The sequence below is a fragment of the Blautia acetica genome, from assembly GCF_038739805.1.
Classification (GTDB): domain Bacteria; phylum Bacillota; class Clostridia; order Lachnospirales; family Lachnospiraceae; genus Blautia.
The window spans coordinates 1-50,880 of sequence record NZ_JBBEWO010000023.1 but is presented as its reverse complement, the minus strand read 5'-3'; the positions used below and the strand labels follow the sequence as shown (position 1 = coordinate 50,880).

Genomic DNA, 50,880 nt, shown 5'->3' with positions numbered 1-50,880 from the left:
TAATTTTTTTGTATAACAATCGACGCGCACCCGCATAGCGGGTGGATTATTGTTTCGCCCATCTCCATTTTTCGGATCAACGAAAAACTCCAATGGGCGAAACAGACTAAAGTCCACATTTTAAAAGTCACGCCTCCATTTTCATTAAGAAAGGCGTGCAAGCCGTATTCTTCGCCAAAATTTCTTTTTATTCTCATTTGTATATTAGAAATCCCAATTCCGCTGAACTGTTCTTTCACTTTGGGAATTTCCCGGCTTTCAATGCATTTTTTGATTCTTTCTAGGTCCACACCTACTCCATCATCTTCCACTTCAACAACAACTTTCTGTTCTCTGGAATATGCACGAATCCAAATATGTCCCTTTTCGGTTTTCATATTAAAGCCATGTGAAATACTGTTTTCTACCAGAGGCTGAATCAGATTTTTCAATATTTCCAGTTCCCCAGTCTCATAATCTATGATGGTTTTCCACTGAAATTTATCTTTATACCTCAATGACATCAACGTCAGATACTCTTCCGTCATATCAATTTCTTCTTTTATAGAAATCAATCTCTGCTGATTCGCAAAAGCTTTTCTCAGCAGTTTTGAAAAGGATAAAATCGCTTTATCTGCCTCTTGATATTCCTCCATCTGTATCATAAAACGAATCGTAACCAACGTATTATAAAAAAAATGAGGATTAATCTGTGCCTGTAAAGCCTGTATTTCCAGGGTATGTTTTTCCTCCTGTTCTTTTTCCAACTGCTGCATAAGCTCCTGTATCTTGTCCAACATAGTATTAAAATTCCGATATATATCCTGAAACTCAGCCTCATAATTCTCCAAAATTTTTGCCTTTAAATTTCCTTCCGAAACTTCAACAATATTTTTGTTCAACTGCTTCATTCTTCCCGCTATAAAGCTGCAATTATAAAGCACTATAAATGTAAGAACAAGAAACATAGCTGCACCAAGTCCTAAAATCAATCCCACATAAAAAGACCAGCTGCTCTGATATGGTTCATAACTGATTAATTTCCACCCAGTTTGCTCAATACTGCTAAATCGAATATGACAATTTTGTCCCTTTACATGACCAAGAAAAAATCCCTTTTCATTTTCTGTGATTTTTTTGTAATAAGAATTATCTTCGATGGCATTCCCATAGAGTATTTTATCTGAGGCATAGATAATTTTCCTATACTGGTCCATAACAATTGTATTTTCTGCATTCTCTCCGGTTTCAATCGTATCATCTCCCCAAATATTGTGAGAAACGGCTACAATCATAGTCCCTATTTTCCTTCCACTGTTCAGATTACGGATATTACGAACTGCAAATAGCGTATCCTCTTGAAAGTTATTTTGCAGTAAAGGACTTCTATATTGCGGCAAAAAATAAATGGTATCATTGCCCTGCCCCATTTCTGAATACCAACTTTCCTCCACAATCTTTTCAAAAGTCGGTCTATCACCTGTAAATTCTAACGAGTTTTGAAAATAACTGTTTCCATTGCTGCACAATATCATAATCTGATACTGTCTCTCCGGAAATAATTCTGTCAGTTCCCTCATTTTCCCTTGAATTTTACCTTGAGCCTGAGTCGCCTCATACCCTGTAAGTTGCTGCTTCTCTGATAAAATATGGTTTATTTCTGAATCCAGATATAACATATTTGTTATCTTTATAATCTCTGTATTTCTGTCTGCAATATTACTGCACCTTTCCTCCACTGATGCCAGTTTACTCCGATTCCATTCATAATTGCTATTTCTGAAAGCCGCTATTGTCAGAATAGAAAACAAAATAAACAGTGGAACAACTATCAAAAAATCAAAAAAAAGAACTGTCTTTTTAATACTATGCGGCTTTCTCATCTTCCGTTTCTCCTTCTTCCCCTTTTCATTTGTTCATTGTAGCAATTTCCCCTTATATTTTCAACTATTTACCAGACATATTCACACAAAAAAAGACTGTTATATCGGATATTCAGAAAATCATACCCAAATACAACAGTCTTTTCTCATTTATATTGTGCTCTAATTATATTGCCACGAGCACCAATCATCTCATTTCGTCTATCTACACCCGCACTCTGCAAATCCCCAATCCTGTTTCTTCCTTGCCGCTATTTACCAACACAACACTCTCTTTCCAATCCTTACACAAAAGAAGTTCTCCTTCTTCTGCTTTGCAGTCCGCTGCTTCTGCCTTTCCGCACCTCACATACACGGCCAGCAGATTTTCTCCTGCTTTCGGCTCTAATTTCAGACTTTCCCCTGCTTTTAAACGTGCCGTTTCCATTTTCCCCTCTGCACCATTTTTCAACATCAAATTAAAGTCCGTCACCCTTCCGAAACTCACGGTAGGTACACCGCCGTCAAAGCAGTCTACCTCATAAGGCCGCAAACACACCCTGTCTGCCTCTCCGTGAACCATCTCCAGATTTCCCTCAAAGATACTGAGGTATCTCTTTACCCCCGGCAGACTGGTAAAATCCGACTTGTCCACTTCTACTGCAGCACTGCTGATACGGCATTGAAAATTTCCTTCGCTGTAACTGCTGTCTTCCGGATACAGATACAGTTGTGTTGTACTTCCTCCTGACCAGCGTGAAGTCTGAAATTCTGCTTTTTTTCTTACGATGAAATAATTGCCCATGGTCCTTGTCCCCCTTGAAATAATGTTTTGCTTTTATAAATAATCCTGTATGGTAAATTTCGTTTGTTCTTCTATTTGCTCAGCCACTAACGCTTGACATACTTCTAATGATAGCATACTCCCACTTTTTCCTCAACTCGCTTTTCCCCTCTGCATAAGAGAAAAATTTTTACTGTAACACAAACAGAAAACCAGAGAACGCCTGGTACTGTGGTTTTCTCTGGTTTTCTGCTTTTTATACTATATGTTTTTTAAAACGGTCCATACCCAATCTGTACTGCTATAATCAATGCCGCAAATGCTACTACCCACCACAACAGGAACAGCGGTACCAGCCATTTTGCCCACTTGCCCCATGGAATTTTTGCCATTGCACAAGCTGCCAAAAGTTCTCCCCCCGTAGGTGCCATAACATTAGTAAAGGCATCTCCCAACTGAAAAGCCAGTACTGAAGTCTGCCTTGTCAGTCCAATCAAATCTGCCAATGGTGCCATAAGAGGCATTGTAATTGCTGCCTGTCCGGAACCGGAAGGAACTAATACATTAAACAAATCCTGTACCACAAACATTCCGCAGGCACTTAATGTCGGCGGCAGACCATCCAGAAGCCCAGCCAGCGCGTGAATAATGGTATCCATGATATTAGCGTCTTCCAAAACAATCAGCGCTGCATTGCAAAGTCCAATCATAACACCCGCAAAGAGCAGATTTCCGCAACCTTTTAGGAATTCCTCTGCAATCTGTCCTGGTTTCAATCCCCCAAAAAGACCAGCCAGAATACCGGCAATCAAAAATAGTGCTGCCAATTCGTCTATGTAAAATCCAAACTTCACTATACCAACTACCATAGCTATCATAACCCCTAAAAAGGTCAGCAGCACCAGTTTCTGTCGAAAAGTCAGTTTCACCTCTTCTGTCAGGTCGATATCGGATTCTTTCCCTTTATCGAATTCGTACACCAGACTTGCCTGTGGATTTTTCTTTATTTTTCTTGCATACAAGGTCACATAAGTAATACTCACCGCCATCAGTGCCAAAAATACGCAGGCTCTGAATCCGATTCCGGAAAACATAGGCAATCCGGCAATTCCCTGAGCCACACCTACAGTAAACGCATTTGTCATAGCCCCTGCATAACCAGAAGCTGCGGAACAGAAAATAATCCCCAACGCTACCAGAGAATCAAATCCCATAGCCAGACATACGGCCAACACCAAAGGAACAAAAGCCAGAAACTCTTCAAAGTTTCCAGCAAAGGCAGAACCACACCCAAAAACCATCATACACACAGGAATCATCAACAGTTCTTTCCCCGCCATTTTCTTTACCACCAGCGTCATTCCATTGTGAATAGCGCCCGTAGCCTCCATAATCTGAAACATTCCACCTATGATAAAGAGAAAGAAAATAACATAGCTTGCTCTTTGCAGTCCCAAAGTCACAGACTTAAAAAGAGGAAACAGACCTACCGGATTCTGCTCTACATAGTGGAACGTATTCGGGTCTACAATCTCCCTTTCCGTAACTGGATCCAAAACTCTGTCATACTGCCCCGCCGGTACCAGATATGTAGCAATTGCACAGACAATAATAATAATTGCCAGCAATACCATAGGATTCAATGCCTTCATTTGAATGTTCTTCTTTTTCTTTTCCATTGCTGCACCTCCTGATATAAAATCGAACTCCCTTCTTCATTGTCACTCACTATCGTTTTACTACACTAAACCATAGCATAGACACGTTTATTTGTCAATCGTGTTTATGTCATTTGTACATTTCTTCTATAATCTTTTTTAAAATTTTGTACATTTTTTTCGTAGAAGAAATGCTTAACTTTTCTTGAGGGGAATGAAGTCCTTCGCAATTTGGTCCTATAGAAATAGCATCCAATTCCGGCATAGTTTCAAAAAAGCAGCCACATTCTAAGCCGGCATGTACACAGCGGGATATTGGTTTCTGTCCATTTTGTTCTATAAACACTTTCACTGCAAACTTCCGAAGTACAGAGTTTGCATGATAATCCCAACCGGGATAAGCAGAATGTACCTGAGAACTTCCTCCCATCATTTCAGCCAGACGTTCAATAACCTGTGCAATATAATCTCTGGCAGAATTTCGGGCAGCACGAATTTCATATACAATGTGAAGCATACCGTCTGTCAGATACAATTCTCCCATGTTATCTGAACTGCTTACCAGATTTTCCATATCACTGTTCATCTCAAAAATATTGTCTGGTGAAAACATTATCATATGGATAATTTTTTCCGCATCATGAACTTCTGTTATCTGCCCGTTATATGGACACATTTTTATTTCCAGCTTTTCTGCTGCACTTAGATACTCTTCCTTTAAGTTTTTATACACCTGTCCACACTTTTCCCTTGCCTCCTCTTCCTTATCTTGGGGCAATGCCAGCACCAGACTCGCTTCTCTCGGAATGGCCAGACGAAACGTACCACCTTTTATCCTGGCAATTTTTAGTTCTGTCACCTTTTCCAATTCTAACAGTACTCTTGCCAAAAACTTATTTGCGTTTCCATGCCCTCTATGTATGTCTTCTCCCGAATGACCGCCTTTTAATCCAGTAATGCAAAGTTCAAAAAGTTTCCATCCCTCTTTCTTTTCCTCTCTGTTTAAAGGTATTTTCACTTCTACAGCCTCTCCCCCACAGCTTCCACACAGAATTTCGTTATCTTTGGCATTATCCAAATTAATCATCCTGGTTCCCTGCAAAAGGCTGGTGTCAAACCCTGCTGCTCCTGACAAATCTTCCTCTTCCGCTGTAGTCAGAAGCACCTCCAACAGCGGATATTCGCCTTCCTCTTCCAACAACGCCATGGCCAACGCCATACCAATTCCATCATCTGCCCCCAGCGTAGTTTCTCCTCCTGTTGTCAGATAATCTCCTTCTATGTTCCAGGGAATAGGGTCTTTAGAAAAATCATGCGTGGATGCTAGAGCTTTTTCACAAACCATATCCATATGTGCCTGTAAAATAAGTCCCTCTTCTTTTTCCATTGCCTTAGAAGCGGCTTTTCGTATCAGTACATTATTGTGTTTGTCTCTCACAACGAATAATCCCCTTTTCTGGGCCCATTCCACCAGATATCTGCTAATTTGCTCCTCATGAAAACTCTGTCTGGGAATCTGACTGATGCCGTAAAAAATCTCAAACACTCTGTCCTGTAATAAATCCTCTATTTGTTTTTGCATACCCATATATACCGCTCCCTTCTACATATATATCTTTTATGTGCCTGATATCCTCACCTACTTTTGAGGCGCTGCCTTATCCATAATATAGTCAAAAGTTTCCATAACCAGTTTCATCTGTTCCTCTATCTGTCTGGTATCATGTCCCTGCCAAGCATCGTATAAGTAGGACTGAAACATTCTTGTCATCAGAACAACCGTTTGATTCACGTTTTCTTCTGCCACAAATCCCTGTTCCACCAAAGACGGCATGATGGCTCTGTCCCTTTCCATAATTTCTCCCTGCGTCAGCATTTTAATAATATCATCATCGTGATGTCCCAGTTCATCCGGAAAAAGTTCATAGTATATTGAAATGACATTCTTTAATTTCTTCTTATACTTTCCATAAAAGAGATAATAAAAAATTTCCGGTCTTTTTAAACATGTCTTTCCAAAAACCTTATAGATTGTCCTATACCGTTCCAGTGCATTCATAGAATCTTCCAGCGTATTTTCCAAATCTACAATATATTGCTTTAAGTATCCCATAGAGGCAAATATCACTAACTCTTCCATATCTTCAAAATAATTATACAAAGTAGCACTGTTATATCCTGCTGCTGCCGCTGCTTTCCGCACAGTCAATTTTTCCACCCCTTCGGATTCAATCAATTCTTTTGCGGCAGTAATAAAATAAATCATAACCCGCTTTTGTTTTATATTTAATTCTTTTCTCATACAGGAATTCCTCCATTTCTACTCGTAAATCTTTCATTTTATAAACACAATTATATTTCGAACATGTTTAACTGTCAAATACAATTCCCTTATATTCTTTAAATTTATTGACATTTATAAAAATCATGATTTTGGACACTTTTATATATCGTTTCCTGCTGTTCTCTTTGTATCGAAATTATTTTTTCAAAATGTGCCATTTCCATTTTCCCCTCATTGCCACCCCCGCCTTTCTATGTTACACTGTTTTTATCACAACTCGGAAAAGGAGGACCCACTCATGGATTCCGAACATTTTTATTTAGAAGAAGGTTTCCCGTTTCACGGAAGAAAACTGGAAAAACTGAAAGTCTTTTTATCCCAAAATGATTTATCTTATGATACACAGATTCAATACACTGTACTGTTAAAAACCCAGGATGGAGAACTGGCAGGCTGTGGTTCCCGCCACAAAAACACTTTAAAATGTATTGCCATTAATCCTAAATTTCAAGGGGAAGGCTGCCTCTCTCTCCTCATGACCCAGCTTATAAAAAATGCTGCTGCAGAGGGTCTTTCCCACTTGTTTTTGTTCACAAAACCCATGTATCTGCAGATGTTTTCCGACATGGGATTTTACCCTATTACTCAGACAAAGGATATGCTGCTTATGGAGAACCGCAGGGATGGAATCCGGGAATATGTAACCAGAGAAGCTGCTCTTTCCCCTGCCAAAGAAGGTAAAAGGATTGGCGCCATTGTCATGAATGCCAATCCTTTTACCAACGGTCACCGGTATCTGGTAAAGACTGCGGCTGCTATGTGTGACCTGCTGCATGTCTTTGTCCTGTCTGCGGATTCCTCCGAATTCCCGGCAGATATCCGCCTGAAACTGGTAAAAGAAGGCTGTACAGATTTTCCTAATGTACAGGTGCATGGAAGTTCGGAATATCTGATTTCCCACGCTACTTTTCCCGACTATTTTCTAAAGGATAAAGCCACGGTTTCTGACAAAACCGCCCTTCTGGACCTGATGATTTTCGGAACTTATTTCAAAGAAGCTTTTCATATCACCCGGCGTTTTGTGGGAGAAGAACCCTTTTCCGCCATCACAAAAGCCTACAACGAACAGATGAAAAAAACGCTTCCCGTTTATGGAATTGAAGTAACAGAAATCCCCAGATGTGCATATCAGGATACCATTATCAGCGCCACTTTCGTACGGAAAAAGTTTTTAAGCAAAAATCCGGAAGACCTAAAAGAACTGGAAAACTTTGTGCCTGAAACCACCTATGCCTTTCTGATTTCCCCGGAGGGACAGCGTTTAAAACAACAATTAGCAGCCACAGGAGACTTATCATGAACCATTCCGTATGGGCCAAAGGACGCCCTATTACCCTGCCCGAAATTTTAGACGCAAGAGAAAAACGCGCATACTTTCAACAGGAAATGCTGCAAAAAAGGCCCCGTTCTCTGCTGAGCTTCACCTTAAATATCGCCGGTCCGGTGAAGGTATTCCCCTATACCAAATGGCTGTATACACTGGGATATGACCTCATTCACCAAGGAATTTTCATACTTCGTGGAAAGATTTTAGAAGAAAAAGAACAGAAAGAAAACACCGGGTACGAAGCTATTTTTGCCCTGGATTTGGAACCGGAACGCATAAAAGAATATCTGCTTTTTCAGGAAGAAAACCACCCTCTGGGGCGGCTCTTTGACTTGGATGTACTGCGTCCTGACGGCACAAAAGTCTCCCGCCGGGAACTGGGATTTCCGGAACGCACCTGCCTGATTTGTCAGAATCCCGCTTTCCTCTGCGGACGTTCCAGAACCCACAGCGCCGAAGAACTGATACAGCACACTGTACGACTTATAGACAGCTTTTATTGTGAACGCATGTCTGTTCATGTTGGACTTATGATGCAGAAAGCCCTGTTTTATGAAGTGAACACTGCTTTGAAACCAGGGCTTGTAGACCGCCTGCACAACGGTTCCCACAAAGATATGTGCCGGACTACGTTTATCCGCAGCGCCTATGCCCTCACCCCTTATTTCATAGCCTGCGCCAGAGAAGGACTGACCTTTTCCGGCACTTCTGAAGAACTCCCCAGGCTTTTCCAGAAGCTCCGCACACTGGGAGTTCAGGCAGAAAACCATATGCTGACTGCCACCGGAGGAGTAAATACACACAAAGGAATTATCTTTTCCGGCGGAATTCTCTGCGCTGCAGCAGGCTATGCAAAAGCTTTTCATGCCACAGATTTTTGCGCCCCGGATTTTCCCGCTCTTCTGGGCAATATCTGCCGCTTTATGCTTACAGATTTGCTTCGGGATTATGACCACATCAATCCCCTTGCGCCCAAATCCAACGGTGAAAAACTCTACCTGCTTCATAACATTACGGGCATAAGAGGAGAGGCCTGCAAGGGATTCCCTCACCTTTTAACAGAAGGACTGCCCCTCTTTGAGAATGTCAGAAAATCCGGTTTTTCACTGAATGATTCCGGACTTTTCGTACTCCTGCATTACATAGCTCACACCGAAGATACGAACCTCATCATCCGCAGCAGCTATGAAACTGCATTAAAAATCAGAACCGAACTTTCTGCTTTCCTGGAGGCTTCTTCCTATGAACAGCAACTGCACATTTTACCTGATTTAGACCGCTGTTTTACAGAAAAAAACATCAGCCCCGGCGGCAGCGCAGACATGCTGGCTCTGACCTATTTCCTGTACTTTCTCATGAAAAATGCCTGCTGCTTTACCTAGCAGACAGGCATTTCCTGAACAGATTTTCTTAAAAGAACAAGTTCAGCAGTCCCAGGATAAAGCCGATAAGAGCCCCAAGGTTTACCACTGCATGCAATTCTTTTTTCATAATTCCCAGCAGAATATGCTCTACTTCCAGTACATCCATCTCGTTGATTTTATCCTCAACCACCTGTGCAATGTGGAATTTTTCAGCCAGTTCTCCCGCCTTTTCTCCCACGAACTTCACATAAACAGCTTCTACCAGTTCCAGAACTTTCTCCTGTCCCAGCGGAATTTTTTCCATAAGCTGCTTCACCGGAAGATTCTCTGCTGCCGCAATTTCACCTACCACAAGAGGATGAATTTTTTCCCTGCCGTTTTCCCGTATATACTCTCCCACCTTATTTCCAATGGGCACGGCAATCGATTGAATCAAATCATCGTTTAAGAACATGGAAACCATGCTGCCCTGGAACTTGTTTTTCACTTCTTTGGCGCCTTCTTCTGCAATAATTGCACCCACATCCATCTGCTCCAGACCATTTGAAATCTTCTCTGTAATGAAGTTCTCCAGTTTGCCCCTCATCTGCGCATAATCTTCCTGCTCTACATAATGTCCCAGAAAGGTTTCCACCGTATCTTCATTGCTCTGTATGGTCTGAAGACCACTGCCTACAGCCTGAACCACGGTTTTTTTCACTTCATCTGACAGCAATATCTGTTCCAAATCCTGCTTCGTCAGAAGATGGTCACCCACTGCTTCTCCCATGGCCTTTGCCATTCTGGCTTTCCCCTTGGGAATGATTCCCGGTGTAAAGGGCAGCGTCCAATTCCCGATTTTCACAGGCTTCAATGGCTTAAACAACATTTTCACCGCTATATAATTGGTACAGTAACCGATAATTGCACCAATGACCGGTCCTGCCAGTATATCTATCATATTCATCCTGATTCTTCCTTATCTCATTTGAAAAGTTTCTCTCTGACCTGTCCCCACATCTGAACCAAAAAGTATTCATAGGCCTTATCGTACACAAACAATGCTGCCTGTCCGCCCAGTAAAAAGACCAGTATCAGTTTCTCTGAAAGTTCCCCTGCAAAAATCAGCTTTGGGAACAGCAGCAGTGCAGGGAGATACATCAGATTAAAAATCACGAATTTCCCTGCCGTAAAAATCATTTTCCTGTGATTCCAGGTAGGATGTTTCCCCAAATACTGCCAAAGCGCTTCCACACCCAGCACATAAATTCCCATCATGGCATAAGTAATGCAGTATAATTTCTGTGGTGCCAGAAGAAATCCCAGAATTGTACAGCCGGTGAAAAAGGCTGCGCCGTAACCAAGACCGTATTCCTTAATGATAATTCCCACAAAGAACGCTGCGGCTGCCAGAAAAAACAAGGTACTGAAATCCAGAACTCCGCTCAGCACAAGGAGCAGCACAGACAGGGCCATCAAAAGCCCCGAAACTGCCGTTTTCTTCGCATTTACATGCATGAACAAAGGTCGCCTCCCATACACTCGCAAAGACTGTCTGCGCACCAGAGGTCACAGCACATATTTCCTGTTCCGCAGGTACTTCCGCCATTTCCTGCATAGGGACTTCCTCCGCCCTGATAACGGTTGCTGTTCCACTGCAGACGATTCACCAGATTGCTGTACTCCGGATTTCCCGGATCCATACTCTGCGCCTGTCTTGCCAGATTTAAAGCATTGACATTATTTCCCATTCCCATATTGGCGCAAGCGCTTAAATAATACCAATGGGCGCTTCTGTTCTGAATTCTGGAAAGCACATTTAAAGCCTGCTGGTACTGGCGTCCATTGATATAATTCGCCGCTGCCTGCAGCTGTGCACCGTCCTGCCCGGAAGGCGCTTCCTGATAACCTCCCTGGCCGCCGTAACCGTTGAAATTTCCGTAGCCGCTCTGATAGCCGCCGTCTCTTTCCTTCATAATCTGGTCATAGGCTTCCTGAACTTCCTTAAATTTCTCCTCTGCCAGTCCCGCAAGGGGATTATCCACATAAGAATCCGGGTGATACTTTCTGCTCAAATCCCGGTATGCTTTCTTTACTTCGTCATTGGATGCGTTTGGGGAAATTCCCAACACCTCATATGGATTATTTACCATGATTCTCTCTTTTCTCCTGTCTCTCTTTTTGTATTTTGTTATATTTTGACCACACGCCCCGATAGAGAATATTTCTCAGAATCTCGGCGTCCATAAGACACGGCAGCTTCTCAAAAGCCCCAGTGGCCTCTGCCATCATCATGAGCAAAACTTCATGTACGGTCTTTTCGTAGGCTTCTCTTGTTTTACAGTTGTTCTGCAGATATTTCAGGGGATTATAAGAACCTGTCTTCCGGTCTTCCTCCAGGTCATCGTAGGCATCCAGGATATAAATAAATTTCCCCAGATAAAATCCAAACTTTCGCAGTTCTTCCTCCCACATATCCTGTCGGTAAACAAAAAGTTCTGCCATCAGATTTCCGAAAGCCCCTGCCACCAAATCCAAATTTTTCTCCTGCTTTTCTTCATAGGCAGACAGAATTTTTAAATGTTTTTGGATGGCATGCGCCTGTCTTTTGTATTCCCGGCATATGGTTTCTGCCTTTTTTCTGAAAAGCCGCATTCCTGCTGCTCCCTGCAGACTTTTATCATCCTTCCAGTCATCTTCAAACTTAAAATACGTCAGAAGAATGTTCATCTTCGCCCCATATGCTGACAGTTCATTCTGCAGCATGGGGATTTTCTTTACCGGATGAACGGGACAGTGCAGCTGCAGTTCTCTCGTATCTGCCTCGTACAATGATGTAAGAAACAAGACCAGAAACGTCATATCATAAGTCAATGTCATTCTCCCCCGGAAACCATATTCCTTTCGGAGAGCCTGGCACAGCCCGCAGTAATATCCCTTATATCGGTAAAATTCCTTCACCTTTAACTCCGGCTTATCTGTCATTATATATCCAAACATTGCTTTCTATCCCTTTCCTATATCGTCTCATTATACTATACCTCTTTTCAGATTTCCATAGGTTCTTTCTTGTAATTTCGCCTAAATTCTTCGGATTCCTGCCTCTCTTCCATTGACGTGTCCCCGTTTTTCGTCTATACTTTCCATATACTTTTACAGCAAGAAAGAGGTGTTATTTTGAAAACAGAAGACAAAACTCTGGACAAAAAGGCCGATACTTCCGAAGCCTTCGATATTCTCTATCCGGAGCGTTTTATCAAGAATACAGATTATTACAATTCTCTCATGATGATGTACCGCTGCGCTATTCGGGAAATTCGCACCAAACTGGAGGTTCTGGACGATGAATTTTCCATTACTTATAAACGAAATCCCATTTCCTCCATCAAAAGCCGCATTAAAACGCCTTTGAGCACTTATAATAAACTCCAGAGACTGGGGTACGATTTTACAGAGCAAAATATCCGGGAACACTTAAACGATGTGGCAGGAATCCGCGTCATCTGCTCTTTTATTGACGATATCTATTCTGTTGCCAAACTCCTTTCCGAGCAGGATGACATTACCATTCTTCGGATTAAGGACTATATCCAGAATCCCAAGCCCAACGGCTACCGCAGCTATCACATGATTGTGGAGATTCCTGTCTTCTTTGCAGAAGGCAAAACTCCTATGCGGGCGGAAATCCAGATTCGCACCATCGGCATGGATTTTTGGGCCAGTCTGGAACACCAGCTTCGTTACAAAAAAGATTTAGGCAGCAATGAACAATATGAACTCATCAGCCGAAAGCTGTCCGAGTGTGCACATGCCATTACTGCCACGGATAATCAAATGCAGGATATTAAAAATTTAATCGGGGAATACAATGAGTTCTGAAAAGAACTCATTCCCCTGTAAATGCATTCATGAGTTTTTCACTTGCATCATAATACTTCTCCCAGGACTCCCTCGTCTTCTGATCCTCTATCTCACCTACGATTCGCATCGTAATGCCTGTTCCCTTTATGGATACAGGACTTCGGGCTTCCTGGTAACCTGAACAGTCCTCTGCTTTTTTATAAGTTTCCCAGTCTTCAGGAAATACACCCATATCTTTGAATTTATCATAATTTCCCTGACTTACAAAGTAAATCATGCTTGTGCCTTCCTGCATATCCACGGTCAGCTTCGTCTGACTGGCCATAACCATCTGGGGGTCAACGGTTTCGCTGTCATCAGATGGCATACTGTAATCTGCAATCTGCACGTGCATTTCTCCGTCCCCGTTTAAATCCTCGGCATGCTCTTCAAACCATTTCTGCAGCTTTGTGCTGTCCTCCTGGGCAATTCCGTATTCGCCCAGAAAGGCCACCGTATAGTCATAAGACACTTTGCCTCTCATGTCCTTCACGAAAATAATAATACAAAACAGAATAAAAGCACCTGCCAGCACATGATACTTGTAATAGTACCAGAAATTATCCCATTTCTTCTTTTTTTCCGCGTCAATCTGTGGTTTTTTCATGTTTCCTTCCGTCCTTTTCTTTTGGTATACACTGGTTTGAATTTTATCACTTTTCCCCTGGCAAAGAAAGGCGAAATGCAAAATTTAATTAAAATTTTATGGGTGAGTGTTCTATTTTGGTAGAATATGCCTCCAATGTCACAGATTCCCAAGTGAAGAGTTATTCAGTACCTTCCTCAGTTTTATAACCAACGGAATAATCATGAGAAACCAGATAATCGGTTCCGCCACAATAATGCCCATGTATTCTAAAACCGGTGTCAGCAAAAGGGCAATCGCCACCTTTCCCGCCAGTTCGATAAAACTGGATACCACCGGTGTAATATGGTCTCCCATGGCCTGCAACGTGTTTCTGAAAATGTTGATTCCCGCTGCAATAAAGTAAAAAGGAGCATTGATTTTCAGATACAGTACTGCCGTATCCACCACAGAAGTCTTTGTTGTTCCTGTTACCAGATGAATGAGAAACGGGCCGATGGTATAACTCATAAGAATTACCAGAAACGCCCATCCCCAGGTAATCATCAAAGCATTTTTTACTCCCAGACGCACTCTTTTGTACTCTCCTGCGCCGAAATTCTGGCCGCAGAAAGTTGCCATAGTCACTCCCATAACGGAGATGGGAAGGAAATAAAATTCCGATATTTTTCTGGCGGCTGTGTGGGCCACAATGGTATCATTGCCAAAAGTATTAATGGCACACTGCAGCGCCAACGTTCCGAAAAAGACCAACGACATCATCATCCCCATGGACAGGCCGGAACTGTACATCTGCTTTATCATTGCTTTTCCAATTCTGAAATCTTTTCTTTTCAAGTGAAATACCGGATACTTTTTCCACATATACCCTATACTTAAAACCACGGACACCAACTGCGCCAGCACAGTTCCCAAGGCTGCTCCCTGTACGCCTAACGGCACTACAGCCATAAATAAAATATCCAGTCCCACGTTCAGCAAAGCCGCACACATGAGAAATAAAAGCGGCGCCACCGTATCGCCTACGGCCCGCAGAATACCTGCACATGCATTGTAAAGCATGGTTACCATCATACCTGCAAGTACAATCTGAATATAGCCTTTTGCTTCCGCATACAGAGTTTCCGGTACATTCAAGATTTTCAGGAATCCCTCTAGCCCCGCTAATGCAAGAACGGTAATAGCCAGCGTGGTCAGCGTCCCCAAAAGCAAGGTCCCCGCCGCCGCTTTTCTAAGCCGTTCTGTCTTTCCAGAGCCGAAACTCTGAGCCGCTACAATGGCAAATCCATTGGTCAGTCCCTGTAAAAAGCCGATAAGCAATGTGCTGACAGCCGTAGTGGCGCCTACAGCAGCCAGCGAAGTTTCTCCCAGAACACTGCCTACAATTCTGGTATCTGCCAGACTGTAAAACAACTGGAAAATGTTTCCCAGACACACCGGAAGAGCAAATTCCAGCATAAGTTTTACAGGATTTCCTTTTGTTAAGTTTTTCATCTTTTCTATGCTTCTCCTGTTTTTTATAAGTCTTTTTTAATATAGCATAAATAAAATGAGACAACAACAAATGCTGCCACACGAATTGCTTTTGAATCACATCCATGTGGCAACATTTGCTGTCTTTCCTACCTATTTTCCCGAATTTCAAAGATTCTTGCACTAATTCTCTCAGGCAACTTTACAGTCAATACGCCTGCCTCTTTATGCCATTCATATGCGCATTTTCCCTCTCTGGGATATGCACAGCTTACTGTAATCTCTTTTCCTTTCAAATGTTTTAATGGCAAATCTTTTATCTGACTTTGACTTTCTCTTCTCCACACAGCCAGATACTCTCCTCTCTGAGCTTTTAATCCCAGACTCACCCATGGGTCTTCGTAATCCGAAATTCCCAGTGGCCAATACGGAAGTGCTGTCTTTAAATTGCCCCGAATACGCTTATAGTACTCCAAAGCTTCTTTCACATACTGAAATCGCTCTGTACTAAGTTCTGCCAAATGTCCACTCTGATGAATCCGAAGCATCATGGCATTCACCATATTGTAAATTACCTCTTCACAGTCCCCTTCTGTCAGAGGATAAGACCAAACAGCCGCCTGTTCCGGCGTCACAGCCGACGGTGCATTTGCTGCAATTGTAGCATATCTTACATAGTCTTCCTGGTCACTTGTAGATTGAATGCTGTATCTTGACAGCATAGCATAATCCATACGTAATCCACCAGAAGAACAGTTTTCTATTACAAGCCCTGGATACTTTTGAAAGATTCCATCAAGCCAGGCTAAATATGCCCTGTTATGTTCCAAAAGACCGTCCCCCGCACTATCTGCATTAGTTTCTGTTCCAATACCCGGCTCTATATTGTAGTCCATTTTAATATATCCTACTCCATATTCCGTAACCAGCCTATCAATAACGGAAGACGCATGCGCACGAACTTCTGAATTTCGGAAATCCAACTGATATCTGCTTCTGTCAAACACCCGTTTTCCGTGGCGCATAAAATACCAGTCCTCCGAAACCTTATTTGCCTTCGGACATTTAATTCCCATAACTTCCAATTCCAGCCAAACACCAGGAATCATACCTTTGCTGCGGATATAGTCCATAACTTCCTTTAAACCGCCGGGAAAACGTTCTTTTGACGGAATCCACTCTCCTACTCCATCCCACCAAAAGCCTTTAGAATACCAGCCACAGTCAATACAATAATATTCACATCCAGCTTCCGCAGCCTTATCAATCAGCGGTAGTTCTTTCGCTGTAGTAGGGTCACCGAACAGACAATTCATATAATCATTAAAAATTACGCCGAGATGCTCATTATCTCCATTTTTTCTCCGAATCTGCCTTCTGTATTTTGTGAGTTCTCCCATAGCTTCATCAAATCCACCCACACAACTTCCCACACTTACAGGCACCGTTACAAATGTTTCTCCCGGCTGCAGGTTTTTCCACCAGTGGTTGTGATGTTCATTTGGCCCGCTCAATTTCAGATAGACATGACCGTCCTGGTCACTGATTTCCCAATACCAGGATCCATTATGCTCTATCTGCCAAAACAAGGAACTGTTCGTCTCCCTATTATGTAAATACCCCATAGGAAGATATTCTTTAGTCGACCAGTTTCCTGTATTGCTGATTCCAATGGTTTTTGATGAACGATGCATAATACCTGGCTGAGAAACAGATAAGCCCAGTTCCTTTAAAGTATAGGTCTGCCAGCATAGTTCTTTCTGCCATGCATTGTGCGGAATAGCGATTTCTATTTTTTCATCAAAAGCCTCTATACCCTCTTTATCAATTCCGTTTAGAGAAAAAGAAGATACATATTCCAACCCCTGTGCTTCCTCTCCTTTGTTAATAATTTTTGTCCAGGAACGAACCACAGAAATACCATCATAAAACTGCATATGGCTTATTGCTTCTAATCCCGTGATTGTATCTTCTGTAGTAATTTCCAGCTTCCTTCCTTTTTCGTTTCTGTAATCTTCGAAATTTTTATATTTCATTCGATATCCTGGAGAAGTCTGGGTATATTTATGCCCATGCCGTTCCCCTACTCTGTCCTGCCCGGATACCAAAATTTCCACTGGATAAAAGGACTGTGTTCCCGTATCTGATACCATGTACTTTTCCTCAAAATCCAAAGTCGAAAAATGCAGCAGCTTGATTTCATTTGCATCTGTAATTTCCCAAACTAATCTTATCCCATTCTCTTCTATTTTTATACGTTTCATTTGCAATTTCCTCCATTATATATACATTAACCTTTTACAGAACCACTCATAAGTCCTGCAAGGAAGTATCTCTGCAAAAATAAGAAAATCAAAGTCACCGGTATCACTGCTACAACAGAACCGGCCATCAAACCGCCCCAATCTACTGTATTTACCCCTTTAAAAAGCATGATTGCAGGAGTAAGTGTTCGATATTCGTCGGTAGAAATAAAAATATATCCAAACATAAATTCATTCCATGCATTAATAAAGGCATATAATCCTGTAGACACCAAGCTTGGCAAAGATAGCGGCAAAATCACCTTAAAAATAGTCTGCGCTTTATTGCATCCATCAATTTCCGCTGCTTCCTCAAGAGCCAAAGGTACAGTATCAAAAAAACTGCTCATCATAAAGGTACAAAGCGGAATGACAAAGGTTGTATAAGCTAGTATCAACGATTTGTAAGATTCCAGAATGTTCAATTTCTGCATAATCAAATACAGCGGCACCAGAAGCAATACCCCTGGTATCATCTGAGAAAGCATCATAGCTAAATTGGACAATTTGACTGCCTTTAATTTATAATAGCGACTCAATGCGTATCCAGCCATAACTGCAATGACCATAGACAAAAGGCAGGCTGCAATGGATACAAATAAACTATTTTTAATGTATCGTAGAAATCCGGCATCCACCAGTACCCTGTGAAAATTTTCCAGTGTAGGTTCCTGAATCAGAAAAGTCGGGGTAGCTGTACGAATTTCTGTCTTTGGCTTTAATGCAGAAATCAGCATCCAGATAAATGGGAAAATACAGTACAATGAAAAAATCACCAGCAACGCATATGTGACTATTTTACTAATTCGTCGATTTCTTTTATTTAACATCATTTTCCCTCCTCCTTACGCCATCTCATCGCTGAGTTTGCTTCTTTTATGATAATAAACTGTAAACAAAATCACCATGATAGTAAACATCATTGTAGACAGCGCTGAGGCTGCACCTACGTCAAACTTCTTCATAGAATAACGATAAATCATAATCGGCAGAGTTTCCGTTGCATAATTGGGACCACCTTCCGTCATTACCCAAATAAAATCAAAATTCACCGCCGTCCAAATGATATGAATAAACACAATAACCAGTGATACAGAACGCAGCTGGGGCAATGTCACACAAAAAAACCGCTTAAATATGCCTGCACCGTCAATGGCGGCTGCTTCAGAAAGTTCTCCTGGCACAGACTGTAAAGCTGACAGGAAAGAAATCGTATAATATGGAAAACTTCTCCATATGTTTACAAAAATAACCGTTGCCATAGCATATCGGCTATCCCCCAGAAAATTAATAGGAGCATCTATAATGTTGAGACTGGTTAATGCATAATTAATAATTCCAAATTCAGGATTCAATATCCAGTCCCATGTCATTCCTGCCACAATAATCGGTACAAGCCATGGAATAAAGATACAGGTCCTGAAAATGGCTCTTCCTTTAAATTTCTGATTTAATAAAACTGCTGTTATCATACCAAGTACATATTCTCCCAGTACGGAGAACACGGTCCAACTAATGGTGTTTTTTACGGCCTGTCCAAAATGTTCATCTGAAACAATGGTTTTAAAATTTTCCAACCCTGCAAATCCACTCATAGATTTATTAATTAAATGGACATGCGAAAATGCATCATGTACTACTTTTCCCAGCGGAAAAGCAATCAGCAAAGCAAGAAACACAATAGCCGGTGCCAGCATAAACAGCGCAGTTCTTTTCATTCTCTGTTCTCTCGTGAGTTTTTTTATTGTCTTCATACGCTTCTCCTCTTTTCTTTCACTGCTTTTTCTAATTTCAGGAAAAAAGAGGCTGTCCGCATAAAACATCCTTAAAATTTCTCTGTTTTCTGCGGCAGCCTCAAATTCGTATTCCTGATTTTATTCACTCAATTCGCCCGAATCGGATAAAGAAGCATTTACTGCATCACTGAGCCACTCTGCTGCTGCCTCCGGCGTTTCTCCCTCTTGAAGGACCTTTGCTATGGCATCCTGCATAGCCTGAGTAATTCCGCCTAAAGTAACTGGAGGAAACGTAACTCCTGTATCTGCCAGAGCCTGGAAATCTTTGCTCCACTTACTGTCCGTAGAAACATCAGAACGTGGAGAGCGATCCGGGAAGCCGGCTTCCTGCCATTCCTTACTGCACATAGCTGTTGCCAGTTCAAATGCAGCGTCTTTATTTTTGCTGTCTGCCAGAATAAATAATGGTTTACATTCCATATAAGTAGCCTGATGCCCGTCTGACGGATATGGGATAGCAGAAACTGCAACATCTTCCATTGTATCCGGATTGGAAGTTTCTCTTTCTGCCAACCAGTTCCCAGTCACATATGTAGATGTAATACCTGTAGCAAAGTTTTCATCGGTTTCTTCCCACCCCCAGTTTTTACAATTCTCATCAATAATTTTTTTATCGACCAAATCTTGATACATCTGGAAAACTTTAGTTGCCTTTTCCATTTCCTCGTCATTATCTTTCCATGTGTTTTTATATTTTCCGTCATCCTGCGCAGAGGCAATTTCCAAGTCATACTGTGCCAGATATACCAATAATTCCTGTGCAGAACGAACTCCTGTGCAAGCCAGTTCTGTCAGATATTTTCCATTCTTTTCGTAATATCCTCCATTTGACAGCAAATCTTCCCATGTCTTGGGAACTTCAATTCCTGCTGCTTTTAAATCTTCTGTATGTGTAAGATATGCTCTTACTGTCATTTCATATGGAATGCCTACAATCTTATCATCAATGGTCATAGCTTTGACAACAGCTTCTGAAAGAGCATCTTTATCTTCCCAGTCATTAAACCGTTCCGTTAAATCTTCCAATATTCCCATATTGTAAAATTCACCGATATACTCTGGCAGCCCCCAGATAAGGTCCGGCACATTTCCGCCTGCTGCTGCAGTCAGAATTTTTTCATGAAGCATATCATAAGTAAAATTTGTTTGATTCACTTTAATTCCGGTTTGCTCCTCAAATTTTTTAATTTGCTCTTCTCCTGCTTTGGCTGTATCTGCCCCATCTGTCCAACAGGTCCACAATTCCACTGTCTGTTCTTTTGCCTCATCCTTGTCCCCGGAACCGCTCTTAGCTCCACTGCCAGAACCACAAGCTGCCATAGAACCTGTCATAGCCAATGTCAGTAATACTGCTATCCATTTTTTCTTCATTTAAATTCCCTCTTTCCCTTTAAATATTTTCCGTACCTTTGTACTGAGGCAAGAATAGCATATCCTTTGTGCAGTTACAACAAATCTATAGCTCATACTTAAAAACACCACAACACTTTATATAAAAAACCACATATTTTAACACCGCCGGGCTTTTTTATACCCCGATGGACTTTCACCAAAATACTCCTTAAACTTTTCTGTAAAACTCCTTACATCACGATATCCCACCGCTTCGGCTAATTCATAAGTCTTCATATCAGATTCCATCAAAAGTCGGACAGCGGCTTTCATTCGTACTTCTGCCAGATAATTTTTAAAATTTTGTCCTGTTTCTTTTTTGAAAAAAGCACTGAAGTAATAGGGATTCATATATGCAATTTCGGCTAATGTTCCAAGACTTAACTCCTCCGCGTAATGTTCCTGTATATAGTTTTTTACCACTCGAATCGTATTATTTTCTATTGTCTTTTCTCCATTCCCACACTTGTCCAAAAACTCTCCCAACTGTTTTCTCACAAATTTTTTCAGTTCTTTATAACTGGACTGATTTCGGATTCTGGCTACCATAGCATCGTATTCTTTCCTGTCTTCTTCTGATACAACCCTGCATTCTTCCAATTCCGAATATAAATCCATAGCCATAGCAATACATCTGTTTTCTGCCGCATATCGATTTCCATAATGCAAATTTTCGATAATCTCTAACACCTCATCCAACTTCTGCGCCCAGTTTTCCTCACAAATTAAAATACTGTTTATCAATTCTTTATATTTATAATTGTAATCCTCAAAAGAATTGTTAAAGTTTCTGTCTATTTCTCCATATCGTATAATTTCTTCTTGATTAAAATAGTGCAGTTCCGAACAGAATTTTGCCGTTTTATACGCAAACTTCAAATCCGTTATATGCTCTACTGTATTCCCAATTCCCGTAATCAGCCGCACCTTATATTCCCGATAAATTTTTTCTCTGATTTCCAAAACCTGCTGTTCCAGCGAATGGCCTCCAAATCTTTCCCTATTCAACAAAATCATATTGCTGCTGTTTGGTTCTCTTTTAATCGCAAATCCATTTTTGTGTGTTCTTAACATTTCTTCTATTTTTTTGAAAATAGAAAAGCGGATTAATTCTGCCATATTCTGGTTTCCCAACTTCTTGTAAAATATAAAAGGTATAGAAAAACAGACACCTGTAAAATCAGTATCTTCCGTGTCAAGCCCCATAGCTTCAAAATGTTCAAACAACTCCTTACATTCCGATTCCGAATTCATCTTCCGAAAAACAGTCTGCATATCGTCCTTCTCTTTCTCCCAGTATTCCATAGGATAATCTGTTTTCAGTGTTTTCTCTGCTTTTAAAACAGCCTGCTCTAATTCCTCTTTTCCTACTGGCTTCAGTAAATATTCTATGGCTTCGTAGCGAATAGCTTTCTGTACATACTCAAATTCCTGATAACCGCTTAAAAATATTACCTTGGTACTCCAATGATTATCCTGAATCTCCTTGATAACATCCAGTCCTGTCATCTTAGGCATGGCTACATCCGAAATTACAATATCCGGTTCAAACTCCCTGATTTTTTCAAGCAACTCTGCACCATTTCCTGCTTCTGCTACAATCTCAGCATTTAATTTTTCCCATTCTATCATTTTCTGCATTCCCTTAATAATAATGGGTTCATCATCTGCCAATATGATTTTAAACATACTCTTTTTCCCTCTCCTGTTCCCCTGCTCTTGTCACAGGCAGTCTGTATTTTACTATGGTTCCTATATTTTCAAAACTGCTGATTTCAATACGATATTCTTCTCCAAATATCAGTTTAATACGCTCATATACATTTTTAATACCAATGCCCGAACTTTCTTCCTCCTGACACTTTTCCGTTTCATCTTCTAAAAGTTTTTGAATATACCTCAATCTCTCTTCTGACATCCCCACACCATTGTCCATAATCGTAAGTTCCAGAAATGCTTCCTGTATTTCTCCCCGTATAGCTACAACTCCATTGCCACCTTCTTTTGGACGAAGACCATATTTTACAGAATTTTCCACAATGGGCTGAAGAACCAGCTGCGGTACTTCTAAATCCAGCAGATTTTCCGGTACATCAATTTCCAAAGTCATCTTGTTTTCATAACGCACCCGAATAATCTTAAAATAATTTCGCACACTATCCAACTCCGCCTGCAAGGTTACTCTGTCTCTGGCATTTCCAATCAGATATTTCAACTGTCCGGACAATCCATCCAACATTTCTGCAGTTTGATCATCATCATTCGTAATCGCTGTCATACGAATAACATCTAATGTATTATACAGATAGTGCGGCCGAATCTGGGTTTTCAACGCTTCTATTTCTGCTTCTCTTTGTTTGATTTCTGCCACATATACTTTGCGAATATGCATCTGAAGTTTTTCTGTCATGCTGTTCAATCCTCTGGACAGAAATCCAATTTCATCATTAGAATTTATCTGCACACGAGTATCCAACTTCCCTTTCTGAATCTGCTCCATTGCTTCTTTCAATGTCCGTATGGGACGATTCATTTTTTTAGAATACAGGTAATATAAAATTCCAAGGAGGACGATTCCAACACCGATAACAGCCAGTGTAATATTCCGAATGCTTCGGTAACTGTTTTCCAAATAAAAAGAGGGAATTTTCTCCAGCACCATCCAACTGCTGCCTGGTATCTGACTATAAATGTAATAGTCTCCTTCTGTTCTTATGTACTGATATTCTTCCGTCATAAGTTCAAGATACTCTCCCAGCTTATCTGTAAATATTTCCTCTTCATAAGGATTATAAGCAAAATTTTTCTGTTCTTTGTCCACCAGATAAATTCTGCTTCCCTCCTCCAGCTTCGTTTCGTGTATCACTCCGTCCAGATAAGAACTGTTAATATTTATATACAAAGTTCCGAGAATCTCTGTATCTGCCGTCTGTACTGTCCTGATATTCATAATATTTCTTGCAACCGAAAAAGTCTGTTTCTTACTTCCTGCATAATAATCCGGCATATGTGATGGCAGTATCTGCATATTTTTAGAATCCGACTGAAAGTTTTCTCTATGCCAAGCCAAAATTTTGTCTGTATCTGCCACCGCTTCCGGGGGGCGCATAACTGTATAAATCCTTCCGTCCGGAAGAATAAAAATAACATCTTCAATGTGCTGATTCATATATAAAATATCCCTCAGCATATCTGTAATCGCCGCTTTTTTCTTGTTTTCGGATAACTCTTCATTCTCTAAAATTTCATACAAATACCCGTAATCTTCTACCTGGTGTGTATACAAATATTTTGTGTTTTCGCTCATTTCACTAAATAAATCTTCCACATTCCGCCCTATAGAACGAGTAGTCCGATACATGTTAGATAGCAAAGTTTCTTTCAATGAATTCAAATACACATTGTAAATAGAAATCCCCATAACAACTAAAGGTACAATCCCTATCAACACCAGTGTCCCAAAAAGTTTTGTGAACAAACTGACATATCTGTCCTGCTTCTTAAATTCTTTCATGGCACTTGTCCCTCTATTTCTTTTTGCCAGCTTTCATCTAAAAGTTTCACTGCGGTCTTTACACTCATAGTATTCGCTGATACCGAATTCAGCACCGTTTCCATATCCGTTCGAAAATTCTCCGGTGTATCTGTATTTCCCAGAAACTCAGTACTTCTTTCGGCATAGCGATAGTCCGTTAAAACGCCCTGCTGTACCATAGGAGCAGCGTAGAGCACAGCATCCTTTGTCACGGGTATGGCATACATGGTCTGCAAAATTTCCCGGTAATGCTCTCTGTCATAGCAAAACCTCAAAAATGTTTCTGCAGCCCCTTTCTTTTTCTTATCCTTCATGCATTCTGCAGACACAGCCCATTTCGCCCCTGTTTTCTCGATAACCACACTTTTCCCTTCGTTATCCGGCATATAAAACCAGCCTAATCTTATCTGCACGGTATCGTTTTTTATTTCTTTTCCCATAGACGTCTTATCCGAATCCACAGCTCTTGGGTATGCTTCCCATATTTTCGCAAGCATAGAAGGATTGCCGTAATACATAGCAACTTCTTGATTTATCATACGACTGATAATTTCATTGTCCCCCATATGAATCGAATCCTCTAGCACATACTCCCCAGTCATCAGATTTTGAAATTCTTCCAGAGCATGCTCCATGTCAGGGTCTGCAAAAGATACTTCTTCCTTCTGCTTTTTCTCCTGCCAACCGGGAGTCCGACTTTCCACCTGAGTCAAGAAAAAGTAATTTATCCATCCGCTCTCCACCGAATTTTCATTTCCTCCTATGGCTAGTGGAGCAACCTGATTTTGTTTCAGAACTTTACACACTTCCAGAAATTCTTTATATGTGTTCGGTACCGAAAGGCCATATTTCTTGAACAGCACTTGATTATACACAATCCCATAAGAGGTACTGTAGAAGGGCAACGCGTAGATTTCTCCCTCTATTCGTACCGGATTTTCTACTAACTTTCCAATACTTTCATCAATCACCCCCAATTTTCCCGCACTTTCAAACATATAAGGATTATCTATTTCAAAAATATCTGGAAATTCCTCTACCGCTTCCTTTGTTTTGAGTTCCTCTGTATAACTTTCCGTAGAAGAATATTCCATCTGCAATGTAATGTCCGGATATGCATTCATAAATTCTTCGCACAATTCCTGGATTGCAGCAATCCAATTCGTGTTTTCTCCTGAATAAAAGAGTGTTAATTCTACATTTTTTTCTTGTTCCTGATCTTCTTTTACCAATTTTCCCCGCTCTGCTTCATTTAAGGAGCAGGATGTAAGCAGCAAAATACTGCTCAACAAAACAGCAGTTATCCTTCTCTTCATATTCTTCTCCCTTTTCTTTTGCACAAAATTCCTGCACCGCTTCGTTTTCATTCAGTATAGCGAATTTCATACTTGTTTTCAAGAAATCTCACTTGTCTGTGACTTTTCCCCTCCCCTCTGCATATGCTGAATAGAGAGTGTTTTAAGTTCTGCATTTCATGAGGTGAATTATGGCTCATAAGGTAATGATTGATGCCGGTCACGGGGGTGCCGATTTTGGCGCCACCTACAACGGCAGACAGGAAAAAGACGATAATCTCCGCCTGGCTCTTGCAGTAGGCGAGATTCTTTCAGAAAATGGAATTGACGTAGAGTACACCCGAACCACGGATGTCTACCAGACCCCCTTTGAAAAAGCTACGCTTGGAAATCAATCAGGGGCTGATTTTTTCATTTCTTTTCACAGGAATTCCAGTCCGGAACCGAATCAATACAGCGGTGTGGAAACCCTTGTTTATGACAAATCCGGTGAAAAACTGGATATGGCAGAAAATATTAACGGAGCCCTGGGAGAATTGGGCTTTCGGGAAATCGGCGTAACAGCCCGCCCCGGCCTGGTGGTACTTCGCCGCACCAAAATGCCTGCTGTGCTCATTGAAACAGGCTTCATCAACACAGACCAGGACAATGCCCTCTTTGACAATCAGTTTGATGAAATTGCCCAGTCCATTGCCTCTGCCATTCTGGGGACTTTAGACGAAGAAACCGTAGAGAACCCTTCCGCCCCGGATTCCATATACTACCGGGTGCAGACCGGAGAATTCAGAAACCGCGCCAATGCTGAAAATATGCTGTATGAGCTTCAGGATAAAGGCTTCCCCGCCTTTCTTCTTTATCAGGACGGTGTCTATAAAGTACAGGTAGGCGCCTTTCGGAATCTTGCCAATGCGGTGAAAATGGAAAACACCCTTCGCCGTGCCGGATACAGCACATGGATTGACGCTTCTCCGGCTTCTTACTGAGCCGGAAAAGCAAAATTGCTGCGCAAATATCCATTGCGGACTTTTGCCCATTCGGATAATGATATAGAATTCTTTTGCATCAACAGGCTATTGATTTTGAAAATCTATCAAAATCAATAGCCTACTGAGGTTTTCTGCCCAGTCAATCCTGCATTGCCCCCATATATTTATGCACAGTTTTCTTCACAGCGCCTGGTCCGGCAAGCATTTCACGGAACATGTTTTCAATCTTTTCTCCCACTCCTGCCTGATAAAGGTTTATAAAAAACATGCGCTCATTGGAGAGAATAGGCTTAAGCTGGTTTGTAAAAGTTTCCGGCCGCCCCACTACGATATCCTTGAACTTTTCCTGAATTTCCTCCCTCATAGGGTCAGGAGCCAGTTCATATTTTTCCCCTTCATCATCTACAGCCAGCATATACCGAAGCCATCCGGCAATTCCCAGAGGAATCGCAGTAAGCCGTGAAGCATTTCCATACTTCTCCACATACGCTTTTATGGTTTCTCCAAAGCGAATCCCCACCATCTGGGATACATCTACAGCCAACCGAAGATTTGTATCGCCCAAGTATTCATTGGGGAACCGTTCCTGAAAAAGTTCATCTGCAAATTCCTTTGGAGAAAGGATTCCAGGATTTGGCACTACAGGAAGTCCTTCATCATAAACTACCATGCGAGCCATTTTCATCATATCCGGGTTCGTATTCAGCATATGAGCAAACAAATCATACCCCTGAACCACACCAAGAGGCCCTGTGGCAGAATGTACCGGATTCAGACATACTGTTACCTTCATACGTTCCGACAGATTTACGGTTTCCCTGTCAGCCATATACACCCCAACCCCCTTTTCCAATGCCGGACGACCATTGGGGAAACTGTCTTCTATCACAAGATACTGGGGTTTTTCAGCATTGACGAAAGGGGCAATATAGGTCTTCTTTCCTGTAATCACCGGCTTCATGTCTTCCACACCCAGCTTTTCCAGATCTTCGGCAATCTGTTCACTGGGCCGCGGTGTGATTTTATCAATCATCGTCCATGGAAAAGCAACCGTTTTTTCATCGCTTACATAAGCAGCAAACCCTTCCTCTACAAATCCAGCTTTCCGCCACGCTTCTGTCATAGTCAACACAGCTTCCCGTAGCTTCTCACCGTTTTTAGAGCAGTTATCCATGGATACCAGCGCCAGAGGATATTTTCCGGCTTTATACCGTTCATAGAGCATAGCTGTTACCACCGCCATGGCACCAACCGCTTTGTCCGGTTTGTTCTGAATGTCCGCTTCTACAAACGGAAACCAGGTTCCATCCGTTTTCTGCAAAGCATATCCTTTTTCCGTAATTGTAAAAGAAACCAACTGCAAAGACTTACTGGTAAAAATCTCCTTCAATCGGTTCCACTGTGCCGGATTCGAGGACTGGGCTTTTACTGCTTCTGCCATTGACCCCAATACCTTATATTCTCTGGTTCCATCCCCATGCAGAATCACACACAACCCCAAATTGTCATATGGTTCGTAAATTTTATCTGCCACATCATAATCAAACATCTCCACACAGGTAATGCCCCGGTCCAGTGCCCCTTCTTCCAGCAAACGGTCTGCAATGCCGCCGATAAATACCCGAAAAATGTTGCCGATTCCAAAATGTACCCATTTCGGTTCCTTTCTTGCCTTTTCCGAAGCCTTTTCCACATCATATCCTGGAAGTAGAATTCCTGCCTGTTCCCATGACTCACGGTTTTTTATTCCATTGATGGTCAATTTCATGTTTGAACCTCCCCAATATCTCTTTATGTGTAACAGAAGAAATCCCTCTCCCGAAAACGCTTCACCGAGAGGGGGATTTCTTCTGCTTGTCCTTACATAGACTCTGCTCTGTCCTGCACATTTTTATTAAAATTAATTACTTCATGGTCATATTCTGAATCCATATAAACAGATTTTATCATAAAGTCTGCCGTTGCCTTATTCACTGCCATAGGGATATCGTACACCTGTGCAATACGCATCAGTGCCTTTACATCCGGGTCATGAGGCTGCGCAGTCAGTGGGTCAGAGAAAAACACAACAAAATCAATGACACCTTCTACTATCTTTGCCCCAATCTGCTGGTCGCCGCCCAGAGGACCGCTGTTGTAGCCTTTAATACACAGTCCCGCTTTATCAGCAATCAATCTTGACGTAGTACCTGTACCGTAAAGATTGTGCTGTTTCAAAATATCATAATTATCTTTGCACCACTGAATCAGCTTTGGCTTTTCGTTATCGTGTGCAATCAGGGCAATATTTTTCTTTTTTCCAATGGTAAATGTTACATATTCGTTCTTCATATTCCAGCCTGCCTTTCCCAATGAAATTTTTTCTTTTATCATATCATTTTCTCCCTGTGACGGCAAGCAGTTTCCAGTCTAATTTTCCTGTTCTCTTCATAATTTTCTTGTCCTAATCCAACGAAACTGCTACAATAGAGTCGAAACAAAGAAAACAAATGACAAAGAAAAGCAGGTACAGAACATCATGTATTACTTTATTATAAATCCTCACTCCCGGTCCGGGCATGGTCTTGAGGTCTGGCAAAAAGCTGACGCCATACTACAGGAAAAGGGTGTGGAATATACAACTTATTTTACAGAATATACCGGACACGCAGACCGGATTGCAGCCCATATTGCAGAACAAAGCTCCGTTGGAGGAACTTCCTGCACCCTGTCCGTAGTCGGTGGAGACGGCACACTGAACGAAGTGATAAACGGACTGGTGAAAAAGGATTTTTCCCATATTACCCTGGGCTATATTCCTACTGGTTCCGGAAATGATTTTGCAAGAGGTCTTGGACTTCCCACCGAAGTTTCTGCCTGTATAGAGGCTATTCTTTCTCCGAAAGCGTGTACTTTGACAGACATTGGAATGGCAGTCTCCAAAGAAACTTCCCGTTATTTTCTTGTAAGCAGCGGCATTGGCTATGACGCAGATATCTGCCGCAAGGTCATGGTTTCTCCGTTAAAAAAAGCCATGAATAAACTGCATTTGGGAAAATTGACCTATGTGCTTATCGCTCTGAAACTTCTGATTCAATACCGTCCCTGTCCTGTTTCCATGCGTCTGGACAGAGACAAAGTCCTGCACTTTTCCCGTTTTTTCTTCATTGCAGGCATGAATACGAAATATGAGGGCGGCGGCGTAAAATTCTGTCCCGACGCTCAATTCAACGACAGAAAACTGGACATCTGTCTTGCCGGAGAACTTGGAAAATGCAAAATTCTGGCCTTGTTTCCCACCGCTTTTTTCGGCAAACACACCTGGTTTTCCGGCGTGAAAACCTACCGCTGCGACAGTCTGGAAATTCACAGCCGTGTTCCTCTTCCTGTCCACTGTGACGGAGAATCTATGGGAGAAACAGACCGCCTGCTGCTGCGTGTTTCCGGTAAACAGATACCTGTGCTTCTTCGCTAAACAAGGAGGGATACCTATGAAAATACTGTTACTTACTGTGTGTATTGCAGTTTTCCTTTTCTGCCTTTATTTTTACTGTATCATGCCCCGCTTTTCCAGGAAAAAAGAGGCTAAAAAATTTCTCCACTACCTGTTTGCACACCGAGGACTATTTACCCCTGACCAGTCCATTCCTGAAAATTCCATGGCCGCTTTTACCCATGCCATCCGGCATGGGTATGGTATCGAACTGGATATTCAACTGACAAAAGATAAGCAGGTAGTTGTGTTTCATGACCATACGCTGACCCGGATGTGCGGCATTGACCTTCCCGTCTGTGAGATGACCTACGAAGAACTGCAGAAATTTTCTCTCCTGCATACGGAAGAAAAAATTCCCCTTTTTGAGGATGTTTTAAAGCTGGTAAAAGGAAAAGTTCCCCTTCTGATAGAGATAAAACTGTCGACTATACGCACGGAAACCTGTGTGCTTGCAGACCGTCTTCTGCGGCAGTACAATGGAGATTACTGCATTGAGTCCTTCAATCCTCTGGCTCTCGGTTGGTACAAAAAACACCGAAAAGATGTCATCCGGGGACAGCTTTCAGCCAACCTGACCCGGCCGGTAGCCGAAGGCGGTTATATTCTCTGCTTCCTGGTAAAATATCTGCTTTTAAACTTTATCGGAAGACCGGATTTCATCGCCTATTGCTACAAAGATACCCAGAATGTCAGCTTCTTACTGAACAAATGTCTCTGGCATACGCCTACTTTTGCCTGGACAGTCCGCTCGGAACAAGTACTGAAAACTTCTGTGAAAAAGTTTGATTCTGTCATTTTCGACAGTTTTGTACCAACAAATGAATATAGTGTGTAATATTTATAAAACAACTATAAACTGCATTGTTATCGGATTTCCTCTGTGCTATAATGAGATTCATAAAAAGACGGTATTCTGAATACTGTGTGAGAGGTGTGAAACTTTGAAATTCCTGAAAAAATATCAACATACCTGGATAATTCCCATCTATGGAATTTTGTACATGCTGGCTTTCCAATATGTGGAGCAGCGCAAAGTACCGGTTACAATTATTCATATGAAGATAGATGACTATATCCCCTTCTGTGAATATTTCGTGGTTCCTTATTTTTTATGGTTCGGCTATATTGCATTGACGGTTTTTTATTTTGCTTTCATGAATCAAAATAAAAAAGAATACTGGCAGCTGATTCTTACACTGGGAATTGGTATGACACTTTTTATCGTAATTTCCATCCTATTTCCCAATGGACAGGATTTACGCCCCAACCTGACAGGCGACAGTATTTTTATTCAGATGGTACAGCACTTATATCGGCTGGATACGCCTACTAATATTCTGCCAAGTATTCATGTATTTAACACCGTAGCCTGCTGCGTAGCTATTTTCCGTCATTCGGAATTCCACAGTCATAAGGTTCTTCTGGCGGGAACGGGTATTCTGAGTGTTCTGATTATTCTTGCAACCGTATTTTTGAAACAGCATACCGTGTTGGATGTAGTTGCTGCATTTGCATTATATCTCTGCTGTTTTCAGCTTATCTATAAACCTAAAACCGTACAGGCTGAACAGCCTGCACGAGCATAAAAATTGAGCCTGGAAAGGTTTAAACTTCCTTTCCGGGCTCAATTTTTCTTAATTAAATCCATAAAACTTCTGCACAACTTTATATATGGACACAGACAAATCTCTTCCGCCTTTTCCCGGAAGATTCACGCCTCTTCCCAGAATACTCAGATACAGCTTCCGGTAAATCCCCGCGTCTGCATTTTTTAAATACCGCCACAGTTCTCTCTTCTTTGCCAGATTCTCCTCTGTCCCGGAACGAATCAGCATAATCGAAGACACTGCCATAATAATATCCAGATATCGAAGCATATAACTCCTCAGATTTTTATTGAGATTTTTCACTCCCGCAATGGTGTCAATCATCAGTTTGTTCACTCTTATCTGCTGGTCAATTCTGCGTATCATGATCTCTTCATTTACAGATTGATCATCTCTCCCGATAAAATAGCGATAAAAATTCACATTCATATAATACATAGTCTGCACATACGGAAGCGGCTGGTATACAAACAGATTATCCACATAAAAAGTATGCTTGGGAAGTTCCAAACCACAGTCTCTTAGCAAACCTGTCCTGTAAATAACCGAGTGCATCAGAATGTATTTTCCCAAAGGCATTCTGTTCATTTCCTTCCAGGTGAAAATTTTATTCTGAGGCATATAGGTTCTATATTTCATTACTTTCTTCCGCTTTGCCCCCTGCTTTTCATAGACAAAGTTACTTATCATCATATCCAGAGTCTGCGGACCTCCGGTAATCTCCAGAAGCTTGTCCAGAATAGCAAGATAGGCGTCCTTATTTACCCAGTCGTCACTGTCCACCACTTTAAAATACAAACCCGTAGCGTTCTTCAGCCCTGTGTTGACCGCCTCTCCGTGACCGCCGTTTTCCTGATGGATAGCTTTTACAATCTCCGGATATTTTGCCGCATATTCATCTGCTATCTTTGCTGTATCATCTTTCGAACCGTCGTCTACAATTAAAATTTCCACCAGATTCCCGCCTTCCAAAAGGGAATCCACACAGTTTTTCATATAGTCCTGTGAGTTGTAACACGGAACTGTAATTGATAATAATTTCACCTAAAAGTCCTCCTCGATAAACTTTCTGTACGCTGAAAAAGCGGAGGGAATGGGGTATTTTCCCCTGGATTCTTTCCTGTCCACAAATATCAGACTGCCCACTTTCTTTTCTTCCGTCGCTGCGACTTTAATAAAGTAGCCTTTCATTCTCCATTCTACATGGGAAAAAATATGCTTTGCCTCTCCTGCTTCCCGTATATGAAGAGGTATCAAATGCAGGCCTTTGACAAACGACAGAATCTCCTCTTCTGTCAGATATCCTTCCTTGTTGGGAAGCTCATAAAGCCCTGCCAGAAGCCCCTTTGGAGGACGTTTGGAAATGGCAAATTCCTGACCGTTCTGAATCACCAGAACCGTTCTTTCTTCTATTTTCCGCTGCTTTTTCGCTGCCTTTTTTGGATACTCCATTACCGTGCCATGTGCATAAGCCTGACATACCCGGGCTACCGGACAACACTGGCACTTTGCCATACCATTTGGTACGCAGACCGTAGCTCCCAGTTCCATTAAACTCTGATTGAAATCCCCCGGACAGTCCTTTGGCATAATTTCCAGAAGAGCCTCTTCCGTCTTTTTCTTCATAGACTGCTTCAGGATGTCCTCTGGATTTTCCGTAATTCTGGTGATTACCCGAAGTACATTTCCATCTACCGCAGGTCTTGGTATTCCGTAGGCAATAGACGCCACAGCGCCTGCCGTATAGCTGCCGATTCCCGGCAATTTCAGCAGCTTTTCATAATCTGCAGGAAGCCTTCCGTCATACTGTTCCATGACCTCTCTGGCTGCTTTCTGCATGTTTTTTACCCGGTTATAATATCCCAGACCTTCCCACAGCTTCAGCAGACGTTCTTCGGGACATTCTGCCAAATCCTTCACTTCGGGTAGGGCAAAAAGGAAACGTGCATAATACTCTTTTACCGCCTCTACCCTTGTCTGCTGCAGCATAATTTCCGATATCCAGACATGGTAAGGTGTGGGGTCTTCCCGCCATGGAAGACTCCTTTTATTCTCTTTATACCAGGAAAGCAGCGGTTCTCTAATCTGCTCTAACATTCTGTCTCCTGTTCTCTTATTTTTGTATTTCCGTTAAGATAAACCCTAACAGGTTTTGACAGATTTATCAAGTCTTTTCTCACATCACATGCATAGGCCAGAATGTGCACTCCCGCCTGCTGTGCTTCTCTTAATGCCGCTCCAAATTCCGGATGTGTTGCTTCATTTGGCTCAAAATACTTTACATTTGCCATCTGTACGACAAACATAATATATGCCTCATATCCATCTTCTATACACCGGCACAATTCTTTCACATGCTTAACGCCTCTTTCTGTTGGGGCATCTGGAAAACGTACCACACCGTCTTCCTCCAGCGTCACTCCTTTTACTTCCATAAAGCACTTCCTGCCCTGGCTTTCGATATACAAATCAAATCTGGAATTTCCATAGGTGACTTCTCTTTTTACCCTTGCCTCTTTTCCGAAAAGATTCCCCTTCAAAAGCCATTCCTCTACGACTTTATTGGGTATCTGGGAGTCCATATTAATGAGTCTTTCTCCCTTTTTCACTGCTATTAAATCATACTGGGTCTTTCTGTTTGGATTGCCGCTCTTTTCAAAAAAAACAGGGGTGCCGGGAACTAATAATTCCCGGCACCTCCCTGTATTTTTCACATGACAGATTTCTACCTTTTCATCTATTTCCACATGGGCAATAAAACGGTTCGGACGCTTCAGAAAGATTCCTTCTCTGATATTTTCGTATTTCATGTTCGTCTCCTGTTAGTTGTCTTCTGTCAGCCCTTCATATACTTCTTTTACACTTGCAAAAATATAATCCGGCTTTACTTCGCTCTCTCGTATATCACTAAGGGAAGCTTCACCGGACAACACGCAGATGGTATCCACTCCTGCCCGCTCTCCGGTCTTGATATCTGTGTACAGGCGGTCTCCTACAATCACTGTTTCCGCCTTGGTTTTATTCAGTTTTTTCAATACACAGTCTACCATAATCGGCTCTGGTTTGCCAATAAAAAATGGCTCTTTTCCCGTGGCGTTTTTCAGCATAATGCTCATAGAACCACAGTCAGGAATATATCCAAAGCTCACCGGACACACCAAATCCGGATTGGTTGCCAGATATGCCACATCTCTTCCCAGCATAATACAGGTATTCCGGATTTTCTCTGATGTATTTTCCGTATCAAAGCCCAAAAGCACCACTGTGGCCCGGTCATCCACCTCCGTTACTACCGAAATTCCGGCGCGGCGAAGTTCTTCCACTAAAGAGCGGGTACCCATGCAGTACACCCTCTGATTGGCATAATTTTCCTGAAGATACATGGCAGTAGCCTGGCTGGAGGTATAAAAATTTTCATACGAAGCCTGAATTCCCATAGCCCTTACCTTTTCTATATAATCCTCCACCGATTTTGAAGAATTATTGGTAATAAACACATACTGTCCGCCTCTTTCCTCAATTTCCCGAAGCAAATCCAGCGTTCCCTCAAAAATCTCATTTTCATTATAAATCGTGCCATCCATATCCAACAGATACAGTGTTTTTTCCTTTAATCCTTCTGCATTTTTTCCCGTATAATCTACCATGTTCTCTCCTTTTCCAAACCTTTGCTGCACTTTTCCTATATTTTCACAGCCACATTTCTGGTAGCCACCACATCTGCTCCTGTGCCACATATATCTTTTAAAATCACATCTCCTATGGCAACCGGCGCTTTCACCGCAACTGTTTTTAATGCAGCCATGCATGCTCCTATTTTTTCTTTTGGAATATCTGAGGCTGTTTTTACGGAAACTACAGGTATATTTCCTCCAAGAACTTTCACACTGGAAGTCACAATACGAGTGGGGTTTGTCACCTCTTTTTCACCGTAGCTTTTTCCCTTCGGACAGGTGTTCCCCTCTACTTTTACCACTTTTCCCTGCTCCATGGTGACCGTCAGAGCACATCCCAAAGGACAGTTAATACAGATTAATTCTCTCGTCTCCATGTTTATGCCTCCTCCAATTTCATAATGATTTTATCCAATCCCGGCGCTGCTGTCAAATCCGATTTCTGTAAGGTAACCTGTTCCATTTCTCCCGGCGCCATTTTCTTTTTCTTCTTATGGAAAATTCGTTTGCTGCCGCAGTATACGCTGATATATCGGTCTTTATAGACAGCTCCCACCCGGAATCTCAGTGTCAGTTTTTCTTCCATATGCTCTGGACGAATCGTCTGCGGCACCGTATAGCGAATACCATTTTGAGGTTCTACTTCCAGTTCCCATGTCTCTTTTATCGCTTCTTCCTTCCAGTTGTGGATATACTCTGCGGCATGGCTACCTGCCCGTTTAGCTTCCTCGGAAACATAGTCCACCAGGTCGTGGACATGTAAGACATTGCCACATGCAAAAACTCCTTCCACACTGGTTTCCAGACTTTCATTTACCACTGCGCCAGAAGTGACACGAGACAGTTTTATCCCCATTTTAGCTGACAATTCGTTCTCCGGAATCAGGCCACAGGATAAAAGAAGGGTATCGCAGGAATAGAATTCTTCCGTTCCGGGAATGGGCTTTCTATTCTCATCTACCTCAGCCAGCGTCACTCCTGTCACCCGCTCTTTTCCCTGAATATCTACTACGGTATGGCTTAATTTCAATGGAATGTGAAAATCTTCCAGACACTGTACAATATTTCTCTGAAGACCGCCGGAATAAGGCATAAGTTCTGCCACAACTTTCACTTTTGCCCCTTCCAGGGTCATTCTTCTGGCCATGATAAGCCCAATGTCACCAGATCCCAGAATCACCACTTCTCTGCCGGGCATATATCCTTCCATATTCACCAGCCTCTGTGCTGTGCCTGCGGTATAAATCCCTGCCGGACGGTATCCCGGAATATTCAGAGCCCCTCTTGGACGCTCTCTGCAGCCCATGGCCAGAATCACAGCTTTTGTTTTCAAAACCAGGAGTCCGTCCTTCCGGTTCATAGCTGTGACAGTTTTTTCTCCCCCGTCCTCGCTGATATCCAAGACCATGGTTTGCAGCTTGTAAGGCACCTCAAGCTCTGCCGCCCGGTCAATAAAACGCTGGGCATATTCCGGACCGGTAAGTTCTTCTTTAAAGGTATGCAGCCCAAAGCCATTGTGTATACACTGATTCAAAATGCCCCCCAGTTCCTGATCCCTTTCCAGTATTAACAGGTTGGTAACGCCTTGCTCCTTTGCGGAAATTGCCGCTGCCAGTCCTGCGGGACCGCCTCCTATAATAATCAAATCATATCTGTCCATATCTCTTCTCTCTCCTCTCATACCTCTGTTAAAAGTCTGGATTTGCCGCCTGTTTTTGTAAGTTCCAAGGGGGATTTTTTCAGTTCTCTTGCCAGAATTTCCATAGTTCTTGGAGCACAGAAACCGGATTGACATCTTCCCATTCCGGCTCTTGTCCGCCGCTTAACACCATCTAAAGAGCGGGCACCCAAAGGTCTTCGGATTGCATTTACAATCTCTCCTTCCGTGACTGTTTCACACCTGCAGATCACGTTTCCATATGCCGGGTCTTCTTCTATGAGGCGGCGTATTTCCTCCGGTGACGCTTCCGACACGCAGGGAATATCCTTCCTGGTAGAAACAAAATCCGTTTTTTTCTCTGCGCCAAGCTGCTCTGAAATCTGTTTGGCAAGGTAAACGCCAATGGCCGGTGCACTGGAAAGTCCTGGGGATTCAATACCTGCGGCATTGTAAAAGCCTTTGGCATCCTCCGGTTCTCCCAGCACAAAATCGCTTCCTTTTTCTGTGGCGCGCAGCCCTGCAAAAGAGGTAATTACCATGGAAAGCGGTACATTTTCAGCGCTTTTTTTCGCCTGCTGGGACAGCTTGGCAATACCGGAAGCCGTAGTCTGAACCCCTTCTCTGTCTTCCATATCTTCTGCTGTAGGTCCTGCAAGAAGATTTCCGTGTACCGTAGGTGTAATCAGAACTCCCTTTCCCATAGCCGTCGGAAGCTGAAAAACTGTGTGGGAAACAAAGGTTCCGGCCTTCTTATCCATCAGGCAGTATTCTCCTTTTCTTGGGGTAATGGACAGTTTCCTTTTACTTACCATATTGTTGAATACGTCTGCATAAACCCCGGCTGCATTCACTACGCAGTGTGTTTCATAACTTCCTTTCTCTGTCTCAATACGATAACCTTCTGCTGTTTTTTCTATATTTTCTACACAAGTATCAAAGACAAATTCCACCCCGTTCACATTGGCATTTTCCGCCAGGGCAATCGTCATTTTAAAGGGACATACAATGCCTCCTGTGGGGGCGTAAAGCATGGCTTTTACCTGGCGGGAAAGGTTTGGCTCCATCTCCCAAATCCTTTCTCCGGTAATAATTTCCAGCCCTTCTACCCCGTTTTTTTCACCTCTTTCTTTCAGTTCTTCCAGCTTTCCAATTCCCTCTTCTTCAAAGCAAAGCACCAGAGAACCATTCTGCTTATAAGGAAAATCCAGTTTTTCTGAAAGCTGCCGGATTCTTAAATTTCCCTCTACATTCATTCTGGCTTTCCAGGAACCCGGTTCTGCGTCAAAACCGGCATGAACAATGGCGCTATTTGCTTTTGAGGTGCCGCAGCACACATCTTCTTCCCTTTCCAGCACCAAGGTTTTCAGCTGATATGCTGACAGTTCTCTTGCCACCGCACTTCCGGTCACTCCTGCTCCAATTACTACAACATCATACATACTTAATCTCCTCCTCTTACCAAAAAGAGACAGCGCAAATGCTCATGAGTTTTCTCATAAGTCATCCGCTCTGTCTCCAATCTCCAGCGTAATTTTTAAATTTTATTTTCCTTTTTACATGAACCAGACGTCCTGTCTGGTGGTAGATATCGATACCGCGCCGGCATCTAATGCAGCCATAATATCTTCTTTATCTGCTATCAGTCCTCCTGCAATGACAGGCACTCTGCTTTCCCGGCAGATTCTGCGGATAATCTTCGGCATAACGCCGGGCAGCACTTCAATCATATCGGGACGCACACTTTCCGTCTGCTTTTGAATACTGTCAAACGCAATGGAATCAATGACAAAAAAGCGCATAATGGCAAACAGTCCCTCCTCCTTTGCTTCCCGTATGACTCCGGGTTTGGTAGAAATAATACCGTCTGCATGGGTAACGGATTTGATATACGTCACCGCAATTTCTTTACTGCTTAGTCCTGCAATCAGGTCAATATGAATGATTACCGTCTTACCTGCTGCTTTCAGCTTGCCTACAATTTTACCGATATTGCAGATGTCACCATACAGCACAAATACAATCTGGATATCTGAATGAAGACATTTTTTCAGACCTTCTTCATCTTTAATAGCGGCAATCACCGGACAATCTTCAAATTCTTCTATTCTTTTTCGATTCATCGCTTTTCCTTTCATGAGATCTCTGCCGTCTCTTCTATATACAAAAGACAAGACGATAAGACTGCCTGTACAGTCCTAACTCTTGTCTCTTTCTCTTTGTTTATTATACTACACAGCCATTTCTCTTGCAAGAAGTTTTCTGTGAGTTTTCCGTAAATTCCCGGTAAAATTCAGCGGTAAAAACACACAATAGGGCAGCCCGTTTCAATATTTTCATAGAAATTCCCGGCAAAAGAAACCGGCAGATTGATGCAGCCGTGAGAACCGCCGTACAGATAAATATCCCCTCCAAAATTCCAGCGCCAGTCAGCATCGTGAAGACCGATTCCTCCGTTAAAAGGCATCCAGTAAGACACCGGAGATTCATAATCATAGCTGCCATCCTCATTGGGTGCAGGTCTTAAAACTTGATTTCTCTGCTTGGCTTTCAGAGTGTATGTGCCTCCCGGTGTACGCCTTCCATAATTATAGTAGGTCCCTGATACAAAATCGCTGTCCATCAAAAGTGCGCCGTCCTTATAATACCACAAATGCTGGGCAGTAAGGTCCAGTTCCACATAAGTATCCCCTAAATCATTTTCCCCGTAAGCTGCTCCTCTTCTGGCATACACAGGCTCCCGTTCCACATTTGCATGAGCCTGAATATCTGCAAAAAGCTGCCGTCTCTCTCCCCTTGCATCAATCAAAAATCCGTAGTTGCCGCCTTCCACGGAAACCGGCTGTCCGGTGCTGGTACTGGTAATGGTTCTGGGTTTTCCTGCAGTGTTATATTTCTCCCCCAGAGCATTTACATACTCCCGGATATGTTCCTGCAGCACAGCTGTATTTTCCACATAATTGCCGTTTTCGTCATAAGTCATCCACTCCTTCACAGTCATGCCGTCCAGAATCTCCGTCTGCTCTCCGAAGGTATATTTCACGGTCACAGCAGCGCAGCTGTTCCATACCTCCTGCTGCTGTTTCAATGTCTCATTTTCCTTCGTCACTGCCGGAAGTTTATACACGCCGGATTCCTCAGCGGAAATCTCACTCTGACTTTTCCCCACAGCTTCTTTTGCCTTTTCCTGCAGCTTTTCCAGTTCTATAGCAGTTCCCAATTCTTCCTCTTTAATAACAAATTGGTTGTTTTTAAAGGCAATATAAGCGTCCTTTGGAGGCTTCATATTTGCTTCCTGTACACAGTCCATGGCGTTTATCTTTTCTTTCAAAAGGGATTCATCAAACGTAATATTTTCTCCGGCTGTATACTCTTTTGCATGAAAAAATCCGGTTATCCAGGCAAAGGGGTTTTGTTTTTCCAATGCTTTTTCTACCTCTTTATCCGGCACATAAGTATAGTCGATTTCCTTTCCGGAAAGGGACTCTTTTTTCCCCTCTTTCAGACTGATTTCCAGTGTATAATCCTCTACTTTTTCTTTTAATTTCTGCTCTGCCTCCTTTACCGTAAGGTTCGCACAGGGTATGTCATTGATTTGCGTTCCGTAAAAAAAGCGCTCTCTGTAATAAAAAGCACCTGCTCCATAGAAAATGCCTGCAGTAAGAAGCGCAATTCCACCTCCCAAAGCCGCTTTCTTCCAAAAGTCCGGTTTCCCCTCTTTCTTTTTCATTCTTGTTTCTCCATTCTCTTTTCGTTCTTTCTGTTATGCCAACTCTTAGTCTATGTATCCGATTTTATTTTTATGAAAAATTTTTATTTCAGGCGTAATTTTTTGCCTCTTTCATTCGGATATATAAAGGAAGAGAAGATTTTATTTTATCTTCCCTTTACCCTTTAATGCGGACCAGGACCGTGACATCCTGGTCCTTTTTTCTGCAAAATAATATCATTATTTTCCATAATTTTTCAAAAAATGTCAAGATTTCTAACAGAAAAAAATCTATGAGAACAGATGAACTTTTATTTACCCAGACGAATCACATTCCAAGAGGCTTTTTTCAACACACTGGTTGCCACGCCCTCATCCAGTTTGCTTCTGTCATCTGCGTTCACCGGATAAACCTTTTCTCCTATCAGGCTGTTTGTAGCCTTCAGGTCTTCGTTTTCCAAAACAATATGTTCCAACAGACGATAGCCCTCAAAGCTTCTGACATCTGTGGTTAATTCCACACCTTCTTCTAAGTTACGATTCACTGCAAAAATTGTAACTTCATCTTTTTCTTCATTATATACTGCAATAGATTCCACGTCTGTGATTTCATCATGCTTTGCTGTAGCATGCTTGGTACCTGAAATTACCGGCTGCAGCGCAATACCCCTTCCGTATTTGGAGGCATGCATGAACGGATAGAAAATCGTCTGCTTCCATGCACCGCCTGCTGCATCTGTCATAATCGGTGCGATAACATTTACAAGCTGCGCCAGGCAGGCCATCTTCACACGGTCTGCATGTTTCATCAGTGTAATCAGCATCAGACCTACCAGCAATGCATCTTCAAAGTTGTAAATATCTTCCAGCATTGGCGGCGCTACCTGCCATGGATGGTTTTCTGTAATATCATCGTCAGCCGCATTGGAATGGAACCATACATTCCACTCATCAAAACTTAAGTTCATAGTCTTTTTGCTGCGTTTTTTCGCTTTTACATAATCACAGGTTGCGATAATGGTACGAATGAAATCGTCCATGTCATCTGACTGCGCCAGGAAATCATTGCTGTCGTTGTCCCTGTTTCCATAGTACTGATGCATAGAAATGTAATCCACATAATCATAAGTATGGGACAGTGTTACCGCTTCCCAATCCGGGAATGTGGGCATTTCACGGTTGGAACTTCCGCAGGATACCAGTTCAATAGTGGGGTCAATCAGTCGCATGGCTTTGGCTGTTTCCTCTGCCAGACGTCCGTATTCCTCCATGGTTTTGTGTCCAATCTGCCATGGACCATCCATTTCATTTCCCAGGCACCACACTTTGATGTTGTGCGGTTCTTTTACCCCGTGTTTCCTACGCAAATCACTGTATTTTGTACCGGACGGGTGATTGCAGTATTCCAACAGGTTGCAGGCATCCGAAATTCCTCTGGTTCCCAGATTCACTGCCATCATCACCTCTGAATTTACCTGTTTTGCCCATTTGGAAAACTCGTTTAAACCAATTTCATTTTTCTCCAGACTTCTCCAGGCCAGCTCCAGACGGTGGGGTCTCTCCTCCACCGGCCCCACAGAATCTTCCCAATAGAAATTCGATACGAAGTTTCCGCCCGGATAGCGAATAATGGGCACATCCAGCTCTTTTACCAGTTCTACTACGTCTTTGCGGAAGCCATTTTCGTCCGCTGCCGGATGTCCCGGCTGGTAGATACCTTCGTATACTGCTCTTCCCAGATGTTCTATAAAAGAACCATAGATTCTTTTGTCAATTGGGGCAATCTGAAATTCTTTGTCTAACACCATTTTTGCTCTTCTGCTCATAATATAAACCTCCAAATTTTTGTAATACAATTATTCTTTTACTGCACCTGCTGTCATTCCTTCGATAAAATATCTCTGGAAACAGATAAATAAGATGAAAATAGGAATAATGGAGAATACCGAACCAACTACCAGCAGGCTGTAATTATCACCATAAGGATTGATTAAAGTATTCAGACCAATAGTCAGTGTATACTTCTCTGAAGAACGAATCACCAACAGCGGCCACAGATAATTATTCCATGCATTCATACCGTTTAAAATAGCCATAGCGGAAAATGCCGGTTTCATAATCGGTACAATCAGGCGGAAGAAAATTCCGTACTCTGTACAGCCGTCAATACGACCTGCTTCAATCAAAGATTTCGGCAGTCCCAAAAGATACTGTCTGAAGAAGAAAATCGTAGACGCATGAGCCAGAAACGGCACAACCACTGCAGCGTAATTATCCATCATCCCCCAGGAAGAAATCTGCTTGTAAAGAGGAAGCATAATAACTTCAAAAGGAATGGACAAAATAATCAGTACAATAACAAAAAAGAAATTTTTTCCTTTAAAATCGTATGCCGCAAACCCATAGGCCACAAAGGAACTTACCAACAGGGTCAGTACCACGGTTATCACCGTCAGCAGCAAACTGTTTCCAAACCAAATCCAGTAATCATGACTTCCGGTAAACAGAAGCACATAGTTATCCAACGTCATATTCGCCACGTCCAGATTCAGGTTCAAACCATACTGAAGAAGGTGATTTCCCGGTTTGAAGCTTGCCAATACAATAGCATAAACCGGTATAATAATCAAAATTGCAAGAATAGAAAAGAAGATGACCATACCTATGGTAGCCATTTTGTTTTTTCTCTTCTGGCTTTTTCCTATTGCTTCTGCTGCCATATTATCTCTCCTCCTTCTTGAATGTACCAGTTGCGATTAACTGAATCATATTGATAACCATAACGACTAAAAGTAATACCAGACCAACGGCACATGCATAACCCATGGCACGTTTTTCAATCCCCTGTCTGTACAGGTATCCTACAATGGTCAAACCAATATTCTGCGGGGAATTGTTTCCTTTCCACAGCATGAAGGATTCCAGGAACATGGATAAACCTGCATAAATACTAATAGTCAGCACATAGACAGTCGTAGGTTTTACCAGTGGAAAAGAAATTTTAATAAACTGCTGCCACTTGGAAGCGCCGTCAATAGAAGCTGCCTCGTAAATATCCGTGGGAATACTCTGCAGTCCTGCCAGGAAATACAAAATATTTACACCTGTCCATCTCCAGCATGCTACAATCAAAAGTGCAAAATATCCTGTCCATTCTCCCTTTAACCACTTAATCGGAGATTTACCAAGAAGCTCCATAATCTGGTTTGCCAAAGAGGTATCCATTTCGCCAAACATCAGACGGAAAATCGTACCAGCTACAACCACAGAAGTCAGAGCCGGAAGAAAGTATACGGATTTAAAGAATCCCTGTCCTTTCATCAGCTTACTGTTTAACATGCTGGCAAACAGCAAGGGGAACGGTATCAGCAGAATCAACGTACCAATCATATATTTGAGGCTGTTGTAAACCGCTTTAAAAAACATTTTATCAGTCAAAAGGCGGGAATAGTTATCAAATCCAACCCATTTGTCCTTTAACACATCCTGAAAGCTGAGCAGCACACCATTTCCTATGGGAAACAGCCAGAACAGAAGAATGGTAAGTACAAAGGGAAGAATAAATACATAAGGAGCAGCCTTTTGTGAGTATAAGAATTTCTTTACTTTATTCATGGTATCCATAACTCCTTTCACTTGCTTTGGAAAGCACCCGGGGGCAGTCGCTTCTTACAACAGCCCCCGGGTGATATATGCTGATTATTCAGCAAATTCATTTTCCAATGTGTCCTGTGCAGAATCAAGTGCTTCTTTTACATCTACATCAGATTCAAAAATATCATTCAGAGTCTGTGTTGTGAATACGTTATTAATAGAAGGCATCTTTTCATCTGTGTAGCAGTCTAACAGTCCAATGCTGTCCTGTACTTCCAGAAGCGCGTTAAATGGTTTTGTGTTGAAATACTGTACAAACTGGTTGTCCGGATTTTCTGTCAGGGCTGTGTCTGTCCATACCTCTGTGTTTACAGGGTCAAATCCCAATACATTGTAGATTTCATGGCTTGCTTCATCAGACAATTTAATGTAAGCGAATACTTCTGCCGCAAGGTCTGCGTGTTCGCCGGAAGCTACAACCGCTGTACCGGTACCGCCGCCGCCAATCGTTTTTACTGCGTCATTGTCTCCCCATACCGGAGGAACTGCAATGGCCACTTTCCCTTTCAAATCTGTCATGTAGCTTGTGTAACGGCTTGTCTGCCAGAATGGCATAATGGCTGCTGCCACATCGCCGCTGTTGTACAGAGGATATGCTTCTTCGTTATCCGGCTGTCCCCCTGCGATAGTATCAAGAGCCCCTGCTGTCTGCATATCTTTTAAATACTGCAGACATTCTGCCATGGTGTCATTATTTACGTCCAGAGAACCGTCCTCTTTTAAATAGCTGCCGCCTTTTTGAGCCAGCATCAGGTTTAAAGTCCACTGTGCGGTTGTCTCTGCCGCTGCAAAGGTTTTTCCTGTAGCTTCTTTGTATTTGATACCTGCATTTTTAAAATCTTCCCAGGTTTTGATAGCTGTATAGTCAATACCTGCTGCTTCCAGTTCTTCTGTATTGTAGAAAGCAACCGTAGTACCAACATGTGTTGGGAAACCATAATATTTGCCGTCTTTTGCATATAAATCAAGTCTGGATTCTACTACCTTATCTTTGTATGGTTCAATGGCATCTGTCAAATCCATCAGTCCGATTTGTCCTGTAGTAAAGGCCGGGAACTTACCAAGCTCAATATCTACAACATCCGGTGCACCTTCTCCGGATTCCAGTGCCAGAGATAATTTGTTATGCATGTCGTCATAAGCCATATTGGAAAGTACCAGTTTTACTTTCTTATCCGGGTTTTCTTCATTCCACTTTTCTGCCATTTCCGTGTAGAAATCCTGATGATTTTCAATGAAGGTCCACACATTTAAGGTCGTAACATTATCGCCCTCTACCTCCATCTCTCTTTTTCCGGTTTCCTTTTTGTCTCCATCAGATTTTCCTCCGCAGCCTGCTAACATACTTCCTGCCATTGCTGCACATAATACTGCTGCCAACACTTTTTTCTTCATAACCAGTGTCCTCCCTTATTCCTTTTTTATCACTATCAGAAACCCTCTGTTTCTGTATGATACACCTTAATTTTTTATCAGTTCTTTTATCCAGACCGCCATTTCTCCTGTCTTTCGATTTCCCCAGTTACAATAGGGAACCGCTTTCCATACTGTATCTTCAAATACTGGTTTCCGTTCGCCGTAAAGACTGCCGTCCTCCCAGCCTTTCATGGAAATACGCTTTCCTTTGAGTTTTACACTCACAATACCGCCCAAGAGATTCGGTTCATAAACTTCTTCCGGCTCGGTCTGTGTATCTATGTAACCGGAGGAGAGATTGCTTCCATTGTCCGCTTCTTCCAGACAATAAACCAACGGTCCTCTCATAACCGCTACCCGTCCTTCATCTGCTCTTACCTTTGGATTTGCCCGTACAAAGCGTGCTTTCATTTCAAATTTCAAAGTGATTTCTTCCCGATTTCCCAGGTTTTCCAAAAGCAGATATCCTTTTTGTATAATGGGATTTTCCAGCTTCTCTCCATTTCTGTATATCCGGAATTTTTTCATGTATCCCGGAATCCTGAGGGCTATTTTCCCGCCAATCCTGTTCTCGGTCTTTTCTTCCGCAGTGTTCATTCTCTCTGCCAGGATTTTTACAGTTCCGTCTGTAAGATAATGACTGTCCATCTTGACCTTGTAGGGCCTTCCTTTCATTTTGACTTCAGTCTCATTAGAAACATAAAGATGGATGTAAAGAGCTTCTTCATCTTTTCCATACACGTACTGTCCCAACGAAGCCAGGGTTCTTGCAATATTAGGTGGACAACAGGCCACTCCAAACCATTTCTGCCTGACCGGTTTTACATGTTCCAAAGAGGTCCTCTCCAGACAGTTATCCGGCCATACTTCCAAAGGATTTACATAAAAGAAACTTTTTCCGTCCATGGCGATTCCTGCCAATACAGTGTTATAAAGTGCCTGTTCCACAATGTCTGCATAAGAAGCATCTCTTGTCATATCTCCCATGCGTTTCCCAAACATAGCCAATCCAATGGAAGCACAGGATTCGGAATAATTTCTGTCATTTGGTAAATCATAGTCTGTAGTAAATCTTTCCAGCAAACCAGAAGAACCAATCCCTCCGGTAATATACATTCGCTTTTGCACCATGTTGTTCCAAAGAGTTTCACAGGCTTTTTCCAGTTCCTTGTCCTGGTATTCGTATGCCAAATCAGCCATGGCGCTGTACAGATAAACAGCTCTTACTGCGTGTCCCTCTGCTGTTTTCTGTTCTCTTACCGGAAGATGTGACTGGGAGTATTCCGGCTGGTATCCTGCAAATTCCGGAAAAATCTGTTTGTATTTCTCCCCTCTCTCTTCCTCTTCAAAGTAATTCCCGCCCTGTCCTCTGGCATCTATGAAAAACTTTGCTGTATCCAGATATTTCTTCTCTTTGGTTACCCGATAAAGCTTCACCAATGCCAATTCAACTTCCGGGTGTCCGGGATATCCATGGCACTGACCTTCCTTTGGTCCAAACTTTTCACAGATAACATCAGCAAATCTTGATACAATTTCAAGAAACTCTTTTTTCCCCGTTGCCTGATAATAAGCAACGGCCGCTTCTATCATGTGCCCTGCCGTGTAAAGTTCATGTCCTTCTTTCAGATTCGTCCACCTTCTGTCCGGTTCCTGAATCGTATAATAAGTATTGAGATAACCGTCTTCACACTGTGCTCTTCCAATCAAAGCAATGGTCTCATCCGCCAGTTTCTCCAGCTTTTCATCTCTTCCCGAAGAAGCCAGGGTAAAGGCAACTGCTTCCAGCCATTTTGCCACATCCGTATCCTGAAAAACCGCTCCCTGAAATTCTCCGTTTTCTTCTCCCGCTGCAATCTTAAAGTTCTTGATACAGTGGCTGGGTTGTGCACCTTCCACCCGGTCATTTAAAGTATCCCACTGATAGGGAAGAATTACGTCCTTCACCAGTCTGATATACTTATCCCAAAAGCTGTCTTGAATGTGAACCGCATGCAGCGGAATACTTTCTAACTTCACTCTTTCCATACACTTTCACCTGTCCGCCTTATTAAACGTTTAATACTTCAAACCCTCTTTTACCGATAATTTTCTTTTTTCTATCTATAATTTCTTCTCTATAGATATGTATTCATGGTTTTTAAGATTTATAAAACGTTTTATAAAAGGCTTTTATTAATTTTTCTTATTTATATCATACCCATACCCTAAAAATAAAGCTTGTATATTCACTATTTTAACGATTAATATTTATAATATCTCTTTTTTACTCTTTTTTTCTTTTTATATCTTTATTTTTCATATTTATCACAACTATATTAGATTATAAATCGTTTAACTATGTGCATTTTTACCAATATCTTATTCTCCTGCTCCTTATTTTCCAAGGATTTTCATACTTTTCTTTTGTATAATTTAACTAAAAAACAGCTCTTCAAAACTTTTTTGATGTTTTGAAAAGCTGCAATTTTTCTTTTACTTGTACCCTCTCTTCTTAAACTTGTACCATTATTTTCCTGCCATTTTCAACTCCTGCACAGATTTCCTCACAAGTCTGTGACAAGGCATCTGATACACCAATTCTTCCTTCTGAGAGGAAATTTTGCCATCCAGCATCTCTATCATAACCTCTGCAGCCCGGTATCCAATATCATGCAGCGGCAATGTAATCGTTGTCAGAGGCGGCTTATAATAACTGGATAATTCTCTGTTGTCATACCCTACCACGGAAATTTCCTCCGGAATTTTCTTTTTCATTTCATCTGCCCAATCATATACGCCGCCTGCCATAATATCATTCATACAGAAAATGGCCGTAACCTTTCGCTCGAAAAGCACACCAGCCCCTTTATACCCGGTTTCCCGATTCCAATCACCATAATAGACAAGTTCCGGTTCATAAAGCAGACCATTGTCCCGCAATGCCTTCTGATATCCCACAAGCCGGGCCTGCATATGAAGACTATCGCTTTTTCCCGTAATGACACCAATACGCCTGTGCCCCTGTCCTATCAGATACTGCACAGCCTCATAAGCCCCATGTTCATCGTCTACAACTACAGAAGGCACTTTCCCACTCTGCGTGTATCCGTAAGCCATGACGGCCGGAATTGGCAGATTATCCGGAATACAATGCATAATTCTTTCATGGGCAGTCACATAGATAATCCCTTCCACCTGCTTTGCCATCAGCTTTCGGATTTCCTGTTTCACAAGGCCATAATAATCTTCCTTGCTGTAATACACATCATTGTATTTTTTAAATAATCGCATGTTCGTAAGCAGAATCTGATAATCGATTTCCTGACAATATTCTGTAATGCCGTCAATAATATCCGGAATACTGAAAATAGTCATATCCTCTGCAATGACACCGATGCTTCTTGTATTTTTCATTTTCAGATTTTTTGCCACATAATTTGGTGTATAATCCATTTTTTCCACAGTCTTCAATACCAGACTGCGGGTGGCCTCACTGGCTCCCGGCTTCCCGTTCAGAATATTGGAAACTGTGGCAATCGATACGTTACATGCTTTTGCTATTTCTTTTATAGTTGCCATATAAAATATTCTTCCCCTTTTTATTTTCGTCTTTACTTAAACGTTTTACTTTTCTCATAGTTCTATTAAACAACTACTTCTCTGCAGTTGTCAACCTTTTTCTAAAATTCCCGACAGACTGCCGGGAATTGTCTCATTTTACTCTGATTTTCTGTCCTGTATAGATTTTATCGGGGTTTTTTATCCCGTTCATTTTCGCAAGCTGCTGATAAGTGGTACCGTACTTTACAGCAATTTTGGAAAATGTATCACCTGATTTTACGACATAAGACTGTTCTGTATACTCCTGGTACAGTCCACGAATATCTCCATCATTGACCCAGCAGAGCTCTTTGTCTAAGAGATACGGATTCCTGACGCCGGACTGAATCTTCGTAATGACGCCGTGATTCTTTTCCATTTGGGATGCCGGGATTGCTTTGCTGTTTGGGTCTGTACTGGAAGCATAGCAGGTAGAGAACACCACATGCTCTCCTACTCTATGCTTAAATCCTGATACTAACGGTTTATTTATATTTCCCAGTCCAATATATTTATCCCAGGCTGCCGCATCTCCATAAAAAATAGAACAGTCCAGATTTCCTTCATGACCGTCAATGCGTCCCACAGACGTCCACTGCCACAAAGCCATCGTTTTCCAGTATTTTACTGATGGTGCCGGACCTGCTCCTGCCATATCCCAGTTGTAATCCGGTATGTTATCCCTGTATTTTGCGCACCAGAGACCATAATCTGCATTTGCTACCGCGGACCAATCATAGCGGTTTACTACACTTTCGCTGGTATATAACATAGGTTTGCATCCATATGCCCTTTCTACAATCTGCAGCCATTTCAATGCCCATGCTACATTTGAGGTATCTTTGTCCTCCCAGTCCAGCACAGGGATGGCTTTGCCAATGTACCCTTTTGTATTTTCGATAAAAAACTCTGCCTCTGCTTCCGGGATGTTTCCATTTGCATTTCTCGCAAAATGGTATACACCCAATTTTTTTCCTTGTCTAAATGCCTTCTGAAATTCTCTGTCACAATAAGGATTTACATACGTACAGCCCTCCGTGGCCTTTACAATAAGCGCATCAAAATCTATATTTTCCTGCGCCATATTTCCCTGGTGAGATGCTGCATCAAGAACTCTTAAACTCATATCTTATCCTTTCTTCCGTCACTCATACCGACAGATACAAAAAAGAGAGCCCGTTCCAGCCCTCTTTGGTTCTATTTTCTAATATTTCATTTAAACTCGTTGCTGTTCCTCTCTCTGTTTATTTTACACATCTCTTCTCCTCAGGGTTCCTACAACATGTTATAACAATACATATACAAAAAAGCCTAGTAAATACTAGACTTTTAAAGCAGGGGATGAGGGATTCGAACCCCCATCGACGGTTTTGGAGACCGGTGCTCTACCATTGAACTAATCCCCTATATAAACTTTCTCAATATATACCTTCAAAACCGCATACACAAAACCAAACCAATTCCAACTTACCGTTTCGCTTAGTTCCCTAAGCTTTCAGGTCAAGCCCTCGACCGATTAGTAGCAGTCAGCTCCATACATTGC

Annotated in this window: 43 protein-coding genes and 1 tRNA gene; 7 read left to right on the top strand and 37 right to left on the bottom strand. The window is 42.1% G+C overall.

The genetic code is table 11. The features are described from left to right. The 5 genes from WBS51_RS13350 to WBS51_RS13330 all read right to left on the bottom strand — a co-directional run. On the bottom strand, window positions 1–1,862 hold a 1,862-nt coding region (locus WBS51_RS13350; RefSeq protein WP_342694099.1), incomplete at its 3' end, for a sensor histidine kinase. A gap of 205 nt (window positions 1,863–2,067) precedes the next feature. Then, window positions 2,068–2,646, bottom strand: coding sequence for a HutD family protein (locus tag WBS51_RS13345; RefSeq protein WP_294462109.1), 579 nt, complete (start codon window positions 2,644–2,646; stop codon window positions 2,068–2,070). Window positions 2,647–2,897: 251 nt separating this feature from the next. Continuing rightward, entirely contained in the window at window positions 2,898–4,304 is a 1,407-nt protein-coding gene (locus WBS51_RS13340; RefSeq protein WP_173749920.1) for a YfcC family protein, read from the bottom strand. Window positions 4,305–4,413: 109 nt separating this feature from the next. Further along, the gene (gene pepD, locus WBS51_RS13335; protein ID WP_294462102.1) at window positions 4,414–5,871 is read right to left on the bottom strand and encodes a beta-Ala-His dipeptidase; all 1,458 of its coding nucleotides are present in this window, start codon (window positions 5,869–5,871) and stop codon (window positions 4,414–4,416) included. A 51-nt stretch (window positions 5,872–5,922) separates the two neighbouring features. After that, window positions 5,923–6,585: a TetR/AcrR family transcriptional regulator gene (locus WBS51_RS13330; protein WP_173749922.1), complete on the bottom strand. Its 663-nt coding sequence runs from the start codon at window positions 6,583–6,585 to the stop codon at window positions 5,923–5,925. A 280-nt stretch (window positions 6,586–6,865) separates the two neighbouring features. On the opposite strand from WBS51_RS13330, the gene citC reads away from it, so the two are divergent. Both citC and citX read left to right on the top strand, forming a co-directional pair. After that, window positions 6,866–7,927, top strand: a complete 1,062-nt coding sequence (gene citC, locus WBS51_RS13325) for a [citrate (pro-3S)-lyase] ligase (protein WP_173749923.1) — start codon at window positions 6,866–6,868, stop codon at window positions 7,925–7,927. Further along, on the top strand, window positions 7,924–9,336 hold the full coding sequence (citX, locus tag WBS51_RS13320) for a citrate lyase holo-[acyl-carrier protein] synthase (RefSeq protein WP_294462097.1): 1,413 nt from the start codon (window positions 7,924–7,926) through the stop codon (window positions 9,334–9,336). Before citC ends, citX begins: the two co-directional genes overlap by 4 nt. Window positions 9,337–9,364: 28 nt before the next feature. On the opposite strand, the gene WBS51_RS13315 is transcribed toward citX, so the two are convergent. From WBS51_RS13315 to WBS51_RS13300, 4 genes are read right to left on the bottom strand one after another with little or no spacing between them, the layout of a single operon-like run. Further along, on the bottom strand, window positions 9,365–10,258 hold the full coding sequence (locus tag WBS51_RS13315; RefSeq protein ID WP_342694098.1) for a DUF445 domain-containing protein: 894 nt from the start codon (window positions 10,256–10,258) through the stop codon (window positions 9,365–9,367). A 23-nt stretch (window positions 10,259–10,281) separates the two neighbouring features. Further along, complete coding sequence (locus WBS51_RS13310) at window positions 10,282–10,815, bottom strand: hypothetical protein (RefSeq protein WP_173749955.1); 534 nt, start codon at window positions 10,813–10,815, stop codon at window positions 10,282–10,284. Beyond that, window positions 10,806–11,450 carry a J domain-containing protein gene (locus WBS51_RS13305; protein ID WP_291682197.1) on the bottom strand — a complete coding sequence of 215 codons (645 nt, stop codon included), beginning with the start codon at window positions 11,448–11,450 and terminating at the stop codon, window positions 10,806–10,808. The genes WBS51_RS13310 and WBS51_RS13305 overlap by 10 nt, the downstream gene beginning before the upstream one ends. Next, a complete protein-coding gene (locus WBS51_RS13300) occupies window positions 11,440–12,297 on the bottom strand; it encodes a DUF5685 family protein (protein WP_173749927.1) in 858 nt (285 codons plus the stop codon). The genes WBS51_RS13305 and WBS51_RS13300 overlap by 11 nt, the downstream gene beginning before the upstream one ends. A gap of 177 nt (window positions 12,298–12,474) precedes the next feature. Here WBS51_RS13300 and WBS51_RS13295 point away from each other — a divergent pair, with 177 nt between their 5' ends. Then, complete coding sequence (locus WBS51_RS13295) at window positions 12,475–13,176, top strand: GTP pyrophosphokinase (RefSeq protein ID WP_330489630.1); 702 nt, start codon at window positions 12,475–12,477, stop codon at window positions 13,174–13,176. A 7-nt stretch (window positions 13,177–13,183) separates the two neighbouring features. Here WBS51_RS13295 and WBS51_RS13290 read toward each other — a convergent pair whose 3' ends face one another. The 9 genes from WBS51_RS13290 to WBS51_RS13250 form a co-directional block, all read right to left on the bottom strand. Then, entirely contained in the window at window positions 13,184–13,804 is a 621-nt protein-coding gene (locus tag WBS51_RS13290; RefSeq protein WP_342694097.1) for a hypothetical protein, read from the bottom strand. Between the two features lie 138 nt (window positions 13,805–13,942). Then, complete coding sequence (locus WBS51_RS13285; protein WP_173749929.1) at window positions 13,943–15,277, bottom strand: MATE family efflux transporter; 1,335 nt, start codon at window positions 15,275–15,277, stop codon at window positions 13,943–13,945. Window positions 15,278–15,405: 128 nt separating this feature from the next. Beyond that, window positions 15,406–17,520, bottom strand: a complete 2,115-nt coding sequence (locus tag WBS51_RS13280; protein WP_291682193.1) for an alpha-galactosidase — start codon at window positions 17,518–17,520, stop codon at window positions 15,406–15,408. 26 nt (window positions 17,521–17,546) lie between these two features. Further along, on the bottom strand, window positions 17,547–18,392 hold the full coding sequence (locus tag WBS51_RS13275; protein ID WP_226853698.1) for a carbohydrate ABC transporter permease: 846 nt from the start codon (window positions 18,390–18,392) through the stop codon (window positions 17,547–17,549). A 12-nt stretch (window positions 18,393–18,404) separates the two neighbouring features. Continuing rightward, on the bottom strand, window positions 18,405–19,313 hold the full coding sequence (locus WBS51_RS13270; RefSeq protein WP_291682190.1) for a carbohydrate ABC transporter permease: 909 nt from the start codon (window positions 19,311–19,313) through the stop codon (window positions 18,405–18,407). A 120-nt stretch (window positions 19,314–19,433) separates the two neighbouring features. Continuing rightward, the gene (locus WBS51_RS13265; RefSeq protein WP_294462086.1) at window positions 19,434–20,726 is read right to left on the bottom strand and encodes an ABC transporter substrate-binding protein; all 1,293 of its coding nucleotides are present in this window, start codon (window positions 20,724–20,726) and stop codon (window positions 19,434–19,436) included. 138 nt (window positions 20,727–20,864) lie between these two features. After that, on the bottom strand, window positions 20,865–22,436 hold the full coding sequence (locus WBS51_RS13260; protein ID WP_294462081.1) for a response regulator transcription factor: 1,572 nt from the start codon (window positions 22,434–22,436) through the stop codon (window positions 20,865–20,867). Beyond that, window positions 22,429–24,261, bottom strand: a complete 1,833-nt coding sequence (locus tag WBS51_RS13255) for a sensor histidine kinase (protein WP_173749934.1) — start codon at window positions 24,259–24,261, stop codon at window positions 22,429–22,431. The genes WBS51_RS13260 and WBS51_RS13255 overlap by 8 nt, the downstream gene beginning before the upstream one ends. Beyond that, the gene (locus WBS51_RS13250) at window positions 24,258–25,598 is read right to left on the bottom strand and encodes an ABC transporter substrate-binding protein (RefSeq protein ID WP_173749935.1); all 1,341 of its coding nucleotides are present in this window, start codon (window positions 25,596–25,598) and stop codon (window positions 24,258–24,260) included. Before WBS51_RS13250 ends, WBS51_RS13255 begins: the two co-directional genes overlap by 4 nt. 170 nt (window positions 25,599–25,768) lie before the next feature. Here WBS51_RS13250 and WBS51_RS13245 point away from each other — a divergent pair, with 170 nt between their 5' ends. Further along, window positions 25,769–26,560: an N-acetylmuramoyl-L-alanine amidase gene (locus WBS51_RS13245; protein ID WP_173749936.1), complete on the top strand. Its 792-nt coding sequence runs from the start codon at window positions 25,769–25,771 to the stop codon at window positions 26,558–26,560. Window positions 26,561–26,702: 142 nt separating this feature from the next. On the opposite strand, the gene WBS51_RS13240 is transcribed toward WBS51_RS13245, so the two are convergent. Both WBS51_RS13240 and WBS51_RS13235 read right to left on the bottom strand, forming a co-directional pair. Beyond that, entirely contained in the window at window positions 26,703–28,331 is a 1,629-nt protein-coding gene (locus WBS51_RS13240; protein WP_173749937.1) for a mannitol dehydrogenase family protein, read from the bottom strand. 92 nt (window positions 28,332–28,423) lie between these two features. Further along, a complete protein-coding gene (locus WBS51_RS13235; RefSeq protein ID WP_173749958.1) occupies window positions 28,424–28,894 on the bottom strand; it encodes a methylglyoxal synthase in 471 nt (156 codons plus the stop codon). 187 nt (window positions 28,895–29,081) lie between these two features. Between WBS51_RS13235 and WBS51_RS13230 the strand changes: the two genes are divergently transcribed. The 3 genes from WBS51_RS13230 (at window position 29,082) to WBS51_RS13220 (ending at window position 31,624) form a co-directional block, all read left to right on the top strand. Further along, complete coding sequence (locus WBS51_RS13230) at window positions 29,082–30,017, top strand: diacylglycerol/lipid kinase family protein (protein ID WP_173749938.1); 936 nt, start codon at window positions 29,082–29,084, stop codon at window positions 30,015–30,017. A gap of 16 nt (window positions 30,018–30,033) precedes the next feature. After that, window positions 30,034–30,873 (top strand): glycerophosphodiester phosphodiesterase family protein, encoded by an 840-nt coding sequence (locus WBS51_RS13225; protein WP_294462070.1) that lies wholly within the window; start codon window positions 30,034–30,036, stop codon window positions 30,871–30,873. 106 nt (window positions 30,874–30,979) lie between these two features. Then, window positions 30,980–31,624, top strand: coding sequence for a phosphatase PAP2 family protein (locus WBS51_RS13220; protein WP_226853700.1), 645 nt, complete (start codon window positions 30,980–30,982; stop codon window positions 31,622–31,624). A 48-nt stretch (window positions 31,625–31,672) separates the two neighbouring features. Here WBS51_RS13220 and WBS51_RS13215 read toward each other — a convergent pair whose 3' ends face one another. The 17 genes from WBS51_RS13215 to WBS51_RS13135 form a co-directional block, all read right to left on the bottom strand. Continuing rightward, window positions 31,673–32,689, bottom strand: coding sequence for a glycosyltransferase family 2 protein (locus tag WBS51_RS13215; protein WP_173749940.1), 1,017 nt, complete (start codon window positions 32,687–32,689; stop codon window positions 31,673–31,675). Beyond that, window positions 32,690–33,742, bottom strand: a complete 1,053-nt coding sequence (gene mutY / locus WBS51_RS13210; protein WP_294462067.1) for an A/G-specific adenine glycosylase — start codon at window positions 33,740–33,742, stop codon at window positions 32,690–32,692. Next, window positions 33,736–34,455, bottom strand: coding sequence for a DNA/RNA nuclease SfsA (gene sfsA / locus WBS51_RS13205; protein WP_302228969.1), 720 nt, complete (start codon window positions 34,453–34,455; stop codon window positions 33,736–33,738). The genes mutY and sfsA overlap by 7 nt, the downstream gene beginning before the upstream one ends. A gap of 12 nt (window positions 34,456–34,467) precedes the next feature. Continuing rightward, the gene (locus tag WBS51_RS13200; RefSeq protein WP_173749943.1) at window positions 34,468–35,292 is read right to left on the bottom strand and encodes an HAD-IIA family hydrolase; all 825 of its coding nucleotides are present in this window, start codon (window positions 35,290–35,292) and stop codon (window positions 34,468–34,470) included. Between the two features lie 35 nt (window positions 35,293–35,327). Beyond that, on the bottom strand, window positions 35,328–35,696 hold the full coding sequence (locus WBS51_RS13195; protein WP_173749944.1) for a DUF1667 domain-containing protein: 369 nt from the start codon (window positions 35,694–35,696) through the stop codon (window positions 35,328–35,330). Between the two features lie 2 nt (window positions 35,697–35,698). Continuing rightward, window positions 35,699–36,979 carry an NAD(P)/FAD-dependent oxidoreductase gene (locus WBS51_RS13190; RefSeq protein ID WP_173749945.1) on the bottom strand — a complete coding sequence of 427 codons (1,281 nt, stop codon included), beginning with the start codon at window positions 36,977–36,979 and terminating at the stop codon, window positions 35,699–35,701. Between the two features lie 17 nt (window positions 36,980–36,996). Next, window positions 36,997–38,418 carry an NAD(P)/FAD-dependent oxidoreductase gene (locus tag WBS51_RS13185; protein WP_294463049.1) on the bottom strand — a complete coding sequence of 474 codons (1,422 nt, stop codon included), beginning with the start codon at window positions 38,416–38,418 and terminating at the stop codon, window positions 36,997–36,999. Window positions 38,419–38,532: 114 nt separating this feature from the next. Beyond that, window positions 38,533–39,099, bottom strand: a complete 567-nt coding sequence (locus WBS51_RS13180; RefSeq protein WP_173749947.1) for a glycerol-3-phosphate responsive antiterminator — start codon at window positions 39,097–39,099, stop codon at window positions 38,533–38,535. Window positions 39,100–39,269: 170 nt separating this feature from the next. Then, window positions 39,270–40,706, bottom strand: coding sequence for a L,D-transpeptidase family protein (locus WBS51_RS13175; protein WP_173749948.1), 1,437 nt, complete (start codon window positions 40,704–40,706; stop codon window positions 39,270–39,272). A 290-nt stretch (window positions 40,707–40,996) separates the two neighbouring features. Beyond that, complete coding sequence (arfA, locus tag WBS51_RS13170; RefSeq protein WP_294463045.1) at window positions 40,997–42,511, bottom strand: arabinosylfuranosidase ArfA; 1,515 nt, start codon at window positions 42,509–42,511, stop codon at window positions 40,997–40,999. Window positions 42,512–42,541: 30 nt separating this feature from the next. Beyond that, complete coding sequence (locus tag WBS51_RS13165) at window positions 42,542–43,405, bottom strand: carbohydrate ABC transporter permease (RefSeq protein WP_173749950.1); 864 nt, start codon at window positions 43,403–43,405, stop codon at window positions 42,542–42,544. A 1-nt stretch (window position 43,406) separates the two neighbouring features. Then, entirely contained in the window at window positions 43,407–44,300 is an 894-nt protein-coding gene (locus WBS51_RS13160) for a carbohydrate ABC transporter permease (protein ID WP_173749951.1), read from the bottom strand. A gap of 84 nt (window positions 44,301–44,384) precedes the next feature. Next, window positions 44,385–45,734: an ABC transporter substrate-binding protein gene (locus WBS51_RS13155; RefSeq protein WP_291682167.1), complete on the bottom strand. Its 1,350-nt coding sequence runs from the start codon at window positions 45,732–45,734 to the stop codon at window positions 44,385–44,387. Between the two features lie 66 nt (window positions 45,735–45,800). Then, window positions 45,801–47,783: a glycoside hydrolase family 127 protein gene (locus WBS51_RS13150; RefSeq protein ID WP_294463038.1), complete on the bottom strand. Its 1,983-nt coding sequence runs from the start codon at window positions 47,781–47,783 to the stop codon at window positions 45,801–45,803. Between the two features lie 480 nt (window positions 47,784–48,263). After that, window positions 48,264–49,316: a LacI family DNA-binding transcriptional regulator gene (locus WBS51_RS13145; RefSeq protein ID WP_291682165.1), complete on the bottom strand. Its 1,053-nt coding sequence runs from the start codon at window positions 49,314–49,316 to the stop codon at window positions 48,264–48,266. A 133-nt stretch (window positions 49,317–49,449) separates the two neighbouring features. After that, entirely contained in the window at window positions 49,450–50,463 is a 1,014-nt protein-coding gene (locus tag WBS51_RS13140; protein ID WP_294463035.1) for a GH25 family lysozyme, read from the bottom strand. A gap of 209 nt (window positions 50,464–50,672) precedes the next feature. Then, window positions 50,673–50,743 (bottom strand) — tRNA-Trp (locus WBS51_RS13135). Between the last annotated feature and the right edge of the window lie 137 nt (window positions 50,744–50,880).

What these genes read in the sequence shown, in the direction of transcription:
- WBS51_RS13345 (WP_294462109.1), bottom strand. Translation starts at nt 2,646, where the DNA reads ATGGGCAATTATTTCATCGTAAGAAAAAAAGCAGAATTTCAGACTTCA.
- citX (WP_294462097.1), top strand. Translation starts at nt 7,924, where the DNA reads ATGAACCATTCCGTATGGGCCAAAGGACGCCCTATTACCCTGCCCGAA.
- WBS51_RS13290 (WP_342694097.1), bottom strand. Translation starts at nt 13,804, where the DNA reads ATGAAAAAACCACAGATTGACGCGGAAAAAAAGAAGAAATGGGATAAT.
- WBS51_RS13165 (WP_173749950.1), bottom strand. Translation starts at nt 43,405, where the DNA reads ATGGCAGCAGAAGCAATAGGAAAAAGCCAGAAGAGAAAAAACAAAATG.
- WBS51_RS13200 (WP_173749943.1), bottom strand. Translation starts at nt 35,292, where the DNA reads ATGGTAGATTATACGGGAAAAAATGCAGAAGGATTAAAGGAAAAAACA.
- WBS51_RS13160 (WP_173749951.1), bottom strand. Translation starts at nt 44,300, where the DNA reads ATGAATAAAGTAAAGAAATTCTTATACTCACAAAAGGCTGCTCCTTAT.
- WBS51_RS13260 (WP_294462081.1), bottom strand. Translation starts at nt 22,436, where the DNA reads ATGTTTAAAATCATATTGGCAGATGATGAACCCATTATTATTAAGGGA.
- WBS51_RS13285 (WP_173749929.1), bottom strand. Translation starts at nt 15,277, where the DNA reads ATGAAAAACTTAACAAAAGGAAATCCTGTAAAACTTATGCTGGAATTT.
- WBS51_RS13145 (WP_291682165.1), bottom strand. Translation starts at nt 49,316, where the DNA reads ATGGCAACTATAAAAGAAATAGCAAAAGCATGTAACGTATCGATTGCC.
- WBS51_RS13195 (WP_173749944.1), bottom strand. Translation starts at nt 35,696, where the DNA reads ATGGAGACGAGAGAATTAATCTGTATTAACTGTCCTTTGGGATGTGCT.
- WBS51_RS13230 (WP_173749938.1), top strand. Translation starts at nt 29,082, where the DNA reads ATGTATTACTTTATTATAAATCCTCACTCCCGGTCCGGGCATGGTCTT.
- WBS51_RS13340 (WP_173749920.1), bottom strand. Translation starts at nt 4,304, where the DNA reads ATGGAAAAGAAAAAGAAGAACATTCAAATGAAGGCATTGAATCCTATG.
- WBS51_RS13270 (WP_291682190.1), bottom strand. Translation starts at nt 19,313, where the DNA reads ATGAAGACAATAAAAAAACTCACGAGAGAACAGAGAATGAAAAGAACT.
- arfA (WP_294463045.1), bottom strand. Translation starts at nt 42,511, where the DNA reads ATGAGCAGAAGAGCAAAAATGGTGTTAGACAAAGAATTTCAGATTGCC.
- WBS51_RS13225 (WP_294462070.1), top strand. Translation starts at nt 30,034, where the DNA reads ATGAAAATACTGTTACTTACTGTGTGTATTGCAGTTTTCCTTTTCTGC.
- WBS51_RS13310 (WP_173749955.1), bottom strand. Translation starts at nt 10,815, where the DNA reads ATGCATGTAAATGCGAAGAAAACGGCAGTTTCGGGGCTTTTGATGGCC.
- mutY (WP_294462067.1), bottom strand. Translation starts at nt 33,742, where the DNA reads ATGTTAGAGCAGATTAGAGAACCGCTGCTTTCCTGGTATAAAGAGAAT.
- sfsA (WP_302228969.1), bottom strand. Translation starts at nt 34,455, where the DNA reads ATGAAATACGAAAATATCAGAGAAGGAATCTTTCTGAAGCGTCCGAAC.
- WBS51_RS13315 (WP_342694098.1), bottom strand. Translation starts at nt 10,258, where the DNA reads ATGATAGATATACTGGCAGGACCGGTCATTGGTGCAATTATCGGTTAC.
- WBS51_RS13155 (WP_291682167.1), bottom strand. Translation starts at nt 45,734, where the DNA reads ATGAAGAAAAAAGTGTTGGCAGCAGTATTATGTGCAGCAATGGCAGGA.
- WBS51_RS13280 (WP_291682193.1), bottom strand. Translation starts at nt 17,520, where the DNA reads ATGAAACGTATAAAAATAGAAGAGAATGGGATAAGATTAGTTTGGGAA.
- WBS51_RS13330 (WP_173749922.1), bottom strand. Translation starts at nt 6,585, where the DNA reads ATGAGAAAAGAATTAAATATAAAACAAAAGCGGGTTATGATTTATTTT.
- citC (WP_173749923.1), top strand. Translation starts at nt 6,866, where the DNA reads ATGGATTCCGAACATTTTTATTTAGAAGAAGGTTTCCCGTTTCACGGA.
- WBS51_RS13240 (WP_173749937.1), bottom strand. Translation starts at nt 28,331, where the DNA reads ATGAAATTGACCATCAATGGAATAAAAAACCGTGAGTCATGGGAACAG.
- pepD (WP_294462102.1), bottom strand. Translation starts at nt 5,871, where the DNA reads ATGGGTATGCAAAAACAAATAGAGGATTTATTACAGGACAGAGTGTTT.
- WBS51_RS13175 (WP_173749948.1), bottom strand. Translation starts at nt 40,706, where the DNA reads ATGAAAAAGAAAGAGGGGAAACCGGACTTTTGGAAGAAAGCGGCTTTG.
- WBS51_RS13185 (WP_294463049.1), bottom strand. Translation starts at nt 38,418, where the DNA reads ATGTATGATGTTGTAGTAATTGGAGCAGGAGTGACCGGAAGTGCGGTG.
- WBS51_RS13150 (WP_294463038.1), bottom strand. Translation starts at nt 47,783, where the DNA reads ATGGAAAGAGTGAAGTTAGAAAGTATTCCGCTGCATGCGGTTCACATT.
- WBS51_RS13180 (WP_173749947.1), bottom strand. Translation starts at nt 39,099, where the DNA reads ATGAATCGAAAAAGAATAGAAGAATTTGAAGATTGTCCGGTGATTGCC.
- WBS51_RS13235 (WP_173749958.1), bottom strand. Translation starts at nt 28,894, where the DNA reads ATGAAGAACGAATATGTAACATTTACCATTGGAAAAAAGAAAAATATT.
- WBS51_RS13245 (WP_173749936.1), top strand. Translation starts at nt 25,769, where the DNA reads ATGGCTCATAAGGTAATGATTGATGCCGGTCACGGGGGTGCCGATTTT.
- WBS51_RS13190 (WP_173749945.1), bottom strand. Translation starts at nt 36,979, where the DNA reads ATGGACAGATATGATTTGATTATTATAGGAGGCGGTCCCGCAGGACTG.
- WBS51_RS13250 (WP_173749935.1), bottom strand. Translation starts at nt 25,598, where the DNA reads ATGAAGAGAAGGATAACTGCTGTTTTGTTGAGCAGTATTTTGCTGCTT.
- WBS51_RS13275 (WP_226853698.1), bottom strand. Translation starts at nt 18,392, where the DNA reads ATGATGTTAAATAAAAGAAATCGACGAATTAGTAAAATAGTCACATAT.
- WBS51_RS13255 (WP_173749934.1), bottom strand. Translation starts at nt 24,261, where the DNA reads ATGAAAGAATTTAAGAAGCAGGACAGATATGTCAGTTTGTTCACAAAA.
- WBS51_RS13265 (WP_294462086.1), bottom strand. Translation starts at nt 20,726, where the DNA reads ATGAAGAAAAAATGGATAGCAGTATTACTGACATTGGCTATGACAGGT.
- WBS51_RS13140 (WP_294463035.1), bottom strand. Translation starts at nt 50,463, where the DNA reads ATGAGTTTAAGAGTTCTTGATGCAGCATCTCACCAGGGAAATATGGCG.
- WBS51_RS13305 (WP_291682197.1), bottom strand. Translation starts at nt 11,450, where the DNA reads ATGGTAAATAATCCATATGAGGTGTTGGGAATTTCCCCAAACGCATCC.
- WBS51_RS13300 (WP_173749927.1), bottom strand. Translation starts at nt 12,297, where the DNA reads ATGTTTGGATATATAATGACAGATAAGCCGGAGTTAAAGGTGAAGGAA.